52 protein-coding genes, 2 tRNA genes, 1 other RNA gene and 1 pseudogene (1 of these 56 only partly in view) are annotated in these 56,066 nt (G+C 71.4%); 21 read left to right on the top strand and 35 right to left on the bottom strand.

The window, feature by feature from the left end; genetic code table 11:
- Positions 1-1,776, top strand: the 3' portion of a protein-coding gene (locus Q2K20_RS14270; RefSeq protein WP_317176869.1) for a DUF2339 domain-containing protein. 285 nt of this gene lie to the left of the window's left edge; the window shows 1,776 of its 2,061 coding nt (coding positions 286-2,061); the start codon falls outside the window, past its left edge; it ends in the stop codon at positions 1,774-1,776.
- Here the strand turns inward: Q2K20_RS14270 and Q2K20_RS14265 are convergent.
- Positions 1,731-2,192, bottom strand: coding sequence for a hypothetical protein (locus tag Q2K20_RS14265; RefSeq protein ID WP_067715077.1), 462 nt, complete (start codon positions 2,190-2,192; stop codon positions 1,731-1,733). The genes Q2K20_RS14270 and Q2K20_RS14265 overlap by 46 nt on opposite strands.
- Before the next feature lie 185 nt (positions 2,193-2,377).
- Between Q2K20_RS14265 and Q2K20_RS14260 the strand changes: the two genes are divergently transcribed.
- Positions 2,378-4,819 (top strand): glycoside hydrolase family 65 protein, encoded by a 2,442-nt coding sequence (locus Q2K20_RS14260; RefSeq protein ID WP_069389074.1) that lies wholly within the window; start codon positions 2,378-2,380, stop codon positions 4,817-4,819.
- On the opposite strand, the gene Q2K20_RS14255 is transcribed toward Q2K20_RS14260, so the two are convergent.
- The 3 genes from Q2K20_RS14255 to Q2K20_RS14245 all read right to left on the bottom strand — a co-directional run bounded on the left by Q2K20_RS14255 (position 4,806) and on the right by Q2K20_RS14245 (position 6,894).
- The gene (locus Q2K20_RS14255; RefSeq protein ID WP_069389075.1) at positions 4,806-5,366 is read right to left on the bottom strand and encodes a PGPGW domain-containing protein; all 561 of its coding nucleotides are present in this window, start codon (positions 5,364-5,366) and stop codon (positions 4,806-4,808) included. The genes Q2K20_RS14260 and Q2K20_RS14255 overlap by 14 nt on opposite strands.
- Positions 5,367-5,449: 83 nt before the next feature.
- Positions 5,450-6,172 carry a VIT family protein gene (locus Q2K20_RS14250; RefSeq protein ID WP_069389076.1) on the bottom strand — a complete coding sequence of 241 codons (723 nt, stop codon included), beginning with the start codon at positions 6,170-6,172 and terminating at the stop codon, positions 5,450-5,452.
- A 92-nt stretch (positions 6,173-6,264) separates the two neighbouring features.
- Positions 6,265-6,894, bottom strand: coding sequence for a hypothetical protein (locus Q2K20_RS14245; RefSeq protein ID WP_069389077.1), 630 nt, complete (start codon positions 6,892-6,894; stop codon positions 6,265-6,267).
- Between Q2K20_RS14245 and Q2K20_RS14240 the strand changes: the two genes are divergently transcribed.
- From Q2K20_RS14240 to Q2K20_RS14230, 3 genes are all read left to right on the top strand, one after another.
- Entirely contained in the window at positions 6,893-7,039 is a 147-nt protein-coding gene (locus tag Q2K20_RS14240) for a hypothetical protein (protein ID WP_269528867.1), read from the top strand. The two genes, Q2K20_RS14245 and Q2K20_RS14240, sit on opposite strands and share 2 nt — an antisense overlap.
- Positions 7,040-7,043: 4 nt before the next feature.
- Positions 7,044-8,456 carry a cytochrome P450 gene (locus Q2K20_RS14235; protein WP_269528868.1) on the top strand — a complete coding sequence of 471 codons (1,413 nt, stop codon included), beginning with the start codon at positions 7,044-7,046 and terminating at the stop codon, positions 8,454-8,456.
- A gap of 178 nt (positions 8,457-8,634) precedes the next feature.
- Positions 8,635-9,246, top strand: coding sequence for a putative glycolipid-binding domain-containing protein (locus tag Q2K20_RS14230; RefSeq protein WP_253695782.1), 612 nt, complete (start codon positions 8,635-8,637; stop codon positions 9,244-9,246).
- A 40-nt stretch (positions 9,247-9,286) separates the two neighbouring features.
- Here the strand turns inward: Q2K20_RS14230 and Q2K20_RS14225 are convergent, their stop codons facing one another.
- Positions 9,287-10,249, bottom strand: coding sequence for a prephenate dehydrogenase (locus tag Q2K20_RS14225; protein WP_269528869.1), 963 nt, complete (start codon positions 10,247-10,249; stop codon positions 9,287-9,289).
- Positions 10,250-10,285: 36 nt separating this feature from the next.
- On the opposite strand from Q2K20_RS14225, the gene Q2K20_RS14220 reads away from it, so the two are divergent.
- The 4 genes from Q2K20_RS14220 (at position 10,286) to Q2K20_RS14205 (ending at position 11,881) form a co-directional block, all read left to right on the top strand.
- Positions 10,286-10,813: a tRNA adenosine deaminase-associated protein gene (locus tag Q2K20_RS14220; protein ID WP_069388832.1), complete on the top strand. Its 528-nt coding sequence runs from the start codon at positions 10,286-10,288 to the stop codon at positions 10,811-10,813.
- Positions 10,814-10,932: 119 nt separating this feature from the next.
- Positions 10,933-11,370 carry a nucleoside deaminase gene (locus Q2K20_RS14215; RefSeq protein WP_083249541.1) on the top strand — a complete coding sequence of 146 codons (438 nt, stop codon included), beginning with the start codon at positions 10,933-10,935 and terminating at the stop codon, positions 11,368-11,370.
- A 143-nt stretch (positions 11,371-11,513) separates the two neighbouring features.
- Positions 11,514-11,717, top strand: a complete 204-nt coding sequence (locus tag Q2K20_RS14210; protein ID WP_067714680.1) for a CsbD family protein — start codon at positions 11,514-11,516, stop codon at positions 11,715-11,717.
- Positions 11,718-11,790: 73 nt separating this feature from the next.
- Positions 11,791-11,881: transfer RNA gene (locus Q2K20_RS14205), tRNA-Ser, on the top strand.
- Positions 11,882-12,156: 275 nt separating this feature from the next.
- Here Q2K20_RS14205 and Q2K20_RS14200 read toward each other — a convergent pair.
- Entirely contained in the window at positions 12,157-12,762 is a 606-nt protein-coding gene (locus Q2K20_RS14200) for a TetR/AcrR family transcriptional regulator (RefSeq protein ID WP_069388830.1), read from the bottom strand.
- Positions 12,763-12,898: 136 nt separating this feature from the next.
- Here Q2K20_RS14200 and tgt point away from each other — a divergent pair, with 136 nt between their 5' ends.
- Positions 12,899-14,176 (top strand): tRNA guanosine(34) transglycosylase Tgt, encoded by a 1,278-nt coding sequence (gene tgt, locus Q2K20_RS14195; protein WP_069388829.1) that lies wholly within the window; start codon positions 12,899-12,901, stop codon positions 14,174-14,176.
- Positions 14,177-14,248: 72 nt separating this feature from the next.
- Here the strand turns inward: tgt and Q2K20_RS14190 are convergent, their stop codons facing one another.
- Positions 14,249-14,944 carry an SIMPL domain-containing protein gene (locus Q2K20_RS14190; RefSeq protein WP_069388828.1) on the bottom strand — a complete coding sequence of 232 codons (696 nt, stop codon included), beginning with the start codon at positions 14,942-14,944 and terminating at the stop codon, positions 14,249-14,251.
- Positions 14,945-15,067: 123 nt separating this feature from the next.
- On the opposite strand from Q2K20_RS14190, the gene Q2K20_RS14185 reads away from it, so the two are divergent.
- Positions 15,068-15,757 (top strand): hypothetical protein, encoded by a 690-nt coding sequence (locus tag Q2K20_RS14185; protein WP_069388827.1) that lies wholly within the window; start codon positions 15,068-15,070, stop codon positions 15,755-15,757.
- Here Q2K20_RS14185 and Q2K20_RS14180 read toward each other — a convergent pair.
- The 3 genes from Q2K20_RS14180 to gluQRS all read right to left on the bottom strand — a co-directional run bounded on the left by Q2K20_RS14180 (position 15,742) and on the right by gluQRS (position 18,060).
- On the bottom strand, positions 15,742-16,110 hold the full coding sequence (locus tag Q2K20_RS14180) for a CHY zinc finger protein (RefSeq protein WP_083249540.1): 369 nt from the start codon (positions 16,108-16,110) through the stop codon (positions 15,742-15,744). The two genes, Q2K20_RS14185 and Q2K20_RS14180, sit on opposite strands and share 16 nt — an antisense overlap.
- Positions 16,107-16,958 (bottom strand): queuosine precursor transporter, encoded by an 852-nt coding sequence (locus Q2K20_RS14175; protein ID WP_396468844.1) that lies wholly within the window; start codon positions 16,956-16,958, stop codon positions 16,107-16,109. The genes Q2K20_RS14180 and Q2K20_RS14175 overlap by 4 nt, the downstream gene beginning before the upstream one ends.
- A 178-nt stretch (positions 16,959-17,136) precedes the next feature.
- On the bottom strand, positions 17,137-18,060 hold the full coding sequence (gene gluQRS, locus Q2K20_RS14170) for a tRNA glutamyl-Q(34) synthetase GluQRS (protein WP_317176868.1): 924 nt from the start codon (positions 18,058-18,060) through the stop codon (positions 17,137-17,139).
- A gap of 162 nt (positions 18,061-18,222) precedes the next feature.
- Here gluQRS and Q2K20_RS14165 point away from each other — a divergent pair, with 162 nt between their 5' ends.
- Entirely contained in the window at positions 18,223-18,579 is a 357-nt protein-coding gene (locus tag Q2K20_RS14165) for a 4a-hydroxytetrahydrobiopterin dehydratase (RefSeq protein WP_163375362.1), read from the top strand.
- A gap of 184 nt (positions 18,580-18,763) precedes the next feature.
- On the opposite strand, the gene nuoN is transcribed toward Q2K20_RS14165, so the two are convergent.
- The 16 genes from nuoN to Q2K20_RS14085 form a co-directional block, all read right to left on the bottom strand.
- Positions 18,764-20,380: an NADH-quinone oxidoreductase subunit NuoN gene (nuoN, locus tag Q2K20_RS14160; protein WP_163375363.1), complete on the bottom strand. Its 1,617-nt coding sequence runs from the start codon at positions 20,378-20,380 to the stop codon at positions 18,764-18,766.
- Positions 20,377-21,951: an NADH-quinone oxidoreductase subunit M gene (locus Q2K20_RS14155; RefSeq protein ID WP_317176867.1), complete on the bottom strand. Its 1,575-nt coding sequence runs from the start codon at positions 21,949-21,951 to the stop codon at positions 20,377-20,379. The genes nuoN and Q2K20_RS14155 overlap by 4 nt, the downstream gene beginning before the upstream one ends.
- Complete coding sequence (nuoL, locus tag Q2K20_RS14150; RefSeq protein WP_163375686.1) at positions 21,948-23,954, bottom strand: NADH-quinone oxidoreductase subunit L; 2,007 nt, start codon at positions 23,952-23,954, stop codon at positions 21,948-21,950. The genes Q2K20_RS14155 and nuoL overlap by 4 nt, the downstream gene beginning before the upstream one ends.
- Positions 23,955-23,980: 26 nt before the next feature.
- On the bottom strand, positions 23,981-24,280 hold the full coding sequence (gene nuoK, locus Q2K20_RS14145; protein ID WP_067714654.1) for an NADH-quinone oxidoreductase subunit NuoK: 300 nt from the start codon (positions 24,278-24,280) through the stop codon (positions 23,981-23,983).
- Positions 24,277-25,029, bottom strand: a complete 753-nt coding sequence (locus tag Q2K20_RS14140; protein ID WP_163375365.1) for an NADH-quinone oxidoreductase subunit J — start codon at positions 25,027-25,029, stop codon at positions 24,277-24,279. Before Q2K20_RS14140 ends, nuoK begins: the two co-directional genes overlap by 4 nt.
- Positions 25,026-25,655 carry an NADH-quinone oxidoreductase subunit NuoI gene (gene nuoI / locus Q2K20_RS14135; RefSeq protein WP_163375366.1) on the bottom strand — a complete coding sequence of 210 codons (630 nt, stop codon included), beginning with the start codon at positions 25,653-25,655 and terminating at the stop codon, positions 25,026-25,028. The genes Q2K20_RS14140 and nuoI overlap by 4 nt, the downstream gene beginning before the upstream one ends.
- Positions 25,648-27,102, bottom strand: a complete 1,455-nt coding sequence (gene nuoH / locus Q2K20_RS14130; RefSeq protein ID WP_163375367.1) for an NADH-quinone oxidoreductase subunit NuoH — start codon at positions 27,100-27,102, stop codon at positions 25,648-25,650. The genes nuoI and nuoH overlap by 8 nt, the downstream gene beginning before the upstream one ends.
- Positions 27,099-29,834 carry an NADH-quinone oxidoreductase subunit G gene (locus Q2K20_RS14125; RefSeq protein WP_269528874.1) on the bottom strand — a complete coding sequence of 912 codons (2,736 nt, stop codon included), beginning with the start codon at positions 29,832-29,834 and terminating at the stop codon, positions 27,099-27,101. The genes nuoH and Q2K20_RS14125 overlap by 4 nt, the downstream gene beginning before the upstream one ends.
- Positions 29,831-31,273, bottom strand: coding sequence for an NADH-quinone oxidoreductase subunit NuoF (nuoF, locus tag Q2K20_RS14120; RefSeq protein ID WP_069389014.1), 1,443 nt, complete (start codon positions 31,271-31,273; stop codon positions 29,831-29,833). Before nuoF ends, Q2K20_RS14125 begins: the two co-directional genes overlap by 4 nt.
- A 1-nt stretch (position 31,274) precedes the next feature.
- Positions 31,275-32,105 (bottom strand): NADH-quinone oxidoreductase subunit NuoE, encoded by an 831-nt coding sequence (gene nuoE, locus Q2K20_RS14115; RefSeq protein ID WP_083249593.1) that lies wholly within the window; start codon positions 32,103-32,105, stop codon positions 31,275-31,277.
- On the bottom strand, positions 32,102-33,445 hold the full coding sequence (gene nuoD, locus Q2K20_RS14110) for an NADH dehydrogenase (quinone) subunit D (RefSeq protein WP_067714636.1): 1,344 nt from the start codon (positions 33,443-33,445) through the stop codon (positions 32,102-32,104). Before nuoD ends, nuoE begins: the two co-directional genes overlap by 4 nt.
- Positions 33,442-34,194, bottom strand: coding sequence for an NADH-quinone oxidoreductase subunit C (locus Q2K20_RS14105; RefSeq protein WP_269528875.1), 753 nt, complete (start codon positions 34,192-34,194; stop codon positions 33,442-33,444). The genes nuoD and Q2K20_RS14105 overlap by 4 nt, the downstream gene beginning before the upstream one ends.
- Positions 34,191-34,745: a NuoB/complex I 20 kDa subunit family protein gene (locus tag Q2K20_RS14100; RefSeq protein ID WP_067714633.1), complete on the bottom strand. Its 555-nt coding sequence runs from the start codon at positions 34,743-34,745 to the stop codon at positions 34,191-34,193. Before Q2K20_RS14100 ends, Q2K20_RS14105 begins: the two co-directional genes overlap by 4 nt.
- Before the next feature lie 27 nt (positions 34,746-34,772).
- The gene (locus Q2K20_RS14095; RefSeq protein ID WP_067714630.1) at positions 34,773-35,132 is read right to left on the bottom strand and encodes an NADH-quinone oxidoreductase subunit A; all 360 of its coding nucleotides are present in this window, start codon (positions 35,130-35,132) and stop codon (positions 34,773-34,775) included.
- Between the two features lie 252 nt (positions 35,133-35,384).
- The gene (locus tag Q2K20_RS14090; RefSeq protein ID WP_227022381.1) at positions 35,385-35,711 is read right to left on the bottom strand and encodes a hypothetical protein; all 327 of its coding nucleotides are present in this window, start codon (positions 35,709-35,711) and stop codon (positions 35,385-35,387) included.
- A gap of 212 nt (positions 35,712-35,923) precedes the next feature.
- Positions 35,924-36,011: transfer RNA gene (locus Q2K20_RS14085), tRNA-Ser, on the bottom strand.
- A 164-nt stretch (positions 36,012-36,175) separates the two neighbouring features.
- On the opposite strand from Q2K20_RS14085, the gene ffs reads away from it, so the two are divergent.
- From ffs to recR, 5 genes and pseudogenes are all read left to right on the top strand, one after another.
- Positions 36,176-36,270: signal recognition particle sRNA small type (ffs, locus tag Q2K20_RS14080), an RNA gene on the top strand.
- Positions 36,271-36,329: 59 nt separating this feature from the next.
- Positions 36,330-37,604: an aminotransferase class I/II-fold pyridoxal phosphate-dependent enzyme gene (locus tag Q2K20_RS14075; RefSeq protein WP_269528876.1), complete on the top strand. Its 1,275-nt coding sequence runs from the start codon at positions 36,330-36,332 to the stop codon at positions 37,602-37,604.
- 526 nt (positions 37,605-38,130) lie between these two features.
- On the top strand, positions 38,131-40,905 hold the full coding sequence (locus Q2K20_RS14070) for a DNA polymerase III subunit gamma and tau (RefSeq protein WP_301162883.1): 2,775 nt from the start codon (positions 38,131-38,133) through the stop codon (positions 40,903-40,905).
- Between the two features lie 148 nt (positions 40,906-41,053).
- Positions 41,054-41,389: a YbaB/EbfC family nucleoid-associated protein gene (locus Q2K20_RS14065; RefSeq protein WP_067714618.1), complete on the top strand. Its 336-nt coding sequence runs from the start codon at positions 41,054-41,056 to the stop codon at positions 41,387-41,389.
- A 112-nt stretch (positions 41,390-41,501) separates the two neighbouring features.
- Positions 41,502-42,107, top strand: a pseudogene (recR, locus tag Q2K20_RS14060) (recombination mediator RecR); the annotation flags it as partial.
- Positions 42,108-42,296: 189 nt separating this feature from the next.
- On the opposite strand, the gene Q2K20_RS14055 reads toward recR, so the two are convergent.
- From Q2K20_RS14055 to Q2K20_RS14040, 4 genes are all read right to left on the bottom strand, one after another.
- Complete coding sequence (locus Q2K20_RS14055) at positions 42,297-43,226, bottom strand: amidohydrolase family protein (RefSeq protein WP_301162884.1); 930 nt, start codon at positions 43,224-43,226, stop codon at positions 42,297-42,299.
- A 246-nt stretch (positions 43,227-43,472) separates the two neighbouring features.
- Positions 43,473-44,354 (bottom strand): type 1 glutamine amidotransferase, encoded by an 882-nt coding sequence (locus tag Q2K20_RS14050; protein WP_301162885.1) that lies wholly within the window; start codon positions 44,352-44,354, stop codon positions 43,473-43,475.
- The gene (locus Q2K20_RS14045; RefSeq protein ID WP_301162886.1) at positions 44,351-45,673 is read right to left on the bottom strand and encodes a MurT ligase domain-containing protein; all 1,323 of its coding nucleotides are present in this window, start codon (positions 45,671-45,673) and stop codon (positions 44,351-44,353) included. The genes Q2K20_RS14050 and Q2K20_RS14045 overlap by 4 nt, the downstream gene beginning before the upstream one ends.
- Positions 45,674-45,717: 44 nt before the next feature.
- Positions 45,718-45,840, bottom strand: coding sequence for a hypothetical protein (locus tag Q2K20_RS14040; RefSeq protein WP_256385628.1), 123 nt, complete (start codon positions 45,838-45,840; stop codon positions 45,718-45,720).
- Between Q2K20_RS14040 and Q2K20_RS14035 the strand changes: the two genes are divergently transcribed.
- From Q2K20_RS14035 to Q2K20_RS14025, 3 genes are all read left to right on the top strand, one after another.
- Positions 45,839-46,780 carry an exonuclease domain-containing protein gene (locus Q2K20_RS14035; protein ID WP_069389446.1) on the top strand — a complete coding sequence of 314 codons (942 nt, stop codon included), beginning with the start codon at positions 45,839-45,841 and terminating at the stop codon, positions 46,778-46,780. The two genes, Q2K20_RS14040 and Q2K20_RS14035, sit on opposite strands and share 2 nt — an antisense overlap.
- A 144-nt stretch (positions 46,781-46,924) precedes the next feature.
- Positions 46,925-48,286 carry an aspartate aminotransferase family protein gene (locus tag Q2K20_RS14030; protein ID WP_067714604.1) on the top strand — a complete coding sequence of 454 codons (1,362 nt, stop codon included), beginning with the start codon at positions 46,925-46,927 and terminating at the stop codon, positions 48,284-48,286.
- 7 nt (positions 48,287-48,293) lie between these two features.
- On the top strand, positions 48,294-48,725 hold the full coding sequence (locus Q2K20_RS14025; RefSeq protein ID WP_069389444.1) for a phage holin family protein: 432 nt from the start codon (positions 48,294-48,296) through the stop codon (positions 48,723-48,725).
- A gap of 140 nt (positions 48,726-48,865) precedes the next feature.
- On the opposite strand, the gene Q2K20_RS14020 is transcribed toward Q2K20_RS14025, so the two are convergent.
- From Q2K20_RS14020 to Q2K20_RS14000, 5 genes are all read right to left on the bottom strand, one after another.
- Positions 48,866-49,417 (bottom strand): peptidoglycan recognition family protein, encoded by a 552-nt coding sequence (locus Q2K20_RS14020; protein ID WP_410494225.1) that lies wholly within the window; start codon positions 49,415-49,417, stop codon positions 48,866-48,868.
- Positions 49,418-50,347: 930 nt separating this feature from the next.
- Positions 50,348-52,207, bottom strand: coding sequence for a 2-isopropylmalate synthase (gene leuA, locus Q2K20_RS14015; protein ID WP_119193249.1), 1,860 nt, complete (start codon positions 52,205-52,207; stop codon positions 50,348-50,350).
- A 157-nt stretch (positions 52,208-52,364) separates the two neighbouring features.
- Positions 52,365-52,796 carry a GNAT family N-acetyltransferase gene (locus tag Q2K20_RS14010; RefSeq protein ID WP_119193250.1) on the bottom strand — a complete coding sequence of 144 codons (432 nt, stop codon included), beginning with the start codon at positions 52,794-52,796 and terminating at the stop codon, positions 52,365-52,367.
- A gap of 52 nt (positions 52,797-52,848) precedes the next feature.
- A complete protein-coding gene (locus tag Q2K20_RS14005; RefSeq protein ID WP_119193251.1) occupies positions 52,849-53,661 on the bottom strand; it encodes a S1 family peptidase in 813 nt (270 codons plus the stop codon).
- 103 nt (positions 53,662-53,764) lie between these two features.
- The gene (locus Q2K20_RS14000) at positions 53,765-54,658 is read right to left on the bottom strand and encodes a DMT family transporter (protein WP_269528880.1); all 894 of its coding nucleotides are present in this window, start codon (positions 54,656-54,658) and stop codon (positions 53,765-53,767) included.
- Positions 54,659-54,729: 71 nt separating this feature from the next.
- Between Q2K20_RS14000 and Q2K20_RS13995 the strand changes: the two genes are divergently transcribed.
- Positions 54,730-55,992 carry an aspartate kinase gene (locus tag Q2K20_RS13995; protein WP_067714585.1) on the top strand — a complete coding sequence of 421 codons (1,263 nt, stop codon included), beginning with the start codon at positions 54,730-54,732 and terminating at the stop codon, positions 55,990-55,992.
- Positions 55,993-56,066 lie beyond the last annotated feature (74 nt).

Raw genomic sequence — 56,066 nt, 5'->3', positions numbered from 1 at the left:
GACCCCACGGGGCGGTACGGGCCGCCGCCCGCGCACCCCGACCGGCCCGCCCACCCGGACCGGCCCGCGCACCCCGATCGGCCCGCGCACCCCGACCGGCCGTGGCAACAGGCCGACCGGCTGTGGCAACAGCCGGCGGGGGCGGCGCCGCGTCGGTCTCCGCGGCGGGGGCCGCGCATCACGGCCGCCACCGTCATCGCCGCGATCGGCGGATCGGTCATGCTCGCCGGCATCGCGTTCCTACTGGTCGTGGCCATCCAGGCGGGGTTGTTCCCGCCGCTCGCGCGGGTCGTCGCCGCCGCGGTCCTGGCGGTGGTGCTCGTCGGCCTCGGCCTGCGACTGCAGTCCCGCCACGAATCCGCCACCACCGACCCCGCGGCCCACACCGACCCCCGGGCCGCCTCCGACCCCGACGGCACCCCGGTCAACCCCGGCGCACTGGCCCTGGTCGGCACGGGCCTGGCAGCGGCGATGCTCGACGTCATCGCCAGCACCACGCTCTACCTGTGGATCCCCGTCCCGGCCGCGTACATGTTCGTGGGCGGGCTCGCCCTCGGAGGGATGGCACTCGCGGGGCGCTGGTCCTCCGGGCTGCTGGCCTGCCTGGTCTCGGCCGGCACGATGCTCCTGGCGCCCCTCATCTCCACCGGTGTCGAGCTGCCGATCTTCGTCGCGATCGTCGGCATCGCCACCGCGGTACTCGCCGCCGAACTCGGGGCGGCCGTCCGCGTCGTGTGGTCCGTCCTACCGGGGTTCCTGCTGGCCGGCTACCTCTCGCAGGCCGCACTCCACAGCCGCGGCGAACAGATCGCGCTCATCGCGACCCCGCTCGTCTTTGCCACCGTGGGCGTCGGGGTGGCCTGGTACGACACCGCCCACCGCCGCCCGGCACTCGCCAATGCCGCCCTCGTCGTCGTCCCCACCGCCCTGCCCCTCGCCCTCCTGCCGGCCACCCACCTCCTCCGGCCCGGCTGGCCCGTCGGGCTGGCCCTCGCCGCCGCCTACCTCGCCGTCGCGGTTCTCGCCGGCCGTACCGGCCGCGAGAGGGCGCACGTGCTGCTGGCCGCGGTCACGGGGTTCGTCGGGAGCGCGCTCCTGCTACTGACGTGGGTCGAACTGGGAGGGCGCGAGCTCACCGGATTCGCTCTGACCCTGAGCGCCCTGGCGTACGTCGTGTCCGCCGGCCTGTGGGGACGACGCTGGGTGGACCTGGTGGCCGCGGCCGCCTCCGTGATCGCCGTGCTCGTCTACGCGGCCGTCAACCGACCGCACCTCGTACTGAGCGACCGCCTCGCGGTCCGCGAGTTCACCTACTGGGACGTGGTCTCCGCGTTCGCCATCACGGCGCTGGCGGTCGCCGTGACGTGGTGGGCGCGCCGCCGCCTGCCCCGCGAGTCGACGCGCGTGATGATGGTGGGCGCCGTCGTGGCCCTGGCGGCCTTCTCGGTGATGGTGGTCGCGGCGGGCGTCGTGATCGGTGACCTCACCGGGGTGGCGCGGAACGGGTTCCTCGCCGCACACCTGGTGGTGACGGTGCTGTGGATCTGCTGCGCGGCCTGGCTCGTCCTCACCGCGAACCCGCGGATCGCCGATGCGCGTCGACTCGGGTTCGTCCTGGGCTCCCTCGCGCTGGCGAAGCTGCTTCTGCTCGACCTGGCCACCCTGCCGGGACTGTTCCGTGTGCTGTCGTTCATCGCCGTCGGCGCGGTGATGCTCGCGGTGGCCGTCCGCTACCGCAGGGAGACCGAGCCGTCGGGCAGCGGATCGCCGACGTAGACGCGGAACGCGCGCGGCTGGGCGCCGGACATCAGTACCTCGACCTCCGGATGGTCGACCTCGTCCGGATCGTCCGACGGCAGGCTCCACACCACCTCGCCGGCGTCGGTCAACTCGCGCAGTGCCTGGCGCGTGGCGCGGACCCACGTCACGTGGCGCAGGGCGGGCTCGTCACGCAGGAGGTGGTCGGCCAGGCCCTCGCGGTCGCGCAGGTCGACCATGAGACGCTCGCCGTCCGGGGCCTCGTAGGAGGTGCAGACGTGGTCGACCAGGACGGACAACGGCCACGACGGCCCGGAACCGAGCAGATCGATGATGATCATGCGCGCATCGCCGACCTGACAGGCCGTCGGTGTGGTGAGGACCTGGAGCCGGTCGGCGACGTCCTCGGTGATCTCGATGAGCTGAACGGTCATGATGAACCCCTGTCGGACGGAGACGGTCGACAAGAGGGATCGCGGCGCGGCCCCGAACCGTCCCGACTATGACGTAGATCATATCGTAGACCCGCGCGGGGCGGGTCTCGGCGGGATGACGATCTCGCCGAGCCGTCCGGCCGGACCGCCGCCGAGGAGCCGACGGACTGGTTAGGGTCGGGCGTGTGACCACCTCACAGGCCGGACGTGCAGCCTCCCCGGGCGGGCAGGACGACGCCTTCTCGCTGTCCTACGACGGGTTCGACCCCGGTGAGGAGGGCCTGCGCGAGACCCTCACCTCGACCGGCAACGGGTACATGTCCACCCGCGGCGCCGCCGAATGGGAGGAGAACGACGGGGTCCACTACCCGGGCACCTACGTGCACGGCCTCTACAACCGCGCGACCACCATGCTCGGCGGCGTGCCGGTGCACAACGAGGACCTGGTCAACCTCCCCAACTGGCTGCCGCTCAAGCTGCGCATCGGCGGCGCCGAGGTACTACGGCTCTCGGAGGTGCAGATCCTCGAGTACCGCCACCGGGTGGACCTGCGCTCGGCGCTGATGACCCGCCAGATCCGCTTCCGTGACCGGGAGGGACGGGAAACCGAGCTGGTGAGCCGACGGTTCGCGTCGATGGCCAGCATGCACCACGCCTACCTCGAGTGGACGATCACGCCGCTGAACTGGTCCGGCCAGGCGGAGATCGTGAGCGCGCTCGACGGGCGCGTCACCAACGACGGGGTGCCCCGCTACCGGCAACTCGAGAGCGATCACCTCCGGCCGGGCAGCACGGTGTTCCCGCAGCCCGAGGTGATGGCGCTCAAGGTGCGCACCCGGCAGTCCGAGGTGAACGTCGGCGTCGCGGCACGCACCCTCGTCTCGACCGGCGGCCGGGAACGCGAGGTGCCCCGCTCCGACTTCCGGACGGCGGACTACATCCAGCAGACCCTCCACGTGGAGCTGGAGCGCGACGTCCCCACGACGATCGAGAAATCGGTCGCCCTGTTCACCTCCCGTGACCCGGCCACGGGGGACACGCTCCTGCGCGCGTCCCGGTCGGCGTCGCGCTCGCGACCGTTCGACGCGGCGTACGCGCACCACCGCGAGTCGTGGGAACGGCTGTGGCAGGCGTGTGACCTGCACGTGTTCGGCGACGACGAGGCCCAGCACCTGCTGCGGGTGCACATCAGCCACATCCTGCAGACGTGCTCGCACAACACCTCCGACCTCGACGCCGGCGTGCCCGCCCGCGGGATCAACGGTGAGGCCTATCGGGGCCACGTGTTCTGGGACGAGCTGTTCGTCTTCCCGTTCCTGACCTTCCGGCTCCCGGCCGTGACCCGCAGCCTGCTCATGTACCGCTACCGGAGGCAGTCCGAGGCGCGGGTGGCGGCGGCGTCGGCCGGCTACGAGGGGTTCATGTTCCCGTGGCAGAGCGGATCGCTCGGCACGGAGCAGACCCAGGAACTCCACCTCAACCCGATGTCCGGGCGGTGGGACATCGACCTGTCGCACAACCAACGCCACGTCAGCGCCGCGATCTTCTACAACGTCTGGCAGTACGTCACCCTCACTGAGGACACGATGTTCCTCGAGTTCCGGGGCGCGGAGATGATGCTCGGCATCGCGCGGTTCTGGTCATCCATCGCGCACTACTCGCCCGAGCGGCAGCGGTACGAGATCCACGGCGTGATGGGGCCGGACGAGTACCACGAGAAGTACCCGGGCGCGTCCGAGGGCGGAGTGCGCAACAACGCCTACACCAACGTCTTCGTGGCGTGGATCTGCGACATCGCCGCCCACCTGCTCGACCTGCTGCCGGCACCCCAGGCCGGTGCCGTCCGTGCCCGGCTCGAACTGCGCGACGAGGAGATCGCCCGGTGGAAGGACATGAGCCGAAAGATGTTCGTCCCGTTCCACGACGGGATCATCAGCCAGTTCGAGGGCTACGAGGAGCTGGAGGAGCTGGACTGGGAGGGATACCGCGCCAGGTACGGCAACATCCAGCGGCTCGACCGGATCCTCAAGGCCGAGGGCGACACCCCGGACCGGTACAAGCTGGCCAAACAGGCCGACGCGGTGATGCTGTTCTTCCTGTTCAGTGACGACGAGTTGCGCCGGGTGTTCGGGCGTCTCGGGTACGAGTTCCCCGAGGACGCCGCGCGGCGGACCATCGAGTACTACGACCACCGCACCTCCCACGGGTCGACCCTGTCGTACATCACCCACGCGGGCGTCCTCGCACGCTTCGATCCGGACAGTTCCTGGGAACGGTTCAAGGTCGCGCTGGGCAGCGACGTGCACGACATCCAGGGTGGGACGACCCGCGAGGGCATCCACATGGGGGTCATGTCCGGCACGGTCGACCTCGTGCAGCGCTTCTACGCCGGGATGCGGGTCGAGGGCGGGATGCTGCAGTTCGACCCGAATCTGCCCGGCGGTATCGACGGGGTCTCGTTCAACATGACCTACCTGCGCTCGCCGCTCACGGTGACGGTGATGCGGGACGAGGTGGTGATCCGTCACCGCGACGGAGTGATCGACGAGACCCCGGTGTGCGTGTGCGTTCGGGGGGAGCAGCGGATGGTCGAGGTGGGCGGCGAGGAGCGGTTCAGCCTGGAGTGACGCCGGGGTCGGCGCGGCGTGCCGCCGCGTGGGCGTGTCGACGTACGGCCCGTGCCCTGCGCCGCTCCTCCCGGCGCTGGTGGTCGTGCACCACCTCCGCCTCGTGGTCGTACGGGCTGCCGCGGAACCGTCGCAGTGCGTAGACGAGTAGCGCCAGCCCGACGAGGCCCGAGAAGATGAGGGTGCCGCCGGTGCCCCAGCCGCCGATGAGCCAGAGGTCGGCCGACAGCGGCCACCAGGTCGGCACCGTCGAGCCGATCCCCCAGAAGATCCCCAGGCCGATCAGCCAGGCCGCGCCGAGTAGTGACCCCGCGATCTTGGGCCACGACTGGACCCCGCGGGAGGCGCCCTCCATGGCGACGCGCTTGATCGACAGGAGGCGCCGGTCGAACCACTCGTACTGCCGTGAGAGCACCACCGTCCCGGCGAACAGCATGAGGAGCCCGGGACCCGGGAGGAACAGTGCGGCGATGCCGAGAACGATGAGCGTCCACCCGATGATCTCGAGCGCGAGGCGTCTCACCGCCACGTAGCCGAGTCTCTTCACCGGACCATGGTTACAGAGTCCGCGCCTCCGATGCAGGCGATCCCCCCGCGTCCCGGGCCCGAACAGCGGAGGCGCCCCACGGCTCAGGCCACACTGGTCCCGAGCAGCAGGCCGATCCCGTAGGTCACCGTCATGGCCGCGACGCCCCCGATCACGAGCCGGCGCACGGCCGGGCGGGGATCCGCGTCCCCGAGTCGGGCGGAGACGTACCCGGCGAGGATCAACCCCACCACCGTGAGGACGCCGATCAACGGAACCCTCAGCGTGGCCGGGGCGAGGACGGCGAGCAGGGGGATGACGGCACCGAGCGCGAAGGAGATCGCGGACGAGATCGAGGCGCTGACCGGGTTGGTCAACGACTCGGCGTCGATGCCCAGTTCCGCATCGAGGTGGGCCGCCAGGGGATCGTCGGCGTGCAGCTCCTCCGCCACCCGCCGGGCGGTCTCCTCGCTGAGCCCCTTGGCCGTGTACAGGCCCACGAGCTCGTCGAACTCCGCTTCGGGTGCCTCCTCGAGCTCGCGGGTCTCCTTCTCGATGAGCGCCTTCTCGGTGTCGCGTTGCGTGCTCACGGACACGTACTCGCCGATGGCCATCGAGCTCGCGCCCGCGACCAACCCCGCCATGCCGGCGACGAGGATCGCCGGGCGATCCGTGGTGGCGGCGGCGACGCCCAGGACGAGGCCCGCGGTCGAGAGCAGCCCGTCATTGGCACCCAGGACCGCGGCACGCAGCCAGTTGAGTTTGCCGCCGACCGATGAATCGTGGGGTTCCACCGTGCTGTGTGGTGCCGGACCGGGGACGCTCATGCCCCTACGGTAGGACTCCCCGGAGTCGCCGACAAGCCTCGAAAGGCTATCCTTACCAGCGTTTTTTCTACAGCGCTGGACGGGCCGCCGGCTCAGGCGGGGACCGCGGAGCCGAACTCGCGGGCGGCCCGGGCGCCGGCGTCGAGGTCGACCTCGGGCCAGCCGTCGGGGGCGTGGAGCACCGCGCCGAGCTCGACGGCGGTGAGGGCGGACCCGGCGGTGAGCAGTGCCTCCACGGCATCGGGGTCGGGGGCGTCGAGCAGGGTGTCGTCGGCCAGTTCGTCGACGATGTCGCGCAGGGCGGCCCGCGTCACCGGGAACAGTTCGGGGTCGAAGCCGTCGTCGGCGGGTTGGTCCAGTCGCCACCACCGTGACCCGTCCCACCCGTACAGGAAGCCCAGGCACGCGTCGTGGGTGCGGGCGTGTTCGACGCCGCGGCGCCACCAGCCGGGGGCGTCGCCCACCAGGTCGGTGCCGGCCTCGCCGGAGTTACCGCTGCCCTCGGTGAGCGAGAACTCGTGGTGCCAGCCGGCGAGGAGTGCGCGCCCGGGCCCCGGTCGCAGCAATGCCATCCACATCCCCTCGTCCCCCGACCAGTGCAGGGCGCCGGCGGCGGGTGCGTGGTGGTCGAGGCCCACCGCCGCGCGGACGGCGGCGTCCACGGCGAGGAGGGAGGCGATGTCGTCGGGCGTCGAGTCCAGGTCCACGGGGAGCACGGCCATGTGGTCCACGCTAGACCTGATCGACGACGACGAGGTGGCGATACCGGTGAACGTCCGGCTGCCCGCGGGTGACGCAGGGGTGCGCGGGCGGACGCCGGGCATCTCCGATCCCGCTGCGGCGGGGGCGTGCCGACTCGTACGGTGAGCGCATGCGCAGCGAGGCGACACACGGTCACGCGGGCCCCGGCCCGGCTCACGGTCACGCGGGCCCCGGCCCGGCTCACGATCACGCGGGCCCCGGCCCGACCACGCAGGGGGAGATCGGGCGGGACGGGCTCCCGCCCGGCCCCCGGCTCCCGCGGATCCTGCAGGCGGTGCTCGCCCTGTCGGCTCCCGCCGTCGTCTTCCCGGCGGCGGCCCGGCGCTACGGGGTGCCGTTCACGCTCGATCTCATGCCCGCCGGGCGCAAGGTCGTCGCGGTGTCCGAGCCCGAGCAGATCAAGGACGTGTTCGCCGGCTCGCCGTCGGTCTTCCACGCCGGCAAGGGCAACGACCTGCTCCGTCCCCTCCTCGGCGAGCACTCGCTGCTCCTCCAGGACGGTGACGAGCACGCGCGCGCCCGGCGGCTGCTGGCGCCGGCGTTCGGGCGGCGCGAGATCGACGGCTACCGCACGCTCGTCGAGGAGGTCACCCGCGAACAGCTGGACCACTGGCCGCGGTCGGGTCGCGTCCGCGCCCACGTGCTGCTCAACCGGCTGACGCTCGAGGTGATCCTGCGGGTGGTCTTCGGGGTGACGGACTCGGCGCGCCTGGACCGGATGCGGCCGATCGTCGCCCGGGCGGTCGATGCCGGCCCGGTGGTGATGATCGGCCTGGGGATCCCCGCGCTGCGCCAGCGGTGGCCGTGGAGCCGGGAGGTGCGGGACCTGGAGACCATCCACGAGTTCCTCGGTGAGGAGATCTCCGCGGCCCGCCTGGACCCGGCCCTGTCCGAGCGGCGGGACCTCCTGGCACTGCTCGTCCGCGCCTCGGCGGCCGACGCGCAGGGGCTGTCGGACCAGGAGCTGCGCGACCAGCTCATGACCCTCGTGGCGGCCGGGCACGAGACCACGGCCACGGCGATGGCGTGGTCGATGCTGGAACTGGCCCGCCACCCGGACGTCCAGGACCGGTGTGTGGCCGAGATCGCCGAGGGCGGGTCGGAGTACCTCGACGCCGTGCTCAAGGAGGTCCTTCGGTTGCATCCGGTGGTGCCGATGGTGATGCGGGAGCTGCAGGAGCCGGCCACCGTCGGCGGGCGGACCTACCCGCGGGGAGTGACGATCTCGCCGTCGATCGTCCTGGCCCACCGCTCCGCGGCCACCTACGCGGGACCCCGTGACTTCGACCCGGGGAGGTTCCTCGGCGAGGTGCCCACGCCGACCGAGTGGCTGCCCTTCGGCGGCGGCGCGCGCCGCTGCATCGGGGCCTCGTTCGCGATGATGGAGGGCCAGGTCATCCTGCGCCAGGTGCTGGAGCGGTACCGCCTGGAGCCGGTGGGCAGCGGTCGCGAGTGGCCGCGGTCCCGCAACGTCACCCTGTACCCGTGGCGCCGCGCGCGGGTCGACCTGCGGCGGCGTTGAGCCCGTCCAGCGGGCTGGCGGCGCCCGCAGCCGTCCCGGGCCCTCAGTTCCTCCTCAGGGCCGTCCGGTCCCCTTGGGGCCGTCCGGGGGCCGGATCCGCCTGTGTGACGGGTGGTGGGCAGGAGGTTAACGGGACTCAGATGTGCGTTTTGGTGGAGATTTTCCTACCGTGGAGGCTGTGAACGCTTCTGAGACGTCCTCGCCGCAGGCCGAAGCGCACCGCGCCTCGGTCACCCGTATGTACACGTGGATATCCGAGAACGGCAGACTGATCGAGCAGGTCAGGGTCGTCCCCAAGGGTGATTCCACCCGCGCCCGCGGTCGGATCGTCGCCGCCGCCGGCGCGGACAACCCCGCCTTCACCGTGGAGTACGAGGCTCAACTCGGCGCCGACACGACCCTGCGCCGGGTGTGGCTGACCCTCACCACGGAGGAGTACGAGCGCACGATCGACCTGGTCTGCGACGACGAGGGGGCCTGGCTGCTCGAGGACTCCTCCGGCACCCGCTCCCGCGTGGGCGGCGACGGCGTGGTGGACGTGGACATCACCTACAGCGTCTTCTTCGCCAGCGTCATGATCCGTCGCCTGGGTCTGCACGCACAGCCGGGTTCCGAGGACGTGCGGGTGTTGTCGGTGGATTCCATGACGCTCGACGTCACCGAGGACACGGTCACCCTCTCCAGCGACGACGAGCAGGTCCACGGCATCACCGCCACCGCGTCGACCAGCGCGACGGTCGACGCCGACGGCGTGATCATCGACGTGCCGGGGCTCAGCCGCCGGGTCTGAACGGCCGGCCACCGGGCCTGAACGGCCAGCCGAAGGGCCTCTACGGCCTGTCGGCGAGCCGGACCTCCCTGCCCGCGGCGCCCGCCTCGCGGAGCGCCTCGAGCCACCCGGCCGCCCCCGGCGTGACCTCCGCCGGTCGGAGATCCCCGCCGGTGCGATCGGCCTGCGCGTCCTCATAGGCACGCCGTGCGCGGTGGCCGTCGTCGACGAGCGGCCCCAGCGTTCCCCGCTCGGCCAGCGCCGCCCGCGCGGCCGCGAGGTCGGCGAGGCATTCGTCCAGCACGTCCAGCAGCGCGTCCCGGTTGGGTTCGCAGATCGCGCGCACCAGATCGGGCGCGGTCCCGGCGACGCGGGTGCCGTCGCGGAACGACCCCGCCGCCAACGAGAGCGCGAGGTCCCCGCCCCGGCCGCCCGCCAGCGCGAGCGCCTCGGCCAGCACGTGCCCCAGGTGGGAGATCCGGGCGACGGCCGCGTCGTGGTCGGCGGAGGTCGCCGCGACCACCCGTGCGCCGCTGTCCAGCGCGAGCCGCGCAACTCGTCCCCAGGTGTCGGGGTCGGCGTCGTCGTCGGCCGCGATGAGCCACGTGGCGCCGCGGAACAGGTCGGGGTCGCCTGCGTCCCAACCGGAGTGGGCGGTGCCGGCCATGGGGTGCCCGCCGACGAACCGCGCCCCCAGTCCGTGACGCCGTACCGCCTCTAGGACGGGGCCCTTGACGCTGATCACGTCGGTGAGGGCGATCGTGGGTGCGTGCTCGGCCACCGCGCCCAGGACCGACTCGAGGGCGGGGAGGGGGACGCCGACGACGACGAGGGCATCCGACTCCGCAGCCCGGCGGAGTGTGGTGGGCAGATCCGTGGTGACGTCGAAACCGGCGGCGGTGGCGGCCTCGGCGCCGGCGGGGGAGCGGTTCCAGCCGAAGGTCCGATCGGGGCCGAGGGCCCGCAGGAGTGAGCCGCCGATCAGGCCGACCCCGAGCACGCACACGTCCGCCGTCACCGTCACCTGACAAGGTTCTCACAGCAGACTACGGTTGAGCTCATGCCCAGCAGCTCCGACCGACTCTCCCGCGACTCCGACGACGACTCGGTCACCGGCATCGCACTCGGGGTGGTCCAGGACGGCGGTTCCTGGCAGGTCACCCGACTGGACGACGCCGCTCTCACCAGTCTCGACGACGCGGCCCGGCAGGTCCGGTCGCTGCGCGCGGAGGGACCGTCGTTCGGTCTGGTCGACGTGGACCACGAGTTCTTCGTGATCCTGCGCCCGGGCCCGTCCGGGATGCGGCTCATGCTCTCGGACGCGACCGCGTCGCTGGACTACGACCTCGCCGCGGATGTGCTCGACGAGCTCAACGTGGACGTGCCCGACATGACCGACGAGGAGCTCGAGCAGACCGACCCGTGGGGTGAGGGCGACATGGCGATCCTCGACGACATGGGACTGCCCGCCGGGGTGCTGGAGATCATCGTCTCCGAGACCGACCTCTACGCCGACGAGCAGCTGCAGTCCGTGGCCGAGCGGATGGGCTTCGGCGACGAGTTCGAGCGGCACCAGCCCGACTCGTGAGCCACTGGTTGTGACGGCGCCGTGTCCGTGACCGCGGTGTGTCCGTGAACCGCGCCGGTTCGGTGCCCCCGGGGTCAGCGCACCCCGAACACCGGGGCTCCGCGCGGGTGGCCGACGAGATGCTGGTGAGGCGCGCCCTGACCGTGGCGGGCGGTACCCCGGCCGAGGACGTGCCCGTCGGCGCGCTGGTGCTGGGCCCCGACGGTCGGGAGTTGGCCGCCGCCACCAATCGGCGGGAGGCCGACGGTGACCCGTTCGCGCACGCCGAGGTGATCGCGCTCCGCGAGGCCGCGCGGGTCCTGGGCGACGGTTGGCGGCTGGAGGACTGCACTCTCGTGGTGACCCTGGAGCCCTGCACGATGTGCGCGGGGGCGGCGGTCGCGGCGCGGGTCGGCCGCATCGTCTTCGGAGCCTGGGAGCCGCGCACCGGGGCGTGTGGGTCGCTGTGGGACGTCGTCCGCGACCGACGTCTGGTGCACCGTCCAGAGGTGCGGGGTGGTGTGCTCGAGGACGAGTGTGCGGCCGTCCTGGAGGGTTTCTTCCGCGCTCGTCGATGACGGCGGCTGTGCCGGGGTCCGCGGCGGGGCGCCCGTCGGTGACCCGATCGTGACCCGCTCGCGGTGGAGGCCGGCCCGGCATCTCCGTACCGTGGGTCGTGAGAGGTGCCGGACCCCGGCGCCGCGATCGAGAGGAGCACCACATGGGAGTGGGAGACAAGTTCTCGAACAAGGCCGAGGAGCTGGGCGGCCGCGCCAAGGAGTCGGCCGGCGCCGCGACGGGAGACCGTGACCTGCAGGCCGAGGGCCAGGCCGACCAGGGCGAGGCCGGCATCAAGCAGGGTGCCGAGAAGCTCAAGGACAAGGCCAACGAGGCCGCGAGCAAGCTCACCGGCAACGACAAGTGAGTTGCAGCAGCTGACTCCTCGCCTCTGGCCTGGCGATTTTCGTCTGGGCCATGCGTGAAGTAGCCTAATCGGCGGTGGCGTGTCCGAGCGGCCGAAGGTGCAGCACTCGAAATGCTGTGTTGGGTAACCCCCAACCGTGGGTTCAAATCCCACCGCCACCGCCACGGGGAGAGCCCCGGATCTCGAGAGAGGTCCGGGGCTCTCGCCATTCCGCCCCCTCGCCCGTGCAGCCGCTCCCGCGCCTGTCCGTGCCGACTGCAGCCGCTCCCGCGCCATTCCGCCCCTCGGCAGCCGCCCCTGACGATGGCGTCTCGCCTGCCCCGCGGTGGGTGCGAGACGCCATGGCGACGGGCGGCTGTGTGTGGGGCGGTGGGTGCGAGATGCCATGGCGACGGGCGGCTGTGGGTGGGGCAGGCGCGGGCGCAGGCGAGATGCGCTGTCAGGCGTGGCCGGAGGACTCCTCGGCGAAGTCGGGCAGTGTCACGACCGAGCTCAGGGTCGACAGTGCCGCATCGATCACCGTGTCCTGCGGCAGCCCCGACTCCTCACCCAGCAACGCCAACTCCTCGGTGCCGGCCAACCACGCCCGCGTGAGAGCGAGCGCCAGGGGGTCCGGGTCGTGTACCCCGAGGCTGTCGAGGATCCGCAGGCTGATCGTGCGGTGCATGCCGTCGACGACCTTCTCCAACGCCGGATCCACAGCCCTGCCGGACCGCAGGACCGCCACGTAGTTGTCCCGCCGCCGCTGGATGTAGCGCACCAACGCCGTGATGATCGCGCGCGTGCTGTCCTCGGCGTGCGCGCCCACCGGGATCTCGGTCAGCGACAGCACGTGGTCGGCCGCTGCACGCACGACCGCCGTGAGGTAATCCAGCTTGGTGGGGAAGTAATGGAAGAGCAGGCTGCGGGACACCCCGGCCCGCTCGGCGACGTCGTCCAGCGACAGGGCATGGAAAGGCACGGTCTCCAGCAAACGGATCCCCAACACGATCAGCTGGGAACGGCGCTCGTGCTTGGAGAGCCTACGGCCACCTGATGTGGTCATCGCCCCACCTCGTCGTCGTACTCTCGGGCGCGCACGTCGCGCCCTCCGACGCCGACGACTACGCCCCCCATGCCGACGTACCTCTCCATCTTAGGGTCACGTCCGCAATCCGCGACCGCCATGCCACGATGGAGTGATGCCGGACAACGCCACGCCCACCACCCGCGCGACCACCTTCGACGTGGGCGAGCGGATGGTCCTCGACGGGACGGCAGGCGGGCGGACGGGTGTCATCCACACTCCGCACGGTGACATCGCCACCCCGGCGTTCATCCCCGTCGGCACCAAGGCCACCGTCAAGACGCTGACCCCCGAGCAGGTCCGCTCCACCGGCGCCCAGGCCGTCCTGGCGAACGCCTACCACCTGTACCTGCAGCCCGGGCACGAGGTCGTCGACGCCGCCGGCGGGCTGGGGGAGTTCATGCGCTGGTCCGGGCCCACCTACACCGACTCCGGCGGCTTCCAGGTGATGAGCCTCGGGGTGGGATTCAAGAAGGTCATCGAGATGTCGGCCGGCGCCACACCGGACGACGCGGCCACCAACAAGGGGCAGGGCCGGCTCGCGAAGGTCGACGAGGACGGCGTCACCTTCACCTCGCACCTCGACGGGTCCCGGCACCGCTTCTCGCCCGAGGTGTCCATGCGCATCCAGCACTCGCTGGGCGCCGATATCCTGTTCGCGTTCGACGAGCTCACCACGCTGATGAACACGCGGAAGTACCAGGAGAGTTCGGTGGAGCGGACGCGGCGGTGGGCGCAGCGCTGCCTCGACGAGCACGAGCGGCTGTCGCTGGAGCGGGGGCACCGGCCGGGGCAGTCACTGTGGGGCGTGATCCAGGGAGCGCAGTTCGAGGATCTGCGGCGGCAGGCCGTGCGCGGGCTGGTGGAGATGAGCGAGCGCGCCGAAGCCGAGGGGCGACGAGGGTTCGGCGGCTACGGGATCGGCGGCGCGCTGGAGAAGGAGAACCTCGGAACGATCGTCGGCTGGTGCACCGAGGAACTGCCCGAGGACCGGCCGCGGCACCTGCTGGGGATCAGCGAGCCCGACGACATCTTCACCGCCGTGGAAAACGGTGCCGACACCTTCGACTGCGTGGCGCCCACCAGGCTGGCCCGCCACGGTGGGATCTACACGCTCGACGGGCGGGTCAACATCACCCGCGCCCAGTTCCGCCACGACCACACCCCGCTCGACCCCGAGGGGCCGTCCGAGGTGTCGCGCGAGTACAGCCGCGCCTACCTGCATCACCTGTTCAAGGCCAAGGAGTTCCTTGGCTCCACCCTGCTCACCCTGCACAACCTGGCCTTTGTGGTGCGGCTGGTCGACGAGGTGCGCGCGGCGATGGCGGCCGGGCCCGACGAGTACGTCGCCTACAAGGAACAGTTCCTGGGGCGGTACTACTCGGGACGCTGATCCCTGGCCGCCCTGGCCGCCCTGGCCGCGCGGCCAGGGCGCCCGGCCGCCCGTATCCGTCGGCGGGATCAGCTAGTTGATCTCGTAGGTCACGGAGACGGACACAGTGAGGTCCTGGCTACCGGCCTCGATCGGCGTCGAAGCTGCGCCGTCTGCCAACGACCTCGAGACCGGAAACGGAGTCGCTTCGGTCTCCGGTACCTCGGTGATCGACTGCACCGCCCCCAACTCCGCCCCGGCCGCCTCGGCGATCTGTTGGGCCTGTTCTTCAGCTCGAGTGACCGCCTGCGCCCGGGCCTGGGCCCTGAGGTCGCTGTCGTCGTCAATGGAGAACGTCAACTGCTGAACCCGGATCGCGTCGCCGGCGGCGCCCGCCGCTGCATCGATGAGATCGCCACTCCTGTCGACGTCGCGCAAGGTCGCCGTCACCTGGTTCGTGACGATGTATCCGTCGATGCTGCCGCTGGGCAGGAAATTGGGCTGCACCGACAGGTTCTTGGTGGCGATGTCCTCCTCTTCGACGCCCTGGGCCTTGATGGTCTCGATAAGGGATCGGGCGCGTTCCGCGTTGTCGGTCAGCGCTGTGCTGGCGTCAGATGCCCGGGTCTCGACGCCGAGCACGATGGTGACGGTATCGGGAGAACCGGTGACGATGCCGGTTCCCTGCGTGCTGATGACCGGCGGATCCTCACTCTGACCCGAGCAACCCGCCAGGAGCAGTGCGGCGGTGAGGAGTGCGAGTGCGGCGGGTACGCGGGGTGAGGCCATACGTCACTATGACGCAGGAACCGACATAGGCGGGCCTACACGTCGGTCTTGGTCGACCAGCTGATGAGCTCCGCACGACCGAGGCGACTCGTAGGTGTCGGTGCTGCGTGCGACGCTGCGCGCATGACGAACCAGACCAGAAACGATCACCTCCACGACGACCTCGAGAGGCGCTCGCCGTTGGGCGTCCTCCTGCACAGTCCGGTACGCGATAGCTCAGAAAAGAGTGAGACGTGGCAGACCGCCGCGTTCAACCTCGCGGAGAAGGCGCTACGAAAGGCGCTGGCCGGGGATGACGCCGCGGTTCGGCGACTGATCAGCAGAATGGCGGATCTGGAGTTCGACGAGCTCATGGTTAGGTGGCCACAGCTGGTGGCCGCCGACCAGATTCTCTCCGGGGTGCTCGAGCAAGGTGTAGAAGAGTTCGAGGAGGAGAAGGATCTGTACGAGGCGGCGTACTTCGACGAAGACGACGAACTGATCGCCGAACTAGAGGAGGAGGAGCCCCGGGTCTCGGTGGCGACTGGGATCTACAGAGCCGCGTACGGGGCGGACCCAGTGGCATTCGCGACGCTCCGGGCATCGATCCTCGACGTGCTCTCCGACCCGTGGAGACAGCGACGCGGCGGGGTCCACAACGACGGGTTACAACGGGTGGCTGACAGGTTGCCGGAGGGGGCCAGAGCTCGGGACCTGCCCCGAGAACGCATCGAGAACGAACTCGCGGGCGTGATCCGGGCTCACCTGGTCCTGGCAGCACGCATGGTCGAGGAGTTTCGCGCGCCGTTGAACTCGACCTATGACTCGAAGTAGAGCGGGTAGTGCAGCGAGCAGCCCGGGTTGAACGCCGTGCCGCAGGCCGGGCAGGCGTCGGTGGCCTGGTACTCGGCGATGGTCAGCGTGCTCCAACATGCGCCGCAGAGCAGGGCATCGGTGTCGAACTCGTCCCGCGGCCACACCGACAGCGCATGGTCGGTGGCGTCGGCGTGGCATCGGAAACAGGGATAGAACTCGCCGCAACAGTGGAAGCGGATCGCGATGACGTCCAGCGGGCCGTGGTAGTGGACGCACCTGGTCTGGTCGTCGACCGTCGCGCCGAGCACCGTCACCGCGGCGGGTCGAGCGGCGTCGCGACCGTCGTCTGCGTCCCGGTCAGCGGAGGTCATACCGCCGAGTGTGACAGGGCGGAACCCGAGAGTGCAGCCTGATAACTGGGCTCCCGCTTCTTGATCGACGCGATCACCACGTAGGTCACCGGCAGCAGGACCGCCTCGACGAGGGTCTTCCAGACGAAGCCGATGACGACGTAGTTCCAGTAGTCGCCCGAGCCGAGCGCCATGCCCAGCGCCGGAGCCGCGATCGTGCAGAACACCAGCGTGTCGGCGAGCTGGCCCACCACGGTCGACCCCAGGAGCCGCGCCCACAGGCTCCGCTCACCGGTGCGGCGCTTCATCCACACCAGGACGTAGGAGTTGAGCAGCTCGCCGACGACGTACCCGGCCAGGCCGGCGAGGAAGAACTGCGGGATGACCCCCGCGACGGCCTCGAACGCGTCCTGGTTCTCGTAGAAGTCGGCCGGCGGCAACTGCACGGTCAGGCTGAAGCTCAACGCGGCCAGCGCCAGCACGGCGAAACCGGAGAGCACGACGCGGCGCATCGCCTTGAAGCCGTACACCTCACTGATCACGTCGCCGAGCACGTAGGCCAGCGGGAAGAGCAGGAAGGCGCCGTCGGTGACGAGCCCGTCCATCGAGAGGAACCAGAGTTCGAAGCTCAGGTCGGGGAAGAGGAGGACGCCCTTGGTTCCGGTGACGTTGCTGATGAGCATCACGCCGACGAACAGGGCGATGAGATAGCCGTAGTACGGGCTGGCGACGGTGGCGAACACGGCGCGGCCGGGGAGACCGGCGGAGGCGGCGGACGCGGTGGAAGGGGTACTGGGCGCCGGCTCGGGAGTGTTCCCGTCCGGCCGCCCAGTCCCCAGCTGGTCGGAATTCTGCGAGGAAGTGGTCACGAACGACGATTATCCGCGCCGCCCGCCGCGATGCCGAATCCCTGCCTGCCGAATAGGTCGCGTCGCGCCGCGTCACCGTTGATCGACAAGTCGCTTCCGCACGCGTTGTGCGAGTGGGTCTGCGCGGAACGCTCTTTTCGATGAGGCGGTCGGGCCGGGCTGGGCGCGCGTCGGCCGATCAGGCCACCACCCAGGGGCCGGCCCGCAAGGACTCGGCGGTGACCACCCCCCGCAGCGCCTCGATCGAGTCCGCGCCCTCCGGCCCACCGAGTGAGGCCACGATACGGGCGACCGCGGCCCTCGTCGTCGTCCCCTCCTGCGCCAGATCGGCCAGGGTCACCGCGCCGTCCCGCTTGGCCAGACGCTCACCGGCGGCGTTGACCGCGAGCGGCACGTGCACGTACTCCGGGTGCGGCAGGCCCAGCAGGTCGGCCAGATGGGCCTGGCGGGGAGTGGAGGAGAGCAGGTCCTCGCCGCGCACGACCTGGTCGACGCTCTGCTCGGCATCATCGACGACGACGGCGAGGTTGTACGCCCACACGCCGTCACCGCGGCGCAGCACCACGTCGTCGACGACGCCCGTGTACGGCCCGTGGACGCCGTCGGTGATCGTCAGCTCCGCGACCGTCGCGCGCAGTCGCAGCGCAGGCACCCGCCCCGGGCCGAGCGCCTCCCGGCGACGCTCCCGCTCCGCCTCCGACAGGTCACGGCACGTGCCGGGGTACGACCCGGGCGGGGAGTGCGGCGCGCGCGGGGCCTCGGCGATCTCGCGGCGCGAGCAGTAGCACTCGTAGACCAGGCCCTGGTCGGACAGCTGGTTCGCCGCCGCGGCGTAGGCGTGCGACCGCTCGGACTCCCACATGATCTCGCCGTCCCAGTCGAGGCCGATCGCCGCCAGGTCCGCCAGCTGACGCTCGGCCACGCCGGGGCGCGCTCGGGCGGCGTCGAGATCGTCGACGCGCATCCGGAACGCCCGGCGCGAATCGCGGGCCAGCACCCACGCCGCCACCGCCGTGCGCAGATTGCCCAGGTGCAGGTCGCCCGACGGGCTGGGTGCGTACCGGCCGGCGCCGGGGGGCAGGGAGCTGGCGGGGGATTTCACTCCCACAGGGTAGGCCGCGCCACCAGGAAGGGCCGACGCGGCGGGAAGCGCCGGGCGCGGCGGAGATTTCCCGCGCCCCGGCGGGAAGCAGCGGGCGCGGCGATGAGTTCCCGCGCCCCGGCGGGAGTGCCGGGTGCGGCGGGAGGTGCCAGACTGGACGGCATGAGCGCAGACGCCGACAACGCCCGCCCCGCCGCCGACGACAACACCCGCCTGACCGAGGAGCAGATCGCCGAAGGCCTCGCCGATCTGCCCGGCTGGGCCTTCTCGGAGGGGTCGCTGACCTACACGGCCGTGTGCGAGACCCCGCAGGCCGCGATCAACCTGGTCACCGCGATCGGGCAGGCCGCGAACTCGCAGGACCACCACCCCGACCTGCTGTGGAGTTACGACGAGGTCACCCTCGATCTCCGCAGCCACGACGTCGACGGGGTGACCCAGCGCGACCTCCGACTGGCTCGGTCGGTCTCCGCGTTGTCCGGGGAGTTCGACGCCACCCCGCTGGGCCTGGGGGAGTAGGGGGCGCGGCGGGCTCCGGGGGCGCGGCGGGCGGCAGGCGGCGGGCGGCAGTCGTCGAGAAGAGTGTTTCGTGCACTGCTACTCGACCGATACGGGTGAAAGACTCTTGTCGACGCGGCTACTGACGGCCGGATGGCTGTTTACCCCGCGAACTCCGCCAACTCGGCCTCCTCTCCGCGAACTCCTACCCCGCGAACGCGGCCGCCGCGGTGGCCAGGTCGAGCAGTGGCTGCGGCACGATCCCCAGCAGGATCGTCACCACGACCGCGACGCCGACGACCGCGTACGTGACGGGCCTGCGCGCGAACGCCACCTCGCCGGCGCCTGCAGAGCCGTAACGCTCGTTTCCGGAGTCCACCTCGCCCGCATCGCGGAAGAACATCACCACGATCACGCGGACGTAGAACGAGGCCGCGATCGCGCTCGTGAGCACGCCGATCACCACGAGGCTCACCGCGCCGCCGGCAACGGCTGCGGAGAACACCGCGAACTTGGCGATGAACCCGCTGGTCAGCGGGATGCCCGCGAGTGCGAGAAGCAGCAGTGCGAACGCCCCCGCCACGAGCGGTTGGCGTCGGCCGAGCCCGGCCCAGGCCTGCAGGTCGGTGATCTCAGCGCCGTCGGGCGCGCGGACCAGCCCGGCCACCGCGAACACGCCGACGGTGCTCACCGCGTACGCCGCGAGGTAGAACAGCACGGCGGAGGTCCCGGCCGCCGGAGGCCCGAGCACTCCGGTGAGCAGGAATCCGGCGTGCGCGACGGAGGAGTAGGCCAGCAGCCGTTTGACGTCGTTCTGCGTGACACCGGCGACCGTGCCGACGATCATCGTCAGCGCCGCGATCACCCAGAGCACGGGCGCCCAGTCGTCCTCGAGGCGGGGGACGGCGGTGTGGAAGAACCGCAGGATCGCACCGAACGCGGCGAGTTTGGTCCCGGCGGCCATGAACGCCGTGATCGAGGTGGGCGCGCCCTGGTAGACGTCAGGGGTCCAGGTGTGGAACGGCACGGCCCCGACCTTGAACAGCAGGCCCACCGACATCATCGCCACGCCGATCAGCGCCAGCGAGCTGCCGCCCTCGGCGGCGACCACTGCTGCGATGCCGCCGAATTCGACGGTTCCGGCGTACCCGTAGATCAGCGCGGCGCCGTAGGCGAAGATCGCCGAGGAGAAGGACCCCAGCAGGAAGTACTTCACCGCGGCCTCCTGGGAGAGGAGCCGCCGCCGGCGGGCCATGCCACACATCACATACAGCGGCAGGGACAGCACCTCTAGCGCGATGAACAGGGTGATGAGGTCGTTGGCCGCGGGGAACAACATGAGCCCGCCCGTGGCGAACAGTGCGAGCGGGAAGACCTCGGTCTGGGAGACGCCCGTGCGCTCGGCCTCGCGTTCGGCATCGCCGCCCGGGGACAGGGCGGCCTGCGGGGCGAAACCCGCGAGCACCGGGCGACGGGCCGCGGCCGACGCGCCCACCGAACCCGACGAGGCCCCGGCCGCCGCGCCCACCCGGGAGCGTTCCCCGATGAGCACCCCCGCCCCGATCGCCACGAGGACCGTCGCCCCCTGCAGGAACAGCGCCGGCCCGTCCACGGCCACGGCGCCGCCAGCCGTCACCAGCCGCGTCCCGGCGAGCAGGACCACCGTCACCAGCGCCGCGACGAGCCCGCCGAGGTACAGCACCAGCTGCGCGGCGTAGCGGTGTCGGGCGGGGGCGAACGCCTCGACGAGCACCGAGACGATCGCCGTCCCGAGCACCACGAGCAGCGGCAGGAGCGAGGAGTAGGCGATGTCCGGGGTCATCGGGTGGCACCTTCCACGTGGGCGACGGTCTCGGCGACCGCCGGGTCGATCACGTCGAGCGCCGGCTGCGGGTAGAAGCCCAGCACGATCAGCACCACGACCAGCGGGGCCAGCACCACGCGCTCGCGGGTCGTCAGGTCGGGCGTGGACCGCAACCCCGGCGCGAGGGGCCCGCCCATCACCCGCTGGTAGGTCCACAGGATGTAGACGGCCGCCAGGACGAACGTCGCCGTCGCCAGTACGGCGGCGACGGGGTAGACCTCGAACGTGCCGACGAACACCAGGAACTCGCTGATGAACGGGGCCAGCCCGGGCAGTGACAGCGTCGCGAGCCCGGCGATGAGGAACACCCCGGCGAGCACGGGCGCGGCCTGCTGCACCCCGCCGTAGTAGCCGATCTCGCGGATCCGGTGCCGCCGGACGAGGAACCCAGCCACGAGGAACAGTGCGGCCGTGGCGATGCCGTGGTTGACCATGTACAGCGCCGACCCGGCCGCCGACTGCTCGGTCGCGGCGAACACACCCAGCACGATGAACCCGAAGTGGGAGATCGACGCGTAGGCGATGAGCCGCAGGAGGTCGGTCTGGGCGATGGCCATGATGCCGCCGTAGACGATGCTGATCACCGCGAGCGTCACCATCACGGGCGTCGCGGTCGCCGCTGCCTCGGGGAACAGCGGCAGGCTGTAGCGCAGCATCGCGAAGGTGCCGACCTTGTCCACCACGGCCATCATGAGCACCGCGGAGGCGGGCGTCGCGGCGACGGCGGCCCCGGGAAGCCAGGTGTGGAACGGCCACAGCGGGGCCTTGATCGCGAAGGCCAACATGAACCCGGCGAACAGCAGCAGCGTCGCGCCGGGCGGGATCTGCAGTCGCCCGTCGGCGACGGCGTCGGTGATGAGGCGGTAGTCGAAGGTGCCGCGGCCGTCGGGCCCGAGTCCGGCCCGGGCTGTGTACATGTAGAGCCCGAGCACCGCGGCCAGCATGACGAGCCCGCCGAGCAGGTTGTAGAGGAGGAACCGCACGGCCGCCCGCGCCCGGTCCGCACCGCTGTCCCCGAACGCGCCTGTTCCGAATCCCCCGATGAGAAAGTACAGCGGGATGAGCATGGCTTCGAACGCGACGTAGAACAGCAACACGTCCAGGCTCGTGAACGCCACCAGCGCGAGCCCCTGCGTGGCGAGCATCAACGCGGGGTACGCCTGCGTGCGCCGACCGTTCGGGGCGGGGCGGTCGCCGCCGGGCCCGTCGGTGTCACGCCACCCGGCGAGCAGCAGCAACGGCATGAGTGCGGCGGTGAGCAGCACCAGCACGAGCGCCACGCCGTCGATCCCGAGTGTGTACGTCGCGCCGAACGCAGGGATCCACGGCCGCGACTCGACGAACTGGTGGGTGTCGCCGCCCGGCTCGAACCCGACAGCCAGCGCGACGGCCACCCCCAGGACGACCAGTGACGTGACCAGGGCGAGGGGCCTCGCCGCGCGGCGCGCGCTCGCGGGGAGGAGGACGACGACGAGTGCGCCGACCAGGGGCGTGAGCCACAGCGCGGTGAGCAGTCCGGGGCCGGTCACAGCACGCCACCCCCCAACATCGCGGCGATCACCAGAACGGCGCCGATCAGCATGTACAGCGCGTAGGAGCGGGTGAGCCCGGACTGCAGGAGCCTCGTCCGGGCGGACAGTTCCCCGAGGGTGGTGCCGACGCCTGTCGCCGTCCCGGCCACGACCCGCCGGTCTATCACTTCGGTGCCCGCGACCAGGGCCTGGCCGGGTCGCATGAACACCGCCTCGTTGAGGTCGTCGGCATACAGGTCGCGGCGCGCGGCCCGCGTGAGCGCGGAGCCGGCGGGGGCGGTGGTCGGGACCTCACTACGGGTGTAGCGGTGCACGGCGAGGGCGATGCCGACGGCCACCACGACCAGGGATGCGGCGGTGACCAACCACACCGGTAGGACGTGCTCCGGATGGTGCTCGCCGACGACCGGTGCCAGCCAGTCCTGCAGCCGCCCGCCGAGCGACAGCAGCAGACCCGAGAGCACCGAGCCCACGGCGATCGCGATCATCGGCGCCGTCATGATCGCCGGCGACTCGTGGGGGTGGGCGTCGTCGGCCCAGCGCCCGGGCCCGAAGAAGGTCAGGATCATCACACGGGTCATGTAGAAGGCGGTCAGGCCCGCGCCGAGCAGGGCCACCGCCCCCAGGAGGTAGCCGACCGCCGATCCTGAGCCGAACGCGCCCGCACCCGCAGCCGACCCGCTGCCCACGTCGAACGCCGCGGAGATGATGCCCTCTTTGGAGTAGAAGCCGGCGAACGGTGGGACGCCGATGATGGCCAGGTAGCCGAGTCCGAAGGTGACAAAGGTGACCGGCATGACCGCGCGTAGGGCGCCGTAGCGTCGCATGTCGACCTCGTCGTTCATCCCGTGCATCACCGAGCCGGCGCCGAGGAACAGTCCGGCCTTGAAGAAACCGTGGGTGAGCAGGTGCATGATCGCCAGCGCGTATCCGGCGGGTCCGAAGCCGGCGGCCATGACCATGTAGCCGACCTGGCTCATGGTGGAGGCGGCGAGGACCTTCTTGATGTCGTCCTTGGCACAACCGACGATCGCACCGAACAGCAGCGTCACGGCGCCGACCGCGATCACGGCGGCGCGCGCGGTCGGGGTGGCGTCGTAGATCGGGTTGGACCGGGTGATGAGGTAGACGCCCGCGGTGACCATGGTCGCGGCGTGGATGAGGGCCGACACCGGGGTGGGGCCCTCCATCGCGTCGCCGAGCCAGGACTGCAGCGGCACCTGGGCGGACTTGGCGCACGCGCCCAGCAGCAACAGCAGCCCGAGCGCGGTGACCAGCCCCGAGCTCACCGCCCCGCCGTCGGCTACCGCCCCCTCGCCGCCCGCCGCCCCGCTGCCGATCGCCGAGAACACGCCCTCGTAGGACAGCGTGCCCAGCTGGGTGACCATGACCATCAGCGCCACACCCAGACCGATGTCGCCGACGCGGTTGACGACGAAAGCCTTCTTCGCCGCGGTGGCGGCGGACGGCTTGTACTGCCAGAACCCGATGAGCAGGTAGGAGACCAGACCGACACCCTCCCAGCCCAGGTAGAGGCCGAGGAAGTTGTCGGCCAGCACCAGTAGCAGCATCGCCGCGAGGAACAGGTTGAGGTAGGCGAAGAACTTGCGTCGCGCCGGGTCGGCCGCCATGTAGCCGATCGAGTACACGTGGATGAGCAGCCCGACGCCGGTGACGAGCAGGACGAACACCATGGACAGCTCGTCCAGACGCAGGCCGAAGTCCAGCTCGAACTCCCCGACCGAGACCCACTCGAACAGGGTCTGCCCCGCGGCGCGGTCGGCGGCGTCGCGGCCGGTCATGGCGACGAGTTGCCACACCGCCACGGCGAACGAGCCCAGCGCGGTCGCGCACCCGAGCAGGTGGCCCCACCTGTCCGCGCGGCGACCGAGCAGCAGCAGGACCGCCGCGCCGAACAGCGGCAGTGCGGGGATGAGCCAGAGCGCGGGCCCGGCGACGGCGGGGGCGAGGGCGGCTGCGGTCGTTGTCGTCGTCGTCATCACGGTCGTCGTCATCGTCGTCCCCCCTAGTACCTGAGCAGGTTGGCGTCGTCGACGGACGCCGATCGGCGGGAGCGGTAGATGGCCATGATGATCGCGAGGCCGATCACGACCTCGGCGGCGGCCACGACCATGATGAAGAACGCGAAGAGCTGGCCGGTGACGTCGCCGTGCATCCGCGCGAACGCCACCAGGGCGAGGTTGGTGGCGTTGAGCATGAGTTCGATGCACATGAACAGGACGATGGCGTTGCGACGCAGCAGGAACCCGGCCGCGCCGATGGTGAACAGCACGGCCGAGAGGTACAGGTAGTACTCGGGGTTCACGGCCGCTCACCTCCGCCGGTGCCGAGTTCGTCGGGGCCGTCCGCGCGATCGGCCGCGTGGCGCCGCAGCACCTCGCTCACCGAGTCGGGGGCGTCGGACCCGTCGGGCAGTCGGGCGGGCATGTCGGCGGAGTTGCGGCGCGCGTACACGCCGGAGCTGGGCAGCGGGGTCACGCGGGCGGTGTCGTCGGCCTGCCAGTCGAGGAAACGCTGCTGCGACATCTCCCGCTGGGTGAGGCGTCCGGTGAAGCGCTCGCGGTGCGCCAGGACCATCGCGCCGAGAGTGGCGATGATGAGCAGTACCCCGGTGAGTTCGAACGCCCACACGTGCCGGGAGAACAGCAGCTCGGCCAGCGCGGGGACGTCGGAGTACCCGGGGGCGAACCCGGCGAACGGCGGCAGCTCGGCCCGGGCCAGCCCGGTGGCCAGCAGGATGCCGAACCCCAGGCCCGCGACGATCGCCGCCACCCGGTGCCCCCGGATCCGCTCGACCAGAGAGTCCGACGACTCCACCCCGATGAGCATCACCACGAACAGGAACAGCATCATCACGGCGCCGGTGTAGACGACGATCTGGCCCACGCCCAGGAACACCGCCCCCTGCGCGATGTACAGCACGGCGAGCGAGACCATGGTCGCCGCCAGGCACAGCGCCGAGTAGACCGCCTTGGTCGCCGAGACCACGCCGAGCGCGCCCGCCACGGCGATGATGGCCAGCACCCAGAACAGGACGGACTCCCCGGTGGTCACGAGGCCCCCTTCCCGCGGCGCGAGCGCGAGCCGGCTGCGGTCGCACCGCGCGCTTCGGCCGCCCCGGGCGCGTAGGGCTCACCCTGTTCGGGCGCGGAGCCGGTGATCTCTCCGCGGTAGTAGTCGAAGTGGTCGGCGCCCGGGTACATGTCGTGCGGGGCGGGGACCATCCCGGCGAGCATCGGTCCGAGCAGGTCGTGCTTCTCGTAGATGAGGTCGGCGCGGTTGTCGTCGACCATCTCGTAGTCGTTCGTCATGGTCAGCGCCCGGGTGGGGCACGCCTCCACGCACAGGCCGCAGCCGATGCAGCGCAGGTAGTTGATCTGGTAGATCCGCCCGTAGCGTTCACCGGGGGAGAAGCGCTCCTCGGCGGTGTTGTCGGCGCCCTCGACGTAGATCGCGTCCGCCGGGCACGCCCAGGCGCACAGCTCGCAGCCGATGCACTTCTCCAGCCCGTCGGCGTAGCGGTTGAGTTGGTGCCGCCCGTGGTAGCGGGGCGCGGTGGGGACCTTCTCCTCCGGGTACTGCTCGGTGTGGGCCTTGCGGAACATCGTGGAGAACGTCACCCCGAACCCGGCGAGCGGTTCGAGGAACCTGGGAACCCGGGACCGTGACTGCCTAGGCATGGCGGGACTCCTGACTGCGGGGCGAGTCTGCAGATATAGCGCGGTCGAGCGCGACGCGCTGGTGGGGGAGCGGCGGGACGGGGAACCCTCCGGCCGTGGGGTCGAAGGGCGCTGCGTCGAAGGGCGCGGGGGTGAAGGAAGCGGAGTCGGAGGGCGCATGGTCGACGGACGTGGGGCCGACGGGCGCGCCCCGCGTGACGGACGCGGGTGGGGAGTCGCCGCGGGTGGGCGTGGCCCGGCCGCCGCGCCGGGAGCGGGACCGATGGACGACGACGATGACCGCCACCGCCACCAGGCCCGCGATCACCATGGCGGGCGTGAGGAGAGCGGACCCGGGGCCCACGACCACCCGGATGGTCGCCACCGCCATGACCCAGGCCAGCGAGACGGGGATGAGCACCTTCCAGCCGAAGGCCATGAACTGGTCGTAGCGCAGTCGCGGGAGGGTGGCCCGCAGCCACATGAACAGGAACATGAACGCCCACACCTTGGCCACGAACCACAGCAGCGCCCACCAGCCGGAGTCGGCGCCGTCGATCAGCGAGAACGGCAGGGGGGCCTGCCAGCCGCCGAGGAACAGCGTGGCCGCGAGCGCGGAGACTGTGGTCATGTTGACATACTCGGCCAGCATGAACATCGCGAAGCGCAGCGATGAGTACTCGGTGTGGAACCCGCCCACGAGTTCGCCCTCGGCCTCGGGCAGATCGAAGGGGGCGCGGTTGGTCTCGCCGACCATCGAGATGACGTAGATGACGAACGAGGGCAGCAGCAGGAACACGAACCACACCTGCGACTGGGCGGCGACGATCCCCGACGTCGACATGGTGCCGGCGAAGAGGAACACCCCGACGAACGACAGCGCCATCGCGATCTCGTAGCTGATCACCTGGGCGGTGGAGCGCAGGCCGCCGAGCAGTGGGTAGGTCGAGCCGGAGGACCAGCCCGCCAGCACGATCCCGTACACGCCGATCGAGGTGACGGCGAGGATGTAGAGCACTCCCACGTGCAGGTCCGTGAGCTGCAGCGGCGTGGAGTGGCCGAAGACGGAGACCACGGGCCCGAAGGGGATCACCGCGAACGCCATGAACGCCGGGATCACCGCGATGACCGGTGCGAGCAGGAAGATCGGCTTGTCGACCCCGGCCGGGATGAATCCCTCTTTGAGGGCGATCTTCACGCCGTCGGCCAGGCTCTGCAGGATCCCGCCGGGGCCGACGCGGTTGGGGCCGATGCGCATCTGCATCCACGCCAGGATCTTGCGCTCCAGGTAGATGGCCGCGAGCACGGTCACCACGAGGAACACGAAGACCGCGAGGACCTTGGCCAACACCAGCCACCACGGGTCCGTACCGAAGGCCGTGAGGTCGGCGCCGGTGGTCGACGAGGCCCCGGCGGCGAGCACGGCGGGCCCGTTCACCGCGACTCCGCTCACCGCGACCCCGGTCATGACGCCACCTCCCCGGCCGCGATGGACACCACGTCGCCCGCGCCGGCGGCGAGAGTCGCGTTCACGGCGGACCCGGGCGAGTTCTGCGGCACCCAGACCACGCGATCGGGCATCTCGGTGACGGCCAGCAGCAGGGTGATCGCCCCGCGGTCGGTGGAGACCGTCACCGGCTCGCCGTCGACGGCTCCGAGTTCGGCGGCGGTGTCCGGCGACAGGCGGGCGACGGGGCGGCGGGCCGTGCCGGCGAGGTGGGGTTCCCCGTCCTGCATGCGACCGTCGTCGAGCAGCATCCGCCACGTGGCCAGGACGGCCTGCCCGGCGCCGGGCTCCGGACCCGCAGCCGCTCCCGCCGATGCCGCCGACCCCGCAGCCGCTCCCGCCGACGCCGCCGACCCCGCAGCCGCTCCTGGGGATGGCGTCTCGCCAGCGCTCCGGTCGGTGCGAGACGCCCTGCCGGGGCGCGGCTGCGGATCCGAATAGGCGGATGCGGGGCGGAGCGCGTGGCTGACGGCCTGCATCTCGCGGCGCACCGATTCCACGTCCGCCAGGCCGAACCAGGCACCGGTCTCCTCGGCCAGGGCATTGAGGATCCGGTGGTCGGGCAGAGCATCGGTACCGGTCAGGGCGGCGGCGAAGGGGCGGGTCCGGCCCTCCCAGTTCACGAACGTGCCCGCCTTCTCGGCGACTGCCGCGACCGGCAGAACGACGTCGGCGCGATCGGTGATCTCACTGCGGCGCAGCTCGAGGCTCACGACGAAGCCGGCGGCGTCGACCGCGTCCAGCGCGGCGCGCGGGTCGGGCAGGTCGGCAGCCTCGACCCCGCCGACGACCAGGGCCCCGAGCTCGCCGGAGCCGGCCGCGGCCAGCTGCTCGGCGGTGCTCCGGCCGGGCGTCGCGGGCAGATCGTCGCAGCGCCACAGCTCGGCGAGGGCCCGCCGGGCGTCGTCGTCCGTGACGGAGGCGCCGCCGGGCAGCAGTCCCGGCAGGCACCCGGTCTCGAGCGCCCCGCGCTCACCCGCTCGCCGGGGAATCCACGCCAGCCGTGCGCCGGTGGTGTCGGCGAGGGCGGCCGCGGCCGTGAGCCCGCCGGGCACCGCGCCGAGCCGCTCGCCGACGAGGATGACCGCGCCGGGCTCGCGCAGCAGAGTGGGCAGGGCGCCGCGGGTGGGGTCGGTGGTCGCGGAGGGCCCGGTTCCGCTGGGCTCGGAGGGGACGACGGCGAGGGCGCTGAGCACCTCGGGCTCCGCCCCGGGGACGGTCGGCAGCAGAGCGCCGCGGGTCTTGCGGATGGCAGGGGTGGCGAAGGGCGCGATCGAGAAGACCTTCAGCCCGTGGTCGCGCGCGGCCCGCCGCAGGCGGAGGAACACGATCGGCGACTCCTCCTCCGGGTCGAAGCCCACGAGAAGCACGGCGGGTGCGGTCTCGAGGTCGGCGTAGGTCACGGCCCCGCCGTCCTGGCCCGGCCCGCCGTCCTGGCCCGGCCCGCTGTCCTGACCCGGACCGCCGCCGGATCCCTGCTCCGACCCGCCGCCCGGGCCGCGCCTGGCGACCCGGTCGGCCAGGAAGTCCGCTTCCTCGGCCGAATGGCGGCGGGCGCGGAAGTCGACGTCGTTCGTACCGAGCACCGTGCGGGCGAACTTGGCGTAGGCGTAGGCGTCCTCGGCGGTGAGCCGCCCCCCGGTGAGGACCCCGGCCCGTCCGCGGGCGGCGGCCAACCCCTGGGCAGCGGTCGCCAGGGCGGTGGACCACGGGACCGGGACCAGCCCGCCGCCCTCGCCGCGGACCATGGGGGTGGTGATGCGGTCGCGCTGGGTGGCGTAGGTGAACGCCCACCGGCCCTTGTCGCAGTTCCACTCCTCGTTGACCTCGGGGTCGTCGCCGGCGAGGCGGCGCAGGACCTTCCCGCGACGGTGGTCGGTGCGCTGCCCGCAACCGCTGGCGCAGTGCTCGCAGACCGCCGGGCTGGAGACCAGGTCGAAGGGGCGGGCGCGGAAGCGGTACTGCGCGCCGGTCAGGGCGCCCACCGGGCAGATCTGGACAGTGTTCCCCGAGAAGTAGGACTCGAACGGCTCGTCGCCGTACACCCCGACCTGCTGCCGGGCGCCGCGCTCGAAGAGGTCGATGAACGGGTCCCCGGCGATCTGCTCGGAGAAGCGGGTGCACCGGGCGCACATGACGCAGCGTTCGCGGTCGAGCAGCACCTGCGACGAGATGGCGATCGGCTTGCGGAACGTGCGCTTGACCTCGGTGAACCTCGACCGCCCGTGGCCGCTGGACAGGGCCTGGTTCTGCAGCGGGCACTCGCCGCCCTTGTCGCAGACCGGGCAGTCGAGCGGGTGGTTGATGAGCAGCAGTTCCATCACCCCGCGCTGGGCCTTGTCGGCCATCTCGGAGGTGAATTGCGTGCGCACCTGCATGTCCTGGGTGACCGGGGTGGTGCACGAGGTGACGGGCTTGGGCGCGCCCTCGACCTCGACGATGCACTGGCGGCACGCCCCGGCCGGCTCGAGCAGCGGGTGATCGCAGAAGCGGGGGATCTGCACGCCCAACCGCTCGGCGGCGCGGATGATGAGCGTGCCGGGCGGCACAGAGACCGCGCGGCCGTCGACGGTGAGCGTGACGAGATCGTCCGTGCGCTCTGACTTGGCGCGCTCTGACTTGGCGCGGCCATGGTCCGGCTCCTGGTCGGGACCGCGGGCGTCGCGGGGGACACCTGACCGGGCGGAGGTCATCGGGCCACCTCCTCGGGTCGTGTGGGATCCGGTCGTGTGGGGTCCGGTCGAGTGGCCGGCCGCACGGGCGGACGCCGGGAGCCGGCGCCCGCACGGTCGGTCCGGTCGAAGAGGGTGGAGCGGCTGTGGTCGAACGGGCAGCCATCCGGGATGTGCGCGAGGTACTCGTCGCGGAAGAGCGCGATTGACGAGATGATGGGGGTCGCGGCGGCGTCGCCGAGGGCGCAGAACGACTTGCCGGCGACGTTGTCGGAGATGTCGAGCAGTCGGTCCAGATCGTCGGCGGTGGCGGTGCCGTCCTCGAGTCGGTGCATGATCTGCTCCAGCCAGAACGTGCCCTCGCGGCAGGGGGTGCACTTGCCGCACGACTCGTGGGCGTAGAACTCTGTCCACCGCAGCACCGCTCGCACGACGCAGGTGGTGTCATCGAAGATCTGCAGTGCCTTGGTGCCGAGCATGGTGCCCTCGGCGGCGCAGCCCTCGTAGTCGAGCGGCATGTCGAGCTGGGCGTCGGTGAGCAGCGGGGTCGAAGAACCACCGGGGGTCCAGAACTTCAGGGTGTGGCCCTGGCGGATCCCGCCGGCCAGGTCGAGTAGCTCGCGCAGCGTGATGCCCAGCGGGGCCTCGTACTGGCCGGGCCGGGTGACGTGCCCGGACAGCGAGTACAGGGTGAAGCCGGGGGACTTCTCCGAGCCCATCGAGCGGAACCACTCGGGCCCGTGCTGGAGGATCGACGGGACGCTGGCAATGGACTCGACGTTGTTCACCACCGTCGGACAGGCGTAGAGGCCCGCGACGGCGGGGAACGGCGGCCGCAGTCTGGGTTGGCCGCGGCGTCCCTCGAGCGAGTCGAGCAGGGCGGTCTCCTCGCCGCAGATGTAGGCGCCCGCCCCGGCGTGGACGATCAGATCGAGGTCGACGCCGCTTCCGAGGATGTCGCGGCCGAGGTACCCGGCCTCGTAGGCCTCGGCGACCGCCACCTGCAGGCGGCGCAGGACGGGCACCACCTCACCACGCAGGTAGATGAACGCGTGCGAGGCGCGGATGGCGTACGCGGCGATGATGATGCCCTCGATGAGCACGTGCGGGGTGGCCAGCATGATCGGCATGTCCTTGCAGGTGCCGGGCTCGGACTCGTCGGCGTTGACCACCAGGTAGTGGGGTTTGGCGGCCGCGGAGGCCTGCGTGCCCGGGCCGGAGTCGGAGCCGTCGGCCGACTCGCCGGTCTCCTGCGGGATGAAGCCCCACTTGCGGCCGGTGGGGAACCCGGCGCCGCCACGGCCGCGTAGGCCGGCGTCGAGGACGGTGGAGATGACCTCGTCCGGTCCGGTGGCCAGGGCGTTGCGCAGGCCCGTGTAGCCGTCGTGGTCCAGGTAGGTCTCGAGCGTCCAGCTGTCCGGTGCGTCCCAGTAGCGGCTGAGGTACGGCGCGAGCGGCATGTCAGGCCTCCTCGTCCGGTGTGGTGGTGGTCGGCTCGGTGGTGGCCGGCTCGGTTGAGGGCAGCTCAGTGGACTCGTCCGGCCCCGCGGGGGCGCGCATGTCGTGTTCGCGGGCGATCCGCAGCCCGACCAGGGTCGCGTCGCCGGGGGCGCCGTTGTTCGCGCCGGGGCGGGTGTCGGGGAAGCCGGCGAGGAGGCGGGAGGTCTCGCGGAACGTGCACAACGGAGCGCCCCGGGTCGGGGTCACCGTCCGGCCGGCCCGCAGGTCGTCCACGACCTGCCGGGCGGAGGCGGGGGTCTGGTCGTCGAAGAACTCCCAGTTGACCATCATCACCGGGGCGTAGTCGCAGGCCGCGTTGCACTCGATGCGCTCGAGCGTCACCCGGCCGTCGTCGGTGGTACCGGGCCCGTCGAGCCCCAGGTGGTCATGCAGGTCGGCGTAGATCTCGTCGCCGCCCATCACCGCGCACAGTGTGTTTGTGCACACCCCGACCAGGTAGTCGCCCGTGGGCGTGCGTCGGTACATCGAGTAGAACGTGGCGACGGCCATGACCTCGGCGGAGGTGAGTCCGACGGCGAGGGCACAGAACTCGATGCCGGCGGGCGTGAGGTGCCCGTCCTCGGCCTGGACGAGGTGCAGGAGTGGCAGCAACGCCGACCGGGCCTGCGGATAGCGGGCGATGATCACCTCGGCGTCGGCCCGCAGTCTCGCCAGGACGTCGTCGGGGTAGTGCCGGCGGGCGTCGGGCCGGACGATCGCCCCCGGCTCGTCCGGCTGCTGCCCGAACTGCAGGAAGACCGGTTCGCGACTCGTCGACTCCATGCTGCTCATCGGTCCACCCCTCCCATCACGGGGTCGATGCTGGCGACCGAGGCGATGACGTCGGAAAGCATCCCGCCCTCGCACATCGCGGCCACGGCCTGCAGGTTGGTGAACGACGGGTCGCGGTAGTGCACCCGGTACGGGCGGGTCCCGCCGTCGGAGACCATGTGCACCCCCAGTTCGCCGCGCGGGGACTCCACCGGCACGTACACCTGGCCCGGCGGGACCGCGAAACCCTCGGTGACCAGCTTGAAGTGGTGGATCAGTGCCTCCATGGAGCTGTCCATGATCGTGCGGACGTGCTCGGCGGAGTTGCCGAGCCCGTCGGGGCCCACCTTGAGCTGGGCGGGCCAGGCGATCTTGGGGTCGTCGACCATCACGGGTCCCGGTTCGAGCCGGTCCAGGCACTGCTCGACGATCTTCAGCGACTCCTTCATCTCGTCTACCCGGATGACGAACCGGTCGTAGCAGTCACTCGCCGACCCGGTGATGACGTCGAACTCGTAGTCCTCGTACCCGCAGTACGGGTCGGACCGGCGCACGTCGTGCGGCAGGCCCGTCGCCCGTAGGACAGGGCCGGTCACGCCGAGGGCCATGCATCCGGTGAGGTCGAGGTAGCCGACGTCCTGCAGCCGCATCTTCCAGATGGGGTTCTCCCGCAGCAGCAGTTCCATCTCGCGGATCCGCCCGGGCATCACCTCGAGCAGTTCGCGCACCTGGGGGACCGCCTCGTCGGGCAGGTCCTGGACCACCCCGCCGGGCCGGACGTAGGCGTGGTTCATCCGCAGACCCGTGATGACCTCGAAGACGTCCAGGACCAGCTCGCGCTCGCGGAACCCGAACAGCATCGGCGTGCTCGCGCCCAGCTCCAGGGCACCGGTGGCCAGGGCGACCATGTGGGAGGAGATCCGGTTGAGCTCCATGAGCATGACCCGGATGACCGACGCCCGCGGCGGGACCTGCTCGGTGATCCCGAGCAGCTTCTCCACGCCCAGGCAGAAGGCGACCTCGTTGAAGAACGGCGACAGGTAGTCCATCCGGGTCACGAACGTCACGCCCTGGGTCCAGTAGCGGTATTCCAGGTTCTTCTCGATGCCCGTGTGCAGGTAGCCGATGCCGCAGCTCGCCCGGGTGACGGTCTCGCCCTCGATCTCCAGGATCAGCCGCAGCACCCCGTGCGTGGACGGGTGCTGCGGGCCCATGTTCACCACGATGCGGTCGTCGTCGGCGTTGCGCGCCGCCTCACTGATCGCGTCCCAGTCCTGCCCGGAGGCGGTGAGGATCGTGTCGGAGTCCGCGGCGCGGTCGGCACGGGCCGAGCGCCTCGCGCGGGTGCGATCGGCGGTCATGAGTACGCCCTCCGCTGATCCGGCGGCGGGATGGTCGCACCCTTGTACTGCACCGGGATCCCGCCCAGCGGGTAGTCCTTGCGCTGCGGATGGCCCTCCCAGTCGTCCGGCATCTCGATCCGCGTCAGCGACGGGTGGCCGTCGAAGACGACGCCGAAGAAGTCGTACGTCTCCCGCTCGTGCCAGTCCGTCGTGGGATACACGCGGGTCAGCGTGGGGATGTGCGGGTCCGCGTCCGGGGCCCACGTTTCGAGCATCACGCGGCGGTTGTGGGTGATGGACTGCAGCGGATACACCACGTGCAGCTCCCGGCCCGCGGCGTCGGGGTAGTGCACCCCGCTCGCGCCCAACGACATCTCGAACCGCAGGTCGGGGGCATCTCGGAGGGTCACGGCCACCGCCGGTAGGTGCTCCCGCTCCACGTGCAGGGTGAGTTGCCCGCACTGGACCACGACCCTCTCGACGGCCTCCTGAAAACTCGGCCCACCCCGCTGGCGCAGGGCCGCGGTGAGCGCGCGGATGACCTCGTCGTCGTCGTCCTCATAGGGCGGTGGGGTACCGCCGGGCATCTCCTTGGGGCGCACGAGGCCCCCGAACCCGGTGGTGTCCCCGGAGCCGCGGACGCCGAACATGCCGTGGCGCACGCCGACGGTGTCCGGGCCAGGGCTGTCCGTGCGGTCGGGTGGGTTCGGTGCGTCGGGGGCCCGGTCGCGGTCCGCGGCGTCGGAGTCCGGGCGACGATCGGTCACCGGAACATCCCCTCGACGGGGATGAGCGGACGCTGGTCGAGCGCGGCCTGCTCCGCGGCACGGATCGCCTCGGCCCGGTTCGCGCCCAGCGGCATGTTCTGGATCTTGTCGTGCAGCGTGATGATCGCGTGCATGAGCATCTCCGGCCGCGGCGGACATCCGGGCAGGTAGATGTCGACGGGCACGATGTGGTCGACGCCCTGCACGATCGCGTAGTTGTTGAACATCCCGCCCGATGACGCGCACACGCCCATCGACAGGACCCACTTGGGCTCGGCCATCTGGTCGTACACCTGGCGCAGGACCGGGGCCATCTTCTGCGAGACCCGCCCCGCGACGATCATGAGATCGGCCTGCCGGGGGGACGCGCGGAAGACCTCCGTGCCGAATCGGGCCAGGTCGTAGCGTCCACCGCTCGTGGACATCATCTCGATCGCGCAGCACGCCAGACCGAACGTCGCCGGCCACAGCGAGCCCTTGCGCATGTAGCCCGCCAGCTGCTCGACCGTGGTCAGCAGGAAGCCGGCCGGCACCTTCTCCTCGAGTCCCATCTCGGCGCTCCTCTCCGACTCGCCGGGTCAGTCCCAGCTCAGTCCGCCGCGGCGCCACTCGTAGGCGTAGGCGACGGAGACGTTGAACACGAACAGGGCCATCGCGGCCAGCCCGAACACGCCGAGTTGGTCGAAGTGGACGGCCCACGGATAGAGGAAGAGGATCTCGATGCCGAAGATGATGAACAGCATCGCGGTGAGGTAGTACTTCACCGGGAAGCGGCCGCCGCCCGCCGGCTGCGGCGTGGGCTGGATGCCGCACTCGTAGGCCTCGAGCTTGGCGCGGTTGAACCGGCTGGGCCCCGCGAAGGAGGACACGCCCGAGGAGAAGACGGCGAAGGCGACGGCCAGGGCCCCGAGTACCAGGATGGGCACGTATTCGTTCACGTCGGCGTCACTCCTCGCGCTTGTGATGAGAAGCCGCCTGTAGGCGGGCCTCTACTGCAACCGCAGGGGGGTTCGAGCGACCGGCGCTGATGGGGTCCGGTCGTCCGTCTCCCCGGCGGGCCGTTCACTGTGCGGCCCGCAACTGTGACTCTACTCACACTGTGTTGACGTGCGTCGGGGGTTCGGACAGATGGCGTCTCGGTCGTGCTCCGCGGGCGGGGGGAAGAGTGCGCGCGGCCGCGGGGGCCGGTGTCAGGCGGGGGCGAGGAGCCCGTTCACCGCGTCGCGCAGGCGCAGCGGGTCGATCGGGTGGGGGACCGACGCGTCCGCGCGGGACCAGTCGGCGAGCCAGCGGTCGTCCGCCCGGCCGATGAGGACGAGCACCGGCGGGCAGCGGTCGAGCTCGTCCCGCAGCTGCTTGGCCAGGCCGAGTCCGCCGGTGGGCGTCGCCTCGCCGTCGAGGATCGCCAGGTCGACCCCGCCCGCGTCGAGGTGTTCGAGGGCGACCGGGGCCGTGGCGACCTCGAGGTACGTCAGCCGGGGCAGGTCCGGGTGCGGGCGGGTGCCGAGGGCGGACATCACGCGGCTGCGGGTGGCGGCGTCGTGGCTGTAGACGAGCACCCGCAGGGCGACGTCGTCGTCAACGGTCCGGCCGCCCGTGGTCTCGGTCACGATCGCGAGCCTACCGAGCGTGGGTGGTCGCGGGAGCGAGAGCGGGCCTCCGGTCGGCCCGGGCGTGGCTGAAATGAGCGACGCGGCCCGGGCTCGAGAGCTCCGGGCCGCGTCTGCGGCGGAGGATAGGGGATTTGAACCCCTGAGGGGCTATAAACCCCAACCCGCGTTCCAGGCGAGCGCCATAGGCCACTAGGCGAATCCTCCGTGGAGGAGAATACCCAGGACGCGCAAGCGGAGGCAAACCGCGGGGCCGAGCGGGCTCCGATCCGGGCCCGTAAGGCGGGTGGGGTGCAGCGCGGGAGGCGGGTGGGGTGCAGCGCGGGAGGCGGGTGGGGTGCGGCGCGGGAGGCGGGCCGGTTAGACTCGTCCGTGGACCCCGCGCGGCGTCCATCCTGTGAACTCCCCCAGGGCCGGAAGGCAGCAAGGGTCAGCGGGCTCTGGCGGGTGCGCGGGGTCCCCTTATGTCTTGGGACATGTCTTAGGGCACCAACACCGAAGTTGTCGATCCCGCCGGAGGCCACAGTGGCACTGTCCGATCTCCCCGCCGACGAACTCGCCCGACTCGAGTCGCAACTGGCCGCCGAGTACGACGCGCTGGCCGACAAGGGCCTGGCCCTGGACCTGACTCGCGGAAAGCCCTCGCCCGAACAGCTGGACCTGTCCGAGCGGCTGCTGTCGCTGCCGGGGGAGGGCGACCACGCGGCGGGTAAGACCGACGTCCGCAATTACGGCGGCGGGGCGGGACTGCCGGAACTGCGGTCGATCATCGCCGAGCTGCTCGGGGTCGAGGCCGACCGCGTGATCGCCCAGGACAACGCGAGCCTGTCGATCATGTACGACCTGCTGACGTTCTCCATGCTCTTCGGCACGCCCGACTCCCAGCGTGCGTGGAAGGACGAGCCGGTCCTGCGCTGGCTGTGCCCGGTGCCCGGTTACGACCGCCACTTCAACATCACCGAGGCGCTGGGCATCGAGATGATCCCGGTGCCGCTGGGGCCGACCGGTCCGGACATGGACGAGGTCGAGCGTCTCGTGTCGAACGACCCGTCCATCAAGGGCATGTGGTGCGTCCCGATCTTCGCCAACCCGACCGGCGCGGTGTACGACGACCACACCGTGTCCCGCCTCGCGCGCATGGCGACCGCCGCCCCGGACTTCCGGATCGTCTGGGACAACGCCTACGTGGTCCACACGCTCACCGAGGATTTCCCCAAGGTCCCGGACGTCGACACGCTGGCCGCCGAGGCGGGTCACCCCAACCGCTTCTGGCAGGTGTGCTCGACCTCCAAGATCACCTTCGCCGGCGCGGGTGTGTCGTTCTTCTCCGCCTCGCGGGCCAATCTTGACTGGTACCTCGGCCACACCTCCGTGCGCTCCATCGGGCCGAACAAGGTCAACCAGCTCGCGCACGCCCGATTCTTCGGCGACGCCGACGGGGTACGCGCCCACATGCTCCGCCACCGCGAGGTCATCGCGCCGAAGTTCGAGGCCGCCGCCGCGGCCCTGGCCCACCGGCTCGGCGAGTACGACGTGGCCCGCTGGACCCGGCCCGAGGGTGGGTACTTCATCGACCTCGAGGTGGTCGACGGCACCGCCACCGAGACCGTCCGCCTGGCCAAGGAGGCCGGGGTGGCCCTCACGCCGGCCGGGTCCGCGTACCCGTACGGCAAGGATCCCGAGGATCGTCACATCCGTCTGGCGCCCACGCTCCCGCCGCTGGCCGAGGTCGAGACCGCCATGGATGTCGTGGGCCTGTGCGCTCTTCTCGCGGCCTGCCGGGGGGCGCTCGCCGACTGAGCGATCGCTCGGCTCGGGCGGCGTGTAACAACTGCGTCATCTGCGTTAACGGCGGCCATTAACGGACCGCGCTCCCGATCCCGCCTCTTCGTCCCCGGGAATCGTCAGGTGACCAGCACGTCTGCCCGTCCGTGATCTCCGCCACATTCCCAAAGTGTGAATGTGTAAGTCCGTAGCTTAGGTAACCCTGTCACCTGCATGAATGTAATTCGCCGGGCCTGTTGAGCAAGTGTCAATGCAAGTGCGGTCTTGTCCGGGCCGGGGCCGTCTGGTTGTATCGGAGTCGTCCGAGCTAGAGGGATGCGGACACCGGAGACAGCTGAGGGGCTGTGAGGGGCCGGTGTCCGATATCGGTTCGGGAACCGTGCTGCGGGGGTCTGAGGGGGCCCGATCCGCGCGCGAGGGACGTCGGGAGGGGCTGCGTATGACGCGGCCCCTCCGGTCATTTCGATCCATCCCGGATCACGCGTGATCGTCGTCGGAAGCGGAAGTCCTCGTCGTCGTACCCCCTGGGTACCCTCTAGGCGTGGCTCTCTATCGGAAGTACCGCCCCGCCTCCTTCGCCGAGGTCGTGGGCCAGGAGCACGTCACCGAACCGCTCTCGGTGGCGTTGTCCTCCGGTCGTATCAACCACGCCTACCTCTTCTCCGGCCCGCGCGGCTGCGGCAAGACCTCGTCCGCCCGCATCCTCGCGCGCTCGCTCAACTGCGTGCAGGGGCCCACCGCCGACCCGTGCGGCGAATGCGACTCGTGCGTGGCGCTCGCGCCCGGCGGCCACGGGACCCTCGACGTCACCGAGCTCGACGCGGCCAGCCACGGCGGTGTCGATGACACGCGTGATCTGCGCGAGCGGGCGTTCTTCGCGCCGGCGTCCTCGCGGTACCGGGTGCTCATCATCGACGAGGCCCACATGGTCACCAACGCGGGCTTCAACGCGCTGCTGAAGATCGTGGAGGAGCCGCCGGAGCACCTCATCTTCATCTTCGCCACCACCGAGCCGGAGAAGGTGTTGCCCACCATCCGCTCGCGCACGCACCACTACCCCTTCCGGCTGCTCACGCCCACGTCGATGCGCGGGCTGCTCGAGCGGATCTGCGAGCAGGAGGGTGTGCAGGTCGAGCCGACCGTGTTCCCGCTGGTCATCCGGTCCGGTGGGGGATCGCCGCGTGACACGCTCAGTGTGCTGGACCAGCTCATGGCCGGCGCCGGTGACGAGGGCATCACCTACCCGCGCGCGGTGAGCCTGCTGGGGGCGACCGAGGTCGCGCTCATCGACGACACGGTGGATTCGCTGGCCGCCGGCGACGGGGCCACGCTGTTCCGGACCGTCGACAAGGTGGTCGAGGCCGGGCACGACCCGCGTCGGTTCGCCGCCGATCTGCTGCAGCGGCTGCGCGACCTCATCATGGTGCAGTCCGTGCCGCAGGCGATCGAGCGAGGGCTCGTCGACGCGCCGGTCGAGCAGGCCGAGACCATGCGGCGTCAGGCCGAGAACATCGGGCCCGCCACGCTCGCTCGCTGCGCCGACATGGTGCACGAGGGGATGGGGTCGATGCGCGGGGCCACCTCGCCGCGGCTGTTGCTGGAGATCCTCTGCGCCAAGCTGCTCCTGCCCTCGGCGGACGACTCCATGATCGCGCTGCTGCAGCGTGTCGAGTCGCTCGAGTCGGGCGCCGTGCGGCCGGCCGCCGCGGCGGGTGCCGTCGGTGGCGGTGGATCCGCACCGGGAGGGTCGCCTCGGGGAGACGACGACGAGCCCCGCCCCGGCACCGCCGGCGGGCCGGGGCCGCAGGCTGCCGGCCAGGCCGAGGGGCGGCCCAAGTTCGTGCGCCGGTCGCAGCAGCAGGCCGCGCCCGCCGCAGAGCAGCCGGCGCCGCAGACCCCCGCGCCGGCGGGCCAGGGTGCGCCCCCGGCTGCGGCTCCGGCTGCAGCTGCGCCTTCAACTCCGCCTCCGACTCCGACGCCGGCTTCGACTCCGACTCCGCCTCAGGCGTCCGCGCCAGAGCCGCCGCACGCCGCCGCCGAACCCGCGCCGAGCCGACCCGCCGCGCCGACTGCGCCCGCAGCGCCGACTGGGACCGAAGCGCCGAACGAGCCCGCCGTGGCAGACGACCCCGCCGCCCCGGCCGTGCCCGCCGGGTCCGTCGCGGAGCAGATCGCGGCGAACCAGATTCCCGAGTCGGAGTCCTCGCAGCACGCTCAGTCGCGGCAGTCGGCACAGCCCCCGCAGTCGGCCCAGCCGCCGACCTCCGAGCAGCAACCCGTAGGTGACGTACTGCCCGGGCCGGCATCCGAGCCCGCCGCAGGTCCCGACGCGCCGACCGCCGCGCCGTCCGCTCCCGCCGCACCCGCCGCTCATCCCGGCACGGCGACCACAGCGCCAGCCGCCGAAGCGGGCGCTCCGGAGCCTGCGCAGGAAGCCTCGGCCGGCGCAGACGCGACTCCTGCCGTCGCATCGGCCCCGCCCCCGCCCGCGCCCGCGCCCGCGCCCGCGCAGACCGACGACCCGTGGCGCGAACAGCCCGCGGCGGCGACCGAGCAGTCCGCGACCGAGCAGTCCGCACCCGTGCCGCCAGCATCGGTTCCGGAGCAGGCGTCGTCCGGGCCGGACCCGGAGCCGCAGCCCGAGGCGGCGTCCGCGCTCGCGGCTGGCGCACCCGGGATCGAGGCCGAGGACATCCGCCGGGCCTGGCCCGCCATCCGCGACGCCGTCCGCACCCGCACCCGCACCGTGGAGGTCATGCTCGCCGGCGCGACGGTCGCCGGGGTGGACGGCCGGGTGATCCACCTGGTGCACGACTACGCGCCGCTGGCCAAGCGCCTCTCGCAGCCGCACAACGCCACCGCCATCACCGACTCGATCACCGAGGTCGTGGGCGGCGACTGGACCATCCGCTGCACGTCGGGCTCCGCGTCCGCGGCAGCCGGGGACACCGCGGCTCCCGCCGACGCGTCGCCTCCAGCACCCGGACGGGGATCCGCCGCGGGCCCTACTGACGCCCCCGGCGCGCCCCAGCAGGGCGAGCCGCGGGGCTGGGAGCGTCGCCTGCGCGGGGCGGACGCGGGGCAGGGCCAGGGCGGCGGTCGCTCGGGCGGCGGGTACGACGACATCCCGCCCCCGCCCGAGGAGCCGGAGCCGGAACCGGGCGAGCCCAACAGCCCGCCCCCGCAGCCGGTCAGCGAGGAGGAGATGGTGGACGAGGCCCGCAGCGGCCCCCAGAACCTCGACCACCGGACCGGCGAGGACATCGCGTTGGCCCTGCTCAAGGAGCACCTCGGGGCCCGCCCGCTCGAGCGCTGACCCACCCGCCCCGCCGCGCGCCGGGGCACGGTGTCCTACCGGACGGTTACGCTGGGAACCGACCGACCGGGGCCGCCCCGGCAGGGTCAGGCCTGAACACCAGCCATGAACTCAGCACTGCCCCGCACACCGCCGAAAGGACCCCGCCATGCAGCCCGGACCCGACATGAACGCCCTGCTCCAGCAGGCACAGCAGATGCAGGCCCAGCTCGCCGAGGCGCAGCAGGAGATCGCCGCGAGCACCGTCGACGGTCAGGCAGGCGGCGGACTCGTCACCGTCTCCATGCGCGGCACCGGTGAGGTCACCGGCGTCACGATCGACCCGAAGGTCGTCGACCCCGAGGACATCGAGACGCTGCAGGACCTCCTCGTCGGCGCGTTCGGCGATGCCCACACCAAGGTGCAGGAGCTCGCCGAGTCCCGCCTCGGCCCGCTGGCCTCCGGTGGCGGCCTCGGCGACATGATGGGCGGACTGGGAATGTGAGCCTGCGGAGCCCGGCACGTTCCGGGCCCCGCCACCGGGTTCCGACTCGTAATCGGACCCGCCACCCGGCGACGCAGCCGTCGTCGGGACAGCAAGAGCACAGGAAAGCGCGATGTACGAGGGACCGGTCCAGAACCTGATCGACGAGTTCGGCAAGCTGCCGGGCATCGGTCCGAAGTCTGCGCAACGCCTGGCCTTCCACCTGCTGCAGGCCGAGCCCGACTCCGTCGAACGCCTCCGCTCCGCGCTGCAGGCCGTGGTCGAGGGCGTCACCTACTGCGAGGACTGCGGGACCGTCGCGGCGGCCGAGCGCTGCCGTATCTGCTCGGACCCGCGCCGCGACCCCACGCTCATCTGCGTGGTCGAGGAGCCCAAGGACATCGAGGCCATCGAGCGCACCCGGGAGTTCCGCGGGCTCTACCACGTGCTCGGCGGGGCGCTCGACCCCATCAACGGCATCGGACCCAACGAGCTGCGCATCGCCGGCCTGATGCGGCGGGTCGGCGGGGAGGCCGAGGGCGAGGAGATCGCCGAGATCATCATCGCGACCGATCCCAACACCACGGGCGAGGCCACCAGCACTTACCTGGCCCGTCTGCTGCGGCCATTCCCCGATCTCGTGGTGAGCCGCCTGGCGTCCGGCCTGCCGATGGGCGCCGACCTGGAGTTCGCCGACGAGCTCACCCTCGGCAGCGCACTGTCGGGGCGCCGCATCCTCTCGGGCGGGCCCGCCCAGGCCCCCCGGTCGGGCGGCGTGCTGCGCCCCGAGCAGATCGACCCCGCGCAGCCCGCCGTACCCGCGCCGAACTCGGCGCCCGCCCAGGACACCCCGCCTGCCCCGGACGCGTGGGCCCCGGCCCCGGCCGACCCCGCACCGAGCCCGGAGATCGGCTACCCGGGCGCGGAGTCAGAGCCCGAACAGCCTCGCGGCGTTTCCGTGCCACACCGCCCGTAGCCAGTCGTCGCCCATCCCGAGCCCGGCGAGGGCCTCGAGCTGGTGCGCGTACGGGTACGGGATGTTCGGGAAATCGGTCCCCAGCAGAACCTTGTGGCCCAGATCGGCCAGGCGACCGCGCTCGGCCTCCGGAAACGGCATGGTCTCCTCGACGAAGTCCGTGAACGCCATCGTGGTGTCGAGGTAGACGTTCTCGAACCGCTCGGCCAGATCGAGGAACTCCGGATACTCGCCCATGCCCATGTGGGCGACGATCAGCGGCAGCTCGGGGAACCGCTCGAGCACCGCAGCCACCGGCTCGGGTCCGGTGAACTCGCCCGCCACGGGCCCGGACCCGCAGTGGATGACCGTCGGCACCTGCGCCTCGGACAGCACACCCCACACCGGCTCCAACAGCGGGTCACGGGGGTCGTACTCGCCCACCTGGATGTGCGACTTGAACACCCGTGCCCCGGCGTCGACGGCATCCCGGACGTAGTCGGCCGCCGCCGGCTCGGGATAGAAGGTCGCCGTGTGCAGACAATCCGGGTGCCGGGAGGCGAACTCCGCGGCCCACGCGTTGAGCCAGGCCCCCATCTCGGGCTTGTGCGGGTACAGCATGGACGAGAACGCCAGCACCCCGTACGAGCGCAGCCGCTCGACCCGCTCGTCCTCGGCCTCCCGGTACGTGATGGGCCAGGGACGCCCGATCTTGGGGCCGGCGGCGTCGAAGTAGTTCCACACCTTGTCCATGACCCGCGTCGGCATGAAATGGGTGTGCACGTCGATGACCCCCGGCAGCCCCAGCGGCTCCCACAACGCGCGGACCTGCGCTGCCTCGACGGCGGGATCGGGCGGGGACACGGTCCCGGTGAGGGTGGCGGCGCCGTGGTGTTCACACATGTCACCGAGGGTATGTCAGAGGCGCCGACCCGCAGGGCGATCGGGCGTCCACGGCCATCGCCACCCCCGGACGCAGACGACCTCCCGGTCACGACACGAATCCGCCCCTCGGTATGCGATCCGCCCGCGGGCGCCGCAGCGCGTATCAAAATTCGGAGGGCGGATCGAGGCGGCTCGGGGCAGATCGGAGGGCGGATCGCGACCCGGGGAGCAGATCGCGATCCGGCGAGCGGACCGGCGGACGGCTCAGCGGCGAGCGGCCGCGATCCGTTCGCGGCGCAGCTGCGCCACCGCGGGGACCTCGACCGGCGGCAGCGAGTCCACACCCAGCGCGCGGCACAGCAGCAGGTCGGCCAGCTCGGGATTGCGGGCCAGCGCCGGCCCGTGCATGTAGGTGGCGATGATCGACCCCTGCACCACGCCCTCGACCAGCCCGCCGGCCGGGACCTGCTGCCCGGCCGGGACGCCGTTGCCGACCCCGGAGGTCACGCGGCCCAGGGGGGCGGCGTCCGGGCCCAGGACGGTGGCGCCCATGTGGTTCTCGAAGCCCGTCAGCGGCTGCGTCAGGCCCGCGACCTGCGGCGCGACCACCAACTCGCCGATCGAGCGGGAGGCCTGCGGCGTCGTGGTGACGTCCAGCAGGCCGAGGCCGGGCGCACGGGATCCGTCAGAGACCACGAACCACTCGCCGAACACCTGCATCCCGGCACAGATCGCCAGGACCGGCGCGTCGCGCTCCACCGCTCGCTGCAACCCCGGCGACGCGGTCAGGTGCCGGGACGCGAGCTTCTGCGCCGCGTCCTCGCCACCGCCCACGGTGTAGAGGTCGCACGAGTCCGGGACCTCGTCCTCCAGGGTGATCCGCACGATCTCGGCGTCGTATCCGCGCCACCTCAGGCGCTGGCGCAGGACCAACGAGTTGCCGTCGTCGCCGTACGTCCCCATGACGTCCGGCAGGACCAGGCCGATCCGCACGGTCGACTCGGAGGGCCGGGCCGAATCCGCGGCGACGGTGTCCAGCGGTGAGGCCGAGGCGCCGGCGTCGCGGCCCCCGGCGTTGCGCGGGTCGGGATTCGTCCCGGAACCGCCCGCGCCGGGGATCTCCGCGCCAGTGTTCTGCTCGCTCATCGCTGCTGCTCCTTCCGGTCGGCCCCGGCCCCGGTGCGGGGCCCGACAGCGGCGATCGCCCGCCCCAGATCGCGGAACGCGGTGTAGTTGGCCAGCACCTCCACGCGCCCGGGTGGGCAGCGGCGGATCGCGGTCAGCGGGTCCGGCTCCAGCTGGTGCTCGACCCCGGCGTAACTCAGCCGCACCGACAGGTCGGCGGCGCGCTCGCCCGAGGCGTACACGGTCACGCCCTCGAAGCTCTCGAAGCGCACGTCCCACAACCACGACAGGTCCACGCCGTCGGCGACCTGCCCGTTGACCGCGATCACCAGGCCGTCGGCGGAGGGGTCGATCATGCCGAGCGCCTCCTGCCAGCCGGCCGGGTTCTTGGCCAGCAGCAGGTGGGCGGCCCGCCCGTCCACGTCGACGGTCGAGTAGCGCCCGGCCACGTCGTCGACCTGCTCCACCGCCCGGACGGCGGCGGCGGGGTCGACGCCCATCGCCACGGCGGCGGCGACGGCCTGCGCGGCGTTGCCCCGGTTGGCCCGCCCCGGGATGGCCAGACTCATGGGGGCGCTGAACCCGTCGGGCCCGTGGATGGCCTCGTCGTCGACCCACCAGTCCGGTTCGGGCCGCTCGAACGTCCGGCCGTCGGGCAGCGTGCCCTCGGACCGCCACCGCACGGCCCCGGTGGAGTCCACTGTCCGCGAGATGGGTTCGCCGGTGCGCGGGCAGCTCACCGAGTCGCCCGCCCACGCGGACCCTGCGGCCACCCAGACCACGGACGGGTTGTCGTACGCCACGGAGGTGATCATCACGTCGTCGCAGTTCGCCACCACCGTCGCCTGCGGCTGCGCGGCCACCCCGGCGCGCAGCCGGCGCTCGATGGCGTTGATCTCCCCGACCCTGTCCAGCTGATCGCGGCTGAGGTTGAGCAGGACGATCGCCTCGGGCGCCGTGTTCTCCGCGACCGCGGGCGTGTGGAGCTCGTCGACCTCGATGGCGGCCAACCCGGCCACCCGGTCGGCCCCGAGAGCGGACACGATCCCGGCGTCCATGTTGTCGCCGTTCGCGTTCGAGGCGACCCGGCCCACGGTCGACAGGGCGGAGGCGACCATCCTCGTCGTCGTCGACTTGCCGTTGGTCCCCGTGACCAGCACGGTCCGCCGGCCCGCCGCGAGCTGGCGCATGAGGCCCGGATCGAGCTTCAGCGCCACCAGGCCGCCGATCATCCCGCCCGACCCGCGCCCCGACACCCGGGACGCCCAGGTCGCCAGCCGGGAGACGGCCACGGCCACCCGGCCGCGGGGGGTGAGTGCGGTGATCGCGCGGGAACTCATGCCGCAGAGTCTAGGCAGCGCGGCGCCCGGGCAGCACGGCCGCCTCAGAACCGCACCGCACCGCCCAGCGCGTAGCGGCCGCTCGCGGTGTTCACCACGGTGTGAACGCCGTGACCTGCGACGGTGACGGCCGGGATGTCGGAGGGGTCTGGGACGATGGTGGGCATGGCAGGTTGGGTGGTGGTGGACGTCGAGACGTCGGGGATGACGCCGGCGGTCGACCGTGTGTTGTCGGTGGCCGCGGTGGTGATCGACGACGACGGCGAGGTGGTCGAGGAGTTCACGACCCTGCTCAATCCGGGCGTCGACCCGGGGCCGGTCCACGTGCACGGCCTCACCCCGGCACTCCTCGCGGGCAAACCACGCTTCCCGGACGTGGCCGCCGAGTTGGACCGGGTGCTCGACGGGAGGACGGTCGTCGCCCACAACGCCGCCTTCGACGCGTCGTTCCTCGCGGCCGAGGCCCGCCGGGCAGGTCTCCCGGCGCCGCTCGAGCGGTTCCTGTGCACCCTGGACTTCGCCGGTCGGCTGCACCTGTCCACCGCCGACCTCAAACTGTCGACGCTCGCCGCGCACTTCGGGGTGGAACAGCGGGCCGCGCACGACGCCCACGATGACGCCCTCGTGTTGGCCGGGGTGTTCGCCGGACTGCTCGAGGTGGCCAGGGGCAAGGACGTGCAGCCGAAGGTACGCGAACTCGACGCGATGGTGGCGCATCCCGAGACCGGGTACCTCGTGTCCACGGTGTGGGCGGAGGCCCTCGCCGCCCCCAGGCTGTGGCGGCCGGCCGGGCGGCTCAAGCGCGGCGGCGGGCTGGTGCAGGGCATGGAGGTGGTCTTCACCCAGGACGTGGACCGCGATCCGGAGGAGATCGCCGGCCTCGTCGTCGACTCCGGTCTCTACGTCGCCGACCGCATCTCGTCCCGCACGTCCCTCGCAGTGTGCGACGCACCCGGCGCCGTGCGCGGTCGGACCGCGTTCGCCCGCAAGAAGGGGCTCGAGTTGGTGCCGTACGCGCGGTTCGAGGAGATGCTCGCCGCCGTCGCCCCCGGGCGGCCCGTCGCCGGGGCCCAGGCCGTGGACAGCGCGCAGGGGGCGCTCTTCTGACCCCCGCGTTCCGCGCTGCTCGGCGCCCGCGTTCCGTGCCTCCAGACCCCCTCGTTCCGCATCGTGGGGCGCTGGTCCGAGGCGGCGCGGCGGAACTGACATGATGGGCGACGGCCACCGTCGTCGACCACAGGAGTACCGCAAGTGCCCGCACCCCAGAACGCCGCCGCCCGTGAGGTCTACGAGAAGGAACGCGCCCACGTCCTGACCCCGTGGTCGGCCTGGGGCTCGAGCGACCCGATGGTCGTCACCGCGGCCGAGGGCTGCCACCTCACCGACGGGGACGGCAACCGGCTGCTCGACTTCACCTCGCAGCTGGTCAACACCAACATCGGCCACCAGCACCCGGTGGTCGTCAAGGCCATCCAGGACCAGGCCGCCGAGCTGTGCACCATCAATCCGGCACACGCCAACGCCGCCCGCGCCGAGGCGGCTCGCCTGGTCGCCGAGGTCGCGCCCGCCGGGATGAACCGCGTGTTCTTCACCAACGCCGGCACCGAGGCCGTCGAGCACGCCGTCCGCATGGCCCGCCGCCACACCGGCCGCCACAAGACCCTGTCGGCGTTCCGCAGCTACCACGGCGCCACCACCACCTCGATGAACCTCACCGGTGACACCCGCCGCTGGGCCAACGACATGGGCAACACCGGCGCCGTGCACTTCCACGCCCCGTTCCTTTACCGCTCGCAGTTCTACGCCGAGAACGACAAGCAGGAATGCGACCGGGCGCTCGAGCACCTCGACTCGCTCATCGGCCTCGAGGGCCCCGACCACTTCGCCGCCCTCATCATCGAGTCGGTGCCCGGCACGGTCGGCATCATGGTGCCGCCGGCCGACTACCTGCGCGGTGTGCGCGAGATCTGCGACAAGTACGGGATCGTCATGATCTGCGACGAGGTCATGTCCGGCTTCGGCCGCACCGGCGAGTGGCTCGCCCTGGACCACTTCCGCTCCGGCGACGACGACTGGGCGCCCGATCTCATCACCTTCGCCAAGGGCTCCAACTCGGGCTACGTCCCGCTCGGCGGCGTCATCCTGCACGACCGCATCGCCGCCTCCTTCGAGACCACGCCCTACACCGGTGGCCTGACCTACGCCGGGCACCCGCTGGCCTGCGCCTCCGTGGTCGCGACGATCAACCTCATGCGCGACGAGAAGATCGTCGAGAACGCGAAGATGATCGGCGAGGACGTCATCGGCCCGCGCCTGCGCGAGCTCGCCGAAAAGCACCCGTCGATCGGCGAGGTCCGCGGCCTCGGCGTGTTCTGGGCCGTGGAGATGGTGGCCGACCGCGAGACACGCGAGCCCCTCGCGCCCTACGGTGGATCATCGGAGGCGATGGCCCGCACGTTCGGTAAGGCAAAGTCCGACGGCCTGCTGCTGTTCATGAACTACAACCGATTCCACGTGGTGCCGCCGTGCATCATCACCCCGGACGAGGCCAACGAGGGCCTCGACATCTTCGACCGCGCACTCGACGTGGCCGACGAGTACGTGAGGAGCTGACCATTCGATGGCGCTGATATTGCGGCTGATCGTCAACGCCGTCGCCCTGTGGGTGGCGACGCTGATCGTGCCGGGCATCACCCTGCACGAGATCTCCGGGGCCGCAGCCTCTGGCGCCGGCGACATCGAGAACGAGGTGAACGTCCCCACCATCACGGCGCTGCTCGTGGTCGCGGTGGTGTTCACGCTGGTCAACGCGGTGATCAAACCGATCGTTCAGCTGCTGTCGCTGCCGCTGACGATCCTCACCCTGGGCCTGTTCCTGCTGGTGGTCAACGCGCTGATGCTCATGCTCACCGGCTGGATCACCACGACGTTCCAGCCCTTCGGGGCCGAGTACGTGGTGAGCGGGTTCTGGGCGGCGTTCTTCGGCGCGATCGTGATCGGCCTGGTCAACTGGGTGCTCGGCATGCTGGTCCCCAGCCGCGCCCGCGACTGAGCGGCGGCGGCCCGGCCCGGCCCGCGCCCGCCGAGCAGAGGAATTCGCGCACCCGCTACTCGGGCGATGCAGTAGAAATCCTCTGCTCGGCGGCGACGGCTACGCCGCGGGGGGGGGCGGGCGGCGCCGCCCGGTTCAGGTCAGGAGCCGAACGCCGCCGAGGAGACGGCGGTCGGGGCCCAGCCCCGGGCTGCCTGGTCGCGGATGAACTGCATCTGCGGGTAGAACGAGTTGCCCGGGCAGGCGGTCCCGCCCCAGTCGCGGTGGCCCGACACGGCCATCATCGGCCGGGTGGCCCCGCCCTGCGGGTTGCGGTAGGTGATGCCAGCGCGCGGGTTGATGCCGGTGGCGTTGCACAGCGCCCGCACGCAGTCGATGGCCGCGCCCACCGCGCGCGAGGTCGGCGGTGCACCGGTGAAGTCACCGAGCAGGCTGATACCGATGTTGCCGTTGTTGAATCCGCCCACGTGGCCACCGGTGACGACCGGCGGTGCGATCCCGGCGACCGGCGGGAACTGGAAGACGGGGTTGCCGACGGGCGTTCCGCCGCGGCCCTGGTAGATCCGGCCCTCGGGGTCGATGAGCAGGTGGTACCCGACGTCGCCCCAGCCCACGGTGTTGGCGTGGTAGTTGTAGATCGCCCGCACGCTGGCCGCACGGTCCGGCCCGACCGGGGAGGCGGTGTGGTGGATCGTGATGGACTGCGCGGGGAAGTAGGAGGGCGCCCAGCGGAAGCCCGCGACATCGCCCGCACCCCACGCCGCGCGCGGGATGACCGGTAGGCCCGCCAGGCCGACGCTGCCGAGGCTGTAGTTGCGGGGGTGCCGCGGCCGTCGTCGAACACGGTCGCCTCGGCGCCCGCGGGCGCGTCGACCTCGTACCCCACGGCACCATCGGGCGCGCCGACGAGTTCGGAGGCGGGCGTGCTGCCGGCGTCCGGGGCGGAGTCCATCCCCTCGAGCGGGAGCCAGTCGCCGACCGAGCCGTCGGGGAATGCGAACCGGATCCGGCCGACGATCTCCTCGGCACTGGGGAACGTCACGCCGACGTAGCCGAGAGTGCCGTTGGGCTGGATCATCCCGCTGCCGGTCGAGACCGATTGCATGAGGTCCTGGGCCACGCCGAGCGAGCCGGTGGTGAAGGGATTGGCCCCGGCGACGGGACCTCGGACGGTGGAGGCGACGGCGACGCCCACGCCGACGGATGCGGCTGTGAGAAATCCACGGCGTGTCACGGACATACGGGCTCCAGACTGAGGTTTGCGAAGGGCCGACCCATACCTATCGGCACGGCCCGCCGCTACATTACGCGTTTGACGTGACCGAATCGAGACCCTCGTTACCGGAGGGATATCTGAGGGTGATGTGACTGATGTGGCGGCGTCCGCCCGGGCGATGAGGCCAAACGCCTTGTGCTGCCCCACGATTCGGGCGCGCCCCGACGCGCGACGAGAAGACCGTTCCGCACGCAGCCTCTCGGGCGATGTGCGCGGAACGGTCTTGTCGATGTCCGGAGGGCGGGCCCACCCCACCCGCGCGGCGGGCACCACCCGCGCGGCGGGCCCACCCAACCCGCCCGGGGGCGGGCCCACCCGGCGCGCCGGCCCAGCCGACGTCAGCCGGTCAGGGGGCCCAGGTGCGGGCGCCCTCGACCGAACCGACGGCCTCGGCGCCCTCGGCCTCATCGGCGTAGGCGCGGTTCACGGCGGAGACCACGGCGCGGAGGGAGGCGGTGGTGATGGAACCGGCCCGCCCGACACCCCAGAAGACCCGGTTACCGAACTGCACCTCGACGTACGCGGCCGCGGTGGCGTCATCCCCGGAGGTCATCGCGTGCTCCGAGTAGTCGAGGATGCGTACCTCGTCGTCGAACATCTCGTTCAGGGCGGCGACGAACGCGGCGAGGGGTCCGTTTCCGGACCCGGCCAGCTCACGGGTCTCGCCCTTCCACTTGATGACGGCCTCGATGGCGTCCTCGCCGTCATCGGTCTCGGCGGGGACGAGGTGCTGCGACATGCGCTCCATGGGCGAGACGCGGTCCAGGTACTCCGTCGAGAAGATGTCCCACATCGCCTTGGGGGTGACCTCGCCGCCCTCGGAGTCGGTGACCGACTGGACCAGGGCGGAGAACTCCATCTGCAGGCGCCGCGGCAGCTGCAGGCCGTAGTCGCTCTTCATGATGTAGGCGACGCCGCCCTTTCCGGACTGCGAGTTCACGCGGATGACGGCCTCGTAGGTGCGGCCCTCGTCCTTGGGGTCGACGGGCAGGTAGGGGACCTCCCACGTGATGTCGGTGATGTCCGCGCCGCGGGTGTCGGCCTCGGCCTGCAGGGCGTCGAAGCCCTTGTTGATGGCGTCCTGGTGCGAGCCGGAGAACGCGGTGAAGACCAGGTCGCCGCCGTAGGGGTGGCGCTCGGGCACGCGCAGCTGGTTGGCGTACTCGACGGTGCGGCGGATCTCGTCCATGTCGGAGAAGTTGATCTGCGGGTCGACGCCGCGGGTGAGCATGTTCATGCCCAGCGTCACCAGGCAGACGTTGCCGGTGCGCTCGCCGTTGCCGAACAGGCAGCCCTCGATGCGGTCGGCGCCGGCCTGGTAGCCCAGCTCGGCGGCGGCGACGCCGGTGCCGCGGTCGTTGTGCGGGTGCAGCGACAGGATGGTCGACTCGCGGTTCGCCAGGTTGCGGTGCATCCACTCGATCTGGTCGGCGTACACGTTGGGCGTGGCCATCTCGACGGTCGCCGGCAGGTTGAGGATGATCGGGTTCTCGGGGGTGGCGCCGACGACCTCGGTGACGGCGTCGCACACCTCCTTGGAGAACGCCAGCTCGGTGCCGGTGAAGGACTCGGGCGAGTACTCCCAGCGCCAGTTGGTGTCGGGGTAGTCGCGCGCGATCGTGGTGACCAGCTCGGCGGCGTCGGTGGCGATCTTCTTGATGGCGTCGCGGTCCTTACGGAAGACCACCTTGCGCTGCAGGATCGACGTCGAGTTGTAGAAGTGCACGATCACGTCGGACGCGCCCTCGCACGCCTCGAACGTGCGACGGATGAGATCCTCGCGGCACTGGACCAGCACCTGGATGGTGACGTCGGAGGGGATCGCGGCGTCCTCGATGATCTCGCGGACGAAGTCGTAGTCCGTCTGCGAGGCGGACGGGAAGCCGACCTCGATCTCCTTGTAGCCCATGCGGACGAGCAGGTCGAACATGCGGCGCTTGCGCGCGGGGCTCATGGGGTCGATCAGGGCCTGGTTGCCGTCGCGCAGGTCCACGGCGCACCACTGGGGGGCGTGGGTGATGATCTTGTCCGGCCAGGTGCGGTCGGGCAGGGAGACGTCCTCGACCTCCTCGGCGAACGGCCGGTACCGGTGCGCGGGCATCGAGGAGCCGCGCTGTTTGTTCCACGACGGCTGGTCGGGGCGGCCGGGCTTGGAAGGGGGCGTCAGGGTCGACGACGACGAGACGAAGGCATCAGCGGGATTCATTGCAGTGGCTCAACTTCCTAGGGGGCGATCGGCAGGGATCGGACCGGCGCGACGAGATCCCGCGACGGGGAGCCGGTCCGCCTCAGCGGGCCCCGCCGCGGCACCCAAGAAGGAGCACGCGCTGCATGCGGGCCATCATACACATCTGCGCGGGACGTCACGGAATCGGAATGACGAACGTCGAGGACTCGGCTGTGGTCCCTTCGGGCGGTGCCGACGGCGGGTCCTGCGTGAGGTCGTCGGGCACCTGCATGGACCCCCACACCTTGCTGCAGCCGGCCTCCTCGGCCACCTCCACCGCCTTCTCGACGAGTCGGTGGGCGATGCCCATGCCGCGCAGGTCCTCGCGGACCCGGATCCCGTAGACGAACAGGTCGGGGCTGGCGCCGAGGTGCCCGGTCTCCACCGCGACGAGCATGCCCACCGGCACCTCGTCCTGCAGCGCCAGCACGAGCAGGTTGGAACCTCGGTCGAGGAAGTCCGTGGTCCATTCCGCGGTGGGCGGGGTGCTGAGCAGGTCACCCGCGGACAGCACGAGGTCAACATCCGCGCGCGCGGCGCGGCGGATGACGAGCTCCGGCGGGGTCATCTGTCCAGTGTGGCAAAAATCGAGGGGGTTCGGCATCGCCGACTGCCCTGGGTCATCGGTTGGCGATCATCCAGTCGATCCAGCCGTTCTGGGCGGGGATCGATTCGTACCGGGCCGGGTTGGTGCCGTCGGGCTGCCGGCGGTCGTGGTCGGAGCCGGAGTGGACGCCCACCAGTCGGTCGCCCCGGAACACGGGCCCGCCGGAGTCGCCGGGCGAGAATCCGCCCTGGAGGGTGTGGGAGTGGCCGACGCGGGAACCGGGTCGCGCCTCGATCCGCTCGAGGCGGGTCAGTCCGGTGCGCAGGACGGGTGAGCGCATCCCGAGGGGTTCGGTCTCGCCGAAACCGTGGAAGCGCAGGACGTCGCCGGGGGCGGGGTCGACGCCGGCGCGCCGCACGGACGGCGACGGCGCGGGGTGGCGGAGCTTGAGGAGCATGAAGTCCCCGGCGGGGGCCTTGTAGGCGGCGGCCGGGGTGTGACGACCGAGGCTGCCCGTGTCGAGGGAGCCGAACGCGCCGACGATTCTCGGGCTGGCCAGTGGGGCGGTCGAACCGAAGCCCCCGGGCACGGTGGCGAGGTTCCCGAATCCGAGGGTGTACGCGTCGGGGTTCGTCGGCCCGCAGTGGGCGGCGGTGGCCACCCAGCGCGGGTGGATGACGACGCCGGTACACGGGGCGCCGAGGACGCCGTCGAAGACGGTGATCTGCACGGCCCACGGGGCGGGGCCGGAGGGGGCGCCGTTCACTACCGCGCCGGCCGTGGGTGCCGCGACCGCGAGCGACGCAGTGACCGTCCCGACGATGGCGGCGACCGTGGCGGCCAACCGGCCGGGACGGACGGGGCCACTGTGACGTGTGAGGCGCATGAAGCTCAGCTTAGGCGATGGTGGGGAGTTCTCGGGCTGCTCGACATGGGTCCTCATGGTGAGGACGTCGCGGCGTGCACCGGGGGCGTTACTCGGAGGCGCGTCACTCCGAGGCGCGGCGGTTCGGCGCGCGGTGGTCGGGGATCGGCGGAGCCGTGTCGACCTCCTTGTGCGCGAGCCGCACCGTCGCGAGCACCATCACGGTGAGGGTGGCGCCCAGGAGCATCAGCGCGGCGCCGTCGACGGAGAACCACTCGCCCAGCACCACCACGCCCAGGCCGAGCGAGACGACCGGGGTGGTGACCGTGGAGGCGGGCACGGCCTGGTGCACCGCGCCGGCGGAGAACGACATCTGCTGCAGCGTCAGCGCGGCGACGGCAGCCACCCCCAGGCCGTACACCTCGCCGGTCGTGGCCACGGTGAGCAGTCCTCCGTCGTGGAACCGCTCGGTGACGCCCTTCGTCAGCAGCGCGACGTAGGCGAACGCGGTGCCGCCGGCCACGCCCAGCAGGAGGGCACGGTTGCCGTTGGAGCGGCGGTTGCGGGAGACACCGAGGAGGGCGACGACGACGAGGAGTCCGCCCGCGCACGCGAGTGCCCACTGCCACCAGGGCGGGTGGGCGTCTCCTCCGGTGGGCCGTCCGTAGATGACGAGCACCATCACGCATCCCGTCAGGACGTACCCCCAGAAGAGTTCGGTCTTGGTGACCCGCCGACCGGTGACCCAGGCGCCGAGGGGGAGGGCGAACGTCAGTGAGAGAACGGTGATCGTCTGGACGAGGATGAGCGATCCGAACGCGAGCGCGAGGCCCTGGAACGCGAATCCGGCGAGGCTGATGACCATGCCGGTCCACCAGTACCGGCTCGCGAGCACGTTGAAGTGACCCTCGTGTCGACCCTTCGCACGCTGGGGGGATCGGTGCCGCATGACGGTTCCGAAGGCCTGGCTGAGGGCGGACGCGAGGGCGAGAATCACTGCCGCCCAGATTTCACTCATCCCTGATGAGTAAACACCTCCCGTAAAGTAGGTCTGCGGTAAGCCGATCAACACCGGAAGGGTGTGACCGCGTGGCACTCGTAGTGCAGAAGTACGGCGGCTCCTCCGTGGAGTCCGCAGAACGAATCCGTCGGGTGGCCGAACGGATCGTGGAGACCAAGAAGGCGGGCAACGACGTCGTGGTCGTGGCCTCGGCGATGGGCGACACGACCGACGAGCTACTCGATCTGGCCGATCAGGTCTGTCCCTCGCCTCCGCAGCGCGAGATGGACATGCTGTTGACCTCGGGGGAGCGCATCTCCAACGCGCTGCTCGCGATGGCCATCAGTTCGTTCGGGATGGAGGCCTATTCCTTCACCGGATCCCAGGCCGGGATCATCACCACGACCAGGCACGGCAACAGCCGCATCATCGACATCACCCCGGGGCGCGTCCGTGAGGCGCTGGACGAGGGCAAGATCGCCCTCGTCGCGGGCTTCCAGGGGGTGTCCCGAGAGACCCGCGACGTCACGACCCTGGGTCGCGGCGGGTCCGACACCACCGCGGTCGCTATGGCCTCGGCCCTGGGTGCGGACGTGTGCGAGATCTACTCGGACGTGGACGGCATCTACACCGCCGACCCGCGGATCGTGCCCGATGCCCGCAAGCTCGACACCATCTCGTACGAGGAGATGCTGGAGATGGCGGCCGTCGGGTCCAAGATCCTCAACCTGCGCAGTGTGGAGTTCGCCCGCCGCTATCACGTGCCGCTGCGCGTCCGCTCTTCGTATTCGACCAACCCGGGCACGCTCGTGGCCGGAAAAGTGGAGGACATCCCCGTGGAAGACGCAGTCCTGACCGGAGTCGCTCACGACGCCTCGGAGGCCAAGATCACGGTCGTCGGCATCCCCGACCAGCCGGGGTACGCGGCCAAGATCTTCCGCGTGGTGGCCGACGCCGAGATCAACATCGACATGGTCCTGCAGAACGTCTCCAAGGCGGAGGGCAAGACCGACATCACCTTCACCTGCCCCCGCGAGGTGGGTGCCAAGGCCGTTGAGGTCCTCTCGCAGGCCAAGGACGATCTGGGTATCGACCAGGTGCTCTACGACGACAACGTCGGCAAGGTCTCCCTCGTCGGCGCGGGCATGAAGTCGCACCCGGGCGTCACCGCGACGTTCTGCGAGTCGCTGTCCGAGGCCGGCATCAACATCGAGCTCATCTCCACCTCCGAGATCCGCATCTCGGCGCTGGTCCGCGAGGACGAGTTGCCCGACAGTGTCCGCGCGCTGCACAAGGCGTTCGAGCTGGGCGGCGACGAGGAGGCGCAGGTCTACGCCGGCACCGGCCGCTGACCTGACCCCTCCGCCGGCCCGCCCCAAGCCAGGCCGGCCCGGCGCCCGGCGCCCCCCGGCGCCCCGCGCACCCG

This window comes from Dietzia sp. IN118 (assembly GCF_032905965.1).
GTDB lineage: Bacteria > Actinomycetota > Actinomycetes > Mycobacteriales > Mycobacteriaceae > Dietzia > Dietzia kunjamensis.
This window is presented reverse-complemented; position numbering and strand designations above follow the sequence as displayed.

What these genes read in the sequence shown, in the direction of transcription:
- Q2K20_RS14265 (WP_067715077.1), bottom strand. Translation starts at nt 2,192, where the DNA reads ATGACCGTTCAGCTCATCGAGATCACCGAGGACGTCGCCGACCGGCTC.
- Q2K20_RS14250 (WP_069389076.1), bottom strand. Translation starts at nt 6,172, where the DNA reads ATGAGCGTCCCCGGTCCGGCACCACACAGCACGGTGGAACCCCACGAT.
- Q2K20_RS14240 (WP_269528867.1), top strand. Translation starts at nt 6,893, where the DNA reads ATGTGGTCCACGCTAGACCTGATCGACGACGACGAGGTGGCGATACCG.
- Q2K20_RS14245 (WP_069389077.1), bottom strand. Translation starts at nt 6,894, where the DNA reads ATGGCCGTGCTCCCCGTGGACCTGGACTCGACGCCCGACGACATCGCC.
- Q2K20_RS14235 (WP_269528868.1), top strand. Translation starts at nt 7,044, where the DNA reads ATGCGCAGCGAGGCGACACACGGTCACGCGGGCCCCGGCCCGGCTCAC.
- Q2K20_RS14220 (WP_069388832.1), top strand. Translation starts at nt 10,286, where the DNA reads ATGCCCAGCAGCTCCGACCGACTCTCCCGCGACTCCGACGACGACTCG.
- Q2K20_RS14215 (WP_083249541.1), top strand. Translation starts at nt 10,933, where the DNA reads ATGCTGGTGAGGCGCGCCCTGACCGTGGCGGGCGGTACCCCGGCCGAG.
- Q2K20_RS14210 (WP_067714680.1), top strand. Translation starts at nt 11,514, where the DNA reads ATGGGAGTGGGAGACAAGTTCTCGAACAAGGCCGAGGAGCTGGGCGGC.
- Q2K20_RS14200 (WP_069388830.1), bottom strand. Translation starts at nt 12,762, where the DNA reads ATGACCACATCAGGTGGCCGTAGGCTCTCCAAGCACGAGCGCCGTTCC.
- tgt (WP_069388829.1), top strand. Translation starts at nt 12,899, where the DNA reads ATGCCGGACAACGCCACGCCCACCACCCGCGCGACCACCTTCGACGTG.
- Q2K20_RS14190 (WP_069388828.1), bottom strand. Translation starts at nt 14,944, where the DNA reads ATGGCCTCACCCCGCGTACCCGCCGCACTCGCACTCCTCACCGCCGCA.
- Q2K20_RS14185 (WP_069388827.1), top strand. Translation starts at nt 15,068, where the DNA reads ATGACGAACCAGACCAGAAACGATCACCTCCACGACGACCTCGAGAGG.
- Q2K20_RS14180 (WP_083249540.1), bottom strand. Translation starts at nt 16,110, where the DNA reads ATGACCTCCGCTGACCGGGACGCAGACGACGGTCGCGACGCCGCTCGA.
- Q2K20_RS14165 (WP_163375362.1), top strand. Translation starts at nt 18,223, where the DNA reads ATGAGCGCAGACGCCGACAACGCCCGCCCCGCCGCCGACGACAACACC.
- nuoN (WP_163375363.1), bottom strand. Translation starts at nt 20,380, where the DNA reads ATGACCCCGGACATCGCCTACTCCTCGCTCCTGCCGCTGCTCGTGGTG.
- nuoL (WP_163375686.1), bottom strand. Translation starts at nt 23,954, where the DNA reads ATGACGACGACGACAACGACCGCAGCCGCCCTCGCCCCCGCCGTCGCC.
- nuoI (WP_163375366.1), bottom strand. Translation starts at nt 25,655, where the DNA reads ATGCCTAGGCAGTCACGGTCCCGGGTTCCCAGGTTCCTCGAACCGCTC.
- nuoH (WP_163375367.1), bottom strand. Translation starts at nt 27,102, where the DNA reads ATGACCGGGGTCGCGGTGAGCGGAGTCGCGGTGAACGGGCCCGCCGTG.
- Q2K20_RS14125 (WP_269528874.1), bottom strand. Translation starts at nt 29,834, where the DNA reads ATGACCTCCGCCCGGTCAGGTGTCCCCCGCGACGCCCGCGGTCCCGAC.
- nuoF (WP_069389014.1), bottom strand. Translation starts at nt 31,273, where the DNA reads ATGCCGCTCGCGCCGTACCTCAGCCGCTACTGGGACGCACCGGACAGC.
- nuoE (WP_083249593.1), bottom strand. Translation starts at nt 32,105, where the DNA reads ATGAGCAGCATGGAGTCGACGAGTCGCGAACCGGTCTTCCTGCAGTTC.
- nuoD (WP_067714636.1), bottom strand. Translation starts at nt 33,445, where the DNA reads ATGACCGCCGATCGCACCCGCGCGAGGCGCTCGGCCCGTGCCGACCGC.
- Q2K20_RS14100 (WP_067714633.1), bottom strand. Translation starts at nt 34,745, where the DNA reads ATGGGACTCGAGGAGAAGGTGCCGGCCGGCTTCCTGCTGACCACGGTC.
- Q2K20_RS14090 (WP_227022381.1), bottom strand. Translation starts at nt 35,711, where the DNA reads ATGTCCGCCCTCGGCACCCGCCCGCACCCGGACCTGCCCCGGCTGACG.
- Q2K20_RS14065 (WP_067714618.1), top strand. Translation starts at nt 41,054, where the DNA reads ATGCAGCCCGGACCCGACATGAACGCCCTGCTCCAGCAGGCACAGCAG.
- Q2K20_RS14055 (WP_301162884.1), bottom strand. Translation starts at nt 43,226, where the DNA reads ATGTGTGAACACCACGGCGCCGCCACCCTCACCGGGACCGTGTCCCCG.
- Q2K20_RS14050 (WP_301162885.1), bottom strand. Translation starts at nt 44,354, where the DNA reads ATGAGCGAGCAGAACACTGGCGCGGAGATCCCCGGCGCGGGCGGTTCC.
- Q2K20_RS14045 (WP_301162886.1), bottom strand. Translation starts at nt 45,673, where the DNA reads ATGAGTTCCCGCGCGATCACCGCACTCACCCCCCGCGGCCGGGTGGCC.
- Q2K20_RS14035 (WP_069389446.1), top strand. Translation starts at nt 45,839, where the DNA reads ATGGCAGGTTGGGTGGTGGTGGACGTCGAGACGTCGGGGATGACGCCG.
- Q2K20_RS14040 (WP_256385628.1), bottom strand. Translation starts at nt 45,840, where the DNA reads ATGCCCACCATCGTCCCAGACCCCTCCGACATCCCGGCCGTCACCGTC.
- Q2K20_RS14025 (WP_069389444.1), top strand. Translation starts at nt 48,294, where the DNA reads ATGGCGCTGATATTGCGGCTGATCGTCAACGCCGTCGCCCTGTGGGTG.
- leuA (WP_119193249.1), bottom strand. Translation starts at nt 52,207, where the DNA reads ATGAATCCCGCTGATGCCTTCGTCTCGTCGTCGTCGACCCTGACGCCC.
- Q2K20_RS14010 (WP_119193250.1), bottom strand. Translation starts at nt 52,796, where the DNA reads ATGACCCCGCCGGAGCTCGTCATCCGCCGCGCCGCGCGCGCGGATGTT.
- Q2K20_RS14005 (WP_119193251.1), bottom strand. Translation starts at nt 53,661, where the DNA reads ATGCGCCTCACACGTCACAGTGGCCCCGTCCGTCCCGGCCGGTTGGCC.
- Q2K20_RS14000 (WP_269528880.1), bottom strand. Translation starts at nt 54,658, where the DNA reads ATGAGTGAAATCTGGGCGGCAGTGATTCTCGCCCTCGCGTCCGCCCTC.